Annotated in this window: 36 protein-coding genes and 7 pseudogenes (1 of these 43 running past the window's edge); 23 read left to right on the top strand and 20 right to left on the bottom strand. The window is 72.4% G+C overall.

All coding sequences use genetic code 11. The features are described 5' to 3' along the window. Positions 1–53: pseudogene (locus ACFV1W_RS25175) on the top strand (IS256 family transposase); its annotated part reaches 1021 nt to the left of the window's first position; the annotation flags it as partial. A gap of 218 nt (positions 54–271) precedes the next feature. On the opposite strand, the gene ACFV1W_RS25170 reads toward ACFV1W_RS25175, so the two are convergent. Next, a complete protein-coding gene (locus tag ACFV1W_RS25170) occupies positions 272–955 on the bottom strand; it encodes a TetR/AcrR family transcriptional regulator (protein WP_380419490.1) in 684 nt (227 codons plus the stop codon). A 160-nt stretch (positions 956–1115) separates the two neighbouring features. Between ACFV1W_RS25170 and ACFV1W_RS25165 the strand changes: the two genes are divergently transcribed. Then, positions 1116–2468, top strand: coding sequence for a serine hydrolase domain-containing protein (locus ACFV1W_RS25165; RefSeq protein ID WP_380419489.1), 1353 nt, complete (start codon positions 1116–1118; stop codon positions 2466–2468). A gap of 266 nt (positions 2469–2734) precedes the next feature. On the opposite strand, the gene ACFV1W_RS25160 is transcribed toward ACFV1W_RS25165, so the two are convergent. After that, positions 2735–3106, bottom strand: coding sequence for an SMI1/KNR4 family protein (locus tag ACFV1W_RS25160; RefSeq protein WP_380419488.1), 372 nt, complete (start codon positions 3104–3106; stop codon positions 2735–2737). A 529-nt stretch (positions 3107–3635) separates the two neighbouring features. Between ACFV1W_RS25160 and ACFV1W_RS25155 the strand changes: the two genes are divergently transcribed. Next, positions 3636–6401: a M4 family metallopeptidase gene (locus tag ACFV1W_RS25155; protein WP_380419487.1), complete on the top strand. Its 2766-nt coding sequence runs from the start codon at positions 3636–3638 to the stop codon at positions 6399–6401. A gap of 23 nt (positions 6402–6424) precedes the next feature. Beyond that, a pseudogene (locus ACFV1W_RS25150) lies at positions 6425–6619 on the top strand (IS982 family transposase); the annotation flags it as partial. Positions 6620–6624: 5 nt separating this feature from the next. Here the strand turns inward: ACFV1W_RS25150 and ACFV1W_RS25145 are convergent. Beyond that, the gene (locus tag ACFV1W_RS25145) at positions 6625–7065 is read right to left on the bottom strand and encodes a nuclear transport factor 2 family protein (protein ID WP_380419486.1); all 441 of its coding nucleotides are present in this window, start codon (positions 7063–7065) and stop codon (positions 6625–6627) included. A 120-nt stretch (positions 7066–7185) separates the two neighbouring features. Between ACFV1W_RS25145 and ACFV1W_RS25140 the strand changes: the two genes are divergently transcribed. Both ACFV1W_RS25140 and ACFV1W_RS25135 read left to right on the top strand, forming a co-directional pair. Continuing rightward, positions 7186–7758, top strand: a complete 573-nt coding sequence (locus tag ACFV1W_RS25140; protein WP_380419485.1) for a TetR/AcrR family transcriptional regulator — start codon at positions 7186–7188, stop codon at positions 7756–7758. 134 nt (positions 7759–7892) lie between these two features. Beyond that, positions 7893–8069 (top strand): hypothetical protein, encoded by a 177-nt coding sequence (locus ACFV1W_RS25135; protein WP_380419484.1) that lies wholly within the window; start codon positions 7893–7895, stop codon positions 8067–8069. 599 nt (positions 8070–8668) lie between these two features. Here ACFV1W_RS25135 and ACFV1W_RS25130 read toward each other — a convergent pair. Continuing rightward, positions 8669–11008: an ABC transporter permease gene (locus ACFV1W_RS25130; RefSeq protein ID WP_380419483.1), complete on the bottom strand. Its 2340-nt coding sequence runs from the start codon at positions 11006–11008 to the stop codon at positions 8669–8671. A gap of 145 nt (positions 11009–11153) precedes the next feature. Beyond that, on the bottom strand, positions 11154–11882 hold the full coding sequence (locus ACFV1W_RS25125; RefSeq protein WP_380419482.1) for an ABC transporter ATP-binding protein: 729 nt from the start codon (positions 11880–11882) through the stop codon (positions 11154–11156). 143 nt (positions 11883–12025) lie between these two features. Between ACFV1W_RS25125 and ACFV1W_RS25120 the strand changes: the two genes are divergently transcribed. Beyond that, on the top strand, positions 12026–13240 hold the full coding sequence (locus ACFV1W_RS25120) for a sensor histidine kinase (RefSeq protein ID WP_380419481.1): 1215 nt from the start codon (positions 12026–12028) through the stop codon (positions 13238–13240). Positions 13241–13257: 17 nt separating this feature from the next. Here ACFV1W_RS25120 and ACFV1W_RS25115 read toward each other — a convergent pair whose 3' ends face one another. Next, positions 13258–13998 carry a transposase gene (locus tag ACFV1W_RS25115; RefSeq protein WP_380419480.1) on the bottom strand — a complete coding sequence of 247 codons (741 nt, stop codon included), beginning with the start codon at positions 13996–13998 and terminating at the stop codon, positions 13258–13260. Positions 13999–14237: 239 nt separating this feature from the next. Between ACFV1W_RS25115 and ACFV1W_RS25110 the strand changes: the two genes are divergently transcribed. After that, positions 14238–14921: a response regulator gene (locus ACFV1W_RS25110; protein ID WP_380419479.1), complete on the top strand. Its 684-nt coding sequence runs from the start codon at positions 14238–14240 to the stop codon at positions 14919–14921. A 934-nt stretch (positions 14922–15855) separates the two neighbouring features. On the opposite strand, the gene ACFV1W_RS25105 is transcribed toward ACFV1W_RS25110, so the two are convergent. Further along, positions 15856–18714 carry an Ig-like domain-containing protein gene (locus ACFV1W_RS25105; RefSeq protein WP_380419478.1) on the bottom strand — a complete coding sequence of 953 codons (2859 nt, stop codon included), beginning with the start codon at positions 18712–18714 and terminating at the stop codon, positions 15856–15858. A gap of 1091 nt (positions 18715–19805) precedes the next feature. Here ACFV1W_RS25105 and ACFV1W_RS25100 point away from each other — a divergent pair. Both ACFV1W_RS25100 and ACFV1W_RS25095 read left to right on the top strand, forming a co-directional pair. Further along, entirely contained in the window at positions 19806–19982 is a 177-nt protein-coding gene (locus tag ACFV1W_RS25100; RefSeq protein ID WP_380419477.1) for a hypothetical protein, read from the top strand. Positions 19983–20386: 404 nt separating this feature from the next. Beyond that, entirely contained in the window at positions 20387–21190 is an 804-nt protein-coding gene (locus ACFV1W_RS25095; RefSeq protein ID WP_380419476.1) for an alpha/beta fold hydrolase, read from the top strand. A gap of 686 nt (positions 21191–21876) precedes the next feature. Here ACFV1W_RS25095 and ACFV1W_RS25090 read toward each other — a convergent pair. Continuing rightward, positions 21877–22491, bottom strand: coding sequence for a TetR/AcrR family transcriptional regulator (locus tag ACFV1W_RS25090; protein ID WP_380419475.1), 615 nt, complete (start codon positions 22489–22491; stop codon positions 21877–21879). Between the two features lie 97 nt (positions 22492–22588). On the opposite strand from ACFV1W_RS25090, the gene ACFV1W_RS25085 reads away from it, so the two are divergent. Then, complete coding sequence (locus ACFV1W_RS25085) at positions 22589–24079, top strand: carboxylesterase/lipase family protein (RefSeq protein WP_380419474.1); 1491 nt, start codon at positions 22589–22591, stop codon at positions 24077–24079. Positions 24080–24370: 291 nt separating this feature from the next. Further along, positions 24371–24924 (top strand): annotated as a pseudogene (locus tag ACFV1W_RS25080) (transposase); the annotation flags it as partial. 261 nt (positions 24925–25185) lie between these two features. Here the strand turns inward: ACFV1W_RS25080 and ACFV1W_RS25075 are convergent. Then, a complete protein-coding gene (locus ACFV1W_RS25075) occupies positions 25186–25839 on the bottom strand; it encodes a TetR/AcrR family transcriptional regulator (protein ID WP_380419473.1) in 654 nt (217 codons plus the stop codon). Positions 25840–25981: 142 nt separating this feature from the next. Here ACFV1W_RS25075 and ACFV1W_RS25070 point away from each other — a divergent pair, with 142 nt between their 5' ends. The 5 genes and pseudogenes from ACFV1W_RS25070 (at position 25982) to ACFV1W_RS25050 (ending at position 28671) form a co-directional block, all read left to right on the top strand. Then, positions 25982–27013, top strand: a complete 1032-nt coding sequence (locus ACFV1W_RS25070) for a medium chain dehydrogenase/reductase family protein (protein WP_380419472.1) — start codon at positions 25982–25984, stop codon at positions 27011–27013. 309 nt (positions 27014–27322) lie between these two features. After that, a pseudogene (locus ACFV1W_RS25065) lies at positions 27323–27625 on the top strand (RNA polymerase sigma factor); the annotation flags it as partial. Between the two features lie 288 nt (positions 27626–27913). Next, a pseudogene (locus ACFV1W_RS25060) lies at positions 27914–28243 on the top strand (AMP-binding protein); the annotation flags it as partial. A 25-nt stretch (positions 28244–28268) separates the two neighbouring features. Then, positions 28269–28349, top strand: a pseudogene (locus ACFV1W_RS25055) (hypothetical protein); the annotation flags it as partial. 91 nt (positions 28350–28440) lie between these two features. Next, complete coding sequence (locus tag ACFV1W_RS25050) at positions 28441–28671, top strand: phosphopantetheine-binding protein (protein ID WP_380419494.1); 231 nt, start codon at positions 28441–28443, stop codon at positions 28669–28671. Positions 28672–28778: 107 nt separating this feature from the next. On the opposite strand, the gene ACFV1W_RS25045 is transcribed toward ACFV1W_RS25050, so the two are convergent. The 9 genes from ACFV1W_RS25045 to ACFV1W_RS25005 form a co-directional block, all read right to left on the bottom strand. Beyond that, entirely contained in the window at positions 28779–29279 is a 501-nt protein-coding gene (locus ACFV1W_RS25045) for an FBP domain-containing protein (RefSeq protein ID WP_380419471.1), read from the bottom strand. Positions 29280–29338: 59 nt separating this feature from the next. Beyond that, the gene (locus ACFV1W_RS25040) at positions 29339–30955 is read right to left on the bottom strand and encodes an amino acid adenylation domain-containing protein (protein ID WP_380419470.1); all 1617 of its coding nucleotides are present in this window, start codon (positions 30953–30955) and stop codon (positions 29339–29341) included. Then, complete coding sequence (locus tag ACFV1W_RS25035; RefSeq protein WP_380419469.1) at positions 30945–31976, bottom strand: kinase; 1032 nt, start codon at positions 31974–31976, stop codon at positions 30945–30947. The genes ACFV1W_RS25040 and ACFV1W_RS25035 overlap by 11 nt, the downstream gene beginning before the upstream one ends. Then, positions 31969–33294 (bottom strand): MFS transporter, encoded by a 1326-nt coding sequence (locus tag ACFV1W_RS25030; protein WP_380419468.1) that lies wholly within the window; start codon positions 33292–33294, stop codon positions 31969–31971. The genes ACFV1W_RS25035 and ACFV1W_RS25030 overlap by 8 nt, the downstream gene beginning before the upstream one ends. Continuing rightward, positions 33291–34034 carry a thioesterase II family protein gene (locus ACFV1W_RS25025; RefSeq protein ID WP_380419467.1) on the bottom strand — a complete coding sequence of 248 codons (744 nt, stop codon included), beginning with the start codon at positions 34032–34034 and terminating at the stop codon, positions 33291–33293. The genes ACFV1W_RS25030 and ACFV1W_RS25025 overlap by 4 nt, the downstream gene beginning before the upstream one ends. Before the next feature lie 32 nt (positions 34035–34066). Further along, positions 34067–35296, bottom strand: coding sequence for a cytochrome P450 (locus ACFV1W_RS25020; protein WP_380419466.1), 1230 nt, complete (start codon positions 35294–35296; stop codon positions 34067–34069). Then, on the bottom strand, positions 35293–37092 hold the full coding sequence (locus ACFV1W_RS25015) for a non-ribosomal peptide synthetase (protein ID WP_380419465.1): 1800 nt from the start codon (positions 37090–37092) through the stop codon (positions 35293–35295). The genes ACFV1W_RS25020 and ACFV1W_RS25015 overlap by 4 nt, the downstream gene beginning before the upstream one ends. Positions 37093–37194: 102 nt before the next feature. Continuing rightward, positions 37195–37911 (bottom strand): hypothetical protein, encoded by a 717-nt coding sequence (locus tag ACFV1W_RS25010; protein ID WP_380419464.1) that lies wholly within the window; start codon positions 37909–37911, stop codon positions 37195–37197. Further along, the gene (locus tag ACFV1W_RS25005; protein ID WP_380419463.1) at positions 37908–43697 is read right to left on the bottom strand and encodes an amino acid adenylation domain-containing protein; all 5790 of its coding nucleotides are present in this window, start codon (positions 43695–43697) and stop codon (positions 37908–37910) included. The genes ACFV1W_RS25010 and ACFV1W_RS25005 overlap by 4 nt, the downstream gene beginning before the upstream one ends. Positions 43698–44155: 458 nt before the next feature. Here ACFV1W_RS25005 and ACFV1W_RS25000 point away from each other — a divergent pair, with 458 nt between their 5' ends. The 5 genes from ACFV1W_RS25000 to ACFV1W_RS24980 all read left to right on the top strand — a co-directional run bounded on the left by ACFV1W_RS25000 (position 44156) and on the right by ACFV1W_RS24980 (position 48352). After that, positions 44156–44374 carry an MbtH family protein gene (locus ACFV1W_RS25000; protein ID WP_380419462.1) on the top strand — a complete coding sequence of 73 codons (219 nt, stop codon included), beginning with the start codon at positions 44156–44158 and terminating at the stop codon, positions 44372–44374. 107 nt (positions 44375–44481) lie between these two features. After that, the gene (locus tag ACFV1W_RS24995) at positions 44482–44760 is read left to right on the top strand and encodes a phosphopantetheine-binding protein (RefSeq protein ID WP_375890467.1); all 279 of its coding nucleotides are present in this window, start codon (positions 44482–44484) and stop codon (positions 44758–44760) included. After that, a complete protein-coding gene (locus tag ACFV1W_RS24990) occupies positions 44760–45917 on the top strand; it encodes an acyl-CoA dehydrogenase family protein (protein ID WP_380419461.1) in 1158 nt (385 codons plus the stop codon). The genes ACFV1W_RS24995 and ACFV1W_RS24990 overlap by 1 nt, the downstream gene beginning before the upstream one ends. Positions 45918–45964: 47 nt before the next feature. Further along, on the top strand, positions 45965–47212 hold the full coding sequence (locus ACFV1W_RS24985; protein ID WP_380419460.1) for a class I SAM-dependent methyltransferase: 1248 nt from the start codon (positions 45965–45967) through the stop codon (positions 47210–47212). Between the two features lie 27 nt (positions 47213–47239). Further along, a complete protein-coding gene (locus tag ACFV1W_RS24980) occupies positions 47240–48352 on the top strand; it encodes a DUF6421 family protein (RefSeq protein WP_380419459.1) in 1113 nt (370 codons plus the stop codon). A 122-nt stretch (positions 48353–48474) separates the two neighbouring features. Here ACFV1W_RS24980 and ACFV1W_RS24975 read toward each other — a convergent pair whose 3' ends face one another. Together ACFV1W_RS24975 and ACFV1W_RS24970 are read right to left on the bottom strand one after the other, a co-directional pair. After that, positions 48475–53622 carry an amino acid adenylation domain-containing protein gene (locus ACFV1W_RS24975; protein ID WP_380419458.1) on the bottom strand — a complete coding sequence of 1716 codons (5148 nt, stop codon included), beginning with the start codon at positions 53620–53622 and terminating at the stop codon, positions 48475–48477. A 91-nt stretch (positions 53623–53713) separates the two neighbouring features. Beyond that, positions 53714–56971 (bottom strand): amino acid adenylation domain-containing protein, encoded by a 3258-nt coding sequence (locus tag ACFV1W_RS24970; protein WP_380419457.1) that lies wholly within the window; start codon positions 56969–56971, stop codon positions 53714–53716. A gap of 536 nt (positions 56972–57507) precedes the next feature. Here ACFV1W_RS24970 and ACFV1W_RS24965 point away from each other — a divergent pair. After that, a pseudogene (locus ACFV1W_RS24965) lies at positions 57508–57671 on the top strand (amidinotransferase); the annotation flags it as partial.

Here is a 57671-nt window from a genome sequence, read left to right as displayed (position 1 = left end):
TGCGGACCACGAATCCCATCGAGTCGACCTTCTCCACCGTCAAGCTCCGCACCGCCGAGCACCTGCGTTTCGCTGCCTACCTTCGCGAGTTCGTGCAGGTCACCGGCGCTGAGGAGACGGCTCTGGTTCAAGAAGGTCCTCACCGATCCAGACCGGACCATGGCCCAGTCCGCTGTGCTGCGGCACCTGGACCGCAGGGCCACCGCCCTCCGCCTCGGCCCCGCCTTCGAACCGTGGGCCGGGCGTACCTTCCCGGATCATCATGTGATGGTCACCGAGTAGGCCCACGTTGCAGCGTCTCCAGCCCGTCGAGGATGGCCTGGAGGCCGATCTGGAAAGTGTTGTCGGGCGCCGCGCCGTAGTCGGCGCTGTGGGTGTCCAGGCGGGCGCGCAGCCGGGGGAATTGTGCGGCGATCTCGCGAGCCTCGGCCTGGGTGTCGCCGATGGCCTGTTCGGCGTCACCGCTACCTTCGCGCCGCAGTTTGCGGGTGAGTGAGGCGGTTGCGGCTGGGCCGAGGGCGTTGCCGAGGACGAAGGTGAAGACGGCGGCCGCGGCCTGGTCGGCTGCGGGGCCGGCGAATCCTGCGGTTTCGTAGATGGCGAGGAGGTGGTCGTCGTGGCGGGCCTTGCCGGGGCCGAACATGAGGAGGGAGCCAAAGGCCTGCAGCAGCCACGGGTGGTGGGTGAGCATCGTGTACAGGTCGCTGGCCATGATGGTGGCCGCCGTGCGCCAGCCGACCTCGTCGGGGTCGGGCAGCGCGATTTCGTGCCACAGCTGGTCGCCGGCGAGTGCGATGAGGTTGTCCTTGCTGCCCACGTGCCAGTAGACCGCGGTGGCCGCCGAGCCCAGCCGCTGGCCTAGTGCCCGCATGCTCAGGCCCTCCAGCCCTTCGGCGTCCAGCAGGGTGATGGCGGCAGTGAGGATCTGTTCGCGGGTCAGTGTGTTGCGGGGCATGGATTCACCATAGCCCGCGACTTGCACGCCGTTCAAGAAACTCCTTGCACTGTGTTCAAGTCGTTCGCTAGCCTCCACTTGAACACAGTGCAAGTCGCCGCGACGCCCGATGGGCCGCTCGGCGCCGTGCGCGAACCACACCGATCGAGGGGGAATCGAGATGTCACACGATGCGCTGGCGGAGTTCGTCGAGGAGAAGGCCAAGGAGCTCGGCATCCCGGGTGCGGCGGTGGGAGTCCGGGTGGACGGACGGGAGCTGACGGTCTGCCACGGCGTGACGAGCATCGACAACCCGCTGCCCGTCGACCGGGACACGCTGTTCGTGCTGGGCTCGGTCACCAAGACCTACACGGCGACGGCGATCATGCGCCTGGTCGAGCAGGGGCGGGTCGAGCTGGAGGCGCCGGTGCGCCGCTACGTTCCAGAACTCCGGCTCCCCGATGAGGACGCGGCCGCGCAGATCACCATCCTGAACCTGCTCAACCACACCGCCGGGCTGGACACCCGGATGGTCTTCGACAGCGGAGACGGAGACGACGCGCTGGCCCGCGAGGTGACCAAGATGGCCGAGGTGGCGCTGATCGGCCCGGTCGGCGGCCGCGCCTCCTACAGCCAGCTCGGCTACAACCTGCTTGGCCGGGTCGTCGAGAACGTCACCGGCCAGACCTACGAGGCCGCTGTCGCCTCACTCGTCCTGGAACAGGCCGGCATGACCGACAGCGTCTTCACCGCCGGACAGGCCATCACCCGCCGGTTCGCCGTGGGCCACAACCTCAGCGAAGGGGCGCTCAAGGTCGCCCGGACTTGGAAGGACACGCGCGGCAACAACCCGGGCGGCGGCCTGGTGTCCTCGGTCTCCGACCAGTTGCGCTGGGCCCGGTTCCACCTCGACGGCGGTGACCTGGCGAGGCGCATGCAGGAACCGACGGTGGAGCTGCACGGCTCCACGCTCGGCGACGCCATCGGCCTCGGCTGGTTCCTGCGCGACGTGGACGGCGTGCGCACCGTCGGGCACGGCGGATCGACCAACGGCCAGTTCGCCAACCTGCTGCTGGTTCCGGAGCGGGACTTCGCCGTCGTGGCGGCGTCCAACGCCGGGCCCGACAACGGGCTGGAGTTCAACCAGGCCGTGCTCCACTGGGCGCTCGAACACTACCTCGGCGTGGTCGAGCGGGACCCCGAGCCGCTCCCGTACGACCCGCAGCGCGCACAGGAGATCACCGGGCACTACGAGAACGAATTCATGACGCTGATCATCGACACCGACGGTGACACGATGACGGTCGAATGCCGGATCAAGCCGGAAATCCGCGCGGCGTCCGACAGGGAACTGCCGGCGGACCTGCCGCCGGCCGGCCTCGGCCTGCTCCCCGGAAGCGGCGACGAGTACATCGTCACCGGCGGCGGCCTAATCGGCCAGCGCGGTTTCCTCACCCGCGACGCCGACGGCGCCATCATCGGAGCCGACATGGCCGGACGGCTCTTCAACCGGGTCCCGACACCCGCCGAGTGACACCCGAGAAACCCCGGAAAGCGCCGCAGGCGAGGCCGGTGACAGCCTCGCCCAGTCCACAACATTTGACAACTACTCAGTGGGCTGACTGGGAGGAGTAGACCAGGATGTACCCACCTGGCTGGTCGACCAGGTGGGGGGCGTCAGGAAGATCCCTGGCCTGCCGCTTCATGTGCGTGGCGGCTTCGCCTTCGAGGACTGACCCGCCATTTCCCGCAGACGAGGCCACTCGGAGCGACGCGGTGCCTACGGGTTGATCTTCCCGGTCAGCCACCATCAAGGTACTTCGCCAGCCCAGGTGCCACCCAGGTGCGACTGTCGTTCTCGTTGTCCCATACGAAGACATCGGGATGGCGGGTGTTCGGGACGAGCGCGAACTGGTCACCGCTGCCAGCATCCCCGATGAAGAGCAGGCAATCGAACGGCATATACAGCGTTGCCAGGTCGGCATCGCCCCGGAGGGCCAGGTTGTCGGTGACGATGCGTTCGATTGACCAGATCAGTTCGAGGCGGTATTCGCCCTCGACTCCATTGCTCTCCCGCAGCAGCGCGGTGAGCTCGTTCGGCAGATGGTGGCCAAGGAGGCGTGCGGCCTCCCGAAGCGTGGCCTCGGGTGCCGCCGGGAGTAGATTCGTCATGCCGGGCGCTCTGTGATCAAGTCGCTCCACACCCTTGAATCATGCCTCAGGCAAGGATCCAGGTTGCGGGGCGGGTCTCCGGGAATGGACCGGCCGCGGCTCGTAGAGGCCGGAGTGAGTGGCCTCTTGGAGGTAGTCGGCCGGTCCGCAGGGTCGGCGAGGACGGTGTACTGCACCCCCGCCGACCGCTACCTGGAGCGCCTCAACCTCGTCTTCGACGGTGGCATCGCCGACGGCCGCCCCGCCGGCGCCCGCTTCGTCCCCGTCCGTGAGCTGGGCGGGGGCCATGGCCCCCGCCCAGGCCGCCCATGTCGCCGAGGCCCTCGCCGGCCGTGCCCTCCCGTTCCTCATCCACGGGCAGAGAGCCGCCTGAGGGCCAGGGCTCCCGGAGTTCCCGATAGGTAGTTGTTCGACATATGCCGGGAGATGGCTTATGTTCGTGACGTGGCCCCTGCACACCGTCAGCCGACCGGCGACGGGCAGGGCGCCACCGCCGATTCCCGTGTTCCCGTTCCGTGAGAGGAGCGCAGTGCACCGTCACGCCCGCACGCCCAAGGCCCTCGGCGCCGGCATAGCCGCCGCCCTGAGCCTGGCCGCCCTGGCCGCCCCGACCGCCGCCGCCGACACCGCGCCCGCGCAGGCCGCCGGCGACCCCGTCCCCGGCGTGGTCGCCGGGCAGGACACCGCCGCCCCGCAGCTGGTCACCGGCCTGAGCGATCCCGCCCCCGGCGACCCGGCCGCTGCCGCCCGCGCCCACCTGGCCGCCCACCGCGACCGCTACCGGGTCGACCCCGCCCAGCTCGCCGAAGCCGGCACCGAGAGCGGCCCCGACGGACGGCGCACCGTCAGGTTCCAGCAGAACGAGGGCGGCGTCCCCGTACTCGGCGCCCAGTACCTCGTCCACCTCGCCGGCGACGGCGCGGCCCAGCATGTCGAGGCGGTCGGCGGCAAGTTCTTCACCGGCCTCGCCGCCCCCACCGAGCCCACCGTCGCGGACGAGCTGCTGCGCACGGCCGCGCTCGGCGCGCTGCCGGACGCCGCCCGCGCCAAGGCCACCGCCGATGACGCCGGCCTGGTGATCCTGCCCGACGGCGCCGGGAAGCTGACCCGCCACTACACCGTCCGCGGCGCCGGCGCCGACGGCACCCCGCTGACCCGTGACGTCTACGTGGATGCCACCGCCGGCGTCGTCGTCCTCGCCCACGATGCCCGCACCCCCTCCGCGGCCGCCGCCCGCCCCGAGGCCGTCGCGCCCTCCGCGGCCGCCCCTGACCCGGCCCCGGCCACCGTCACCCCCGCCACCGGCACCGCCCCCGACGTCCACGGCAGGAGCGTGAGCGTCAACATCTCCCGCCAGGCGGACGGCAGTTACCAGCTCACCGACCTCACCCGTCCCGTCGCGATCACCACCTACGACGCGGCCGGCCGCGACGTCGGCGACTTCGACCGCATCCCCGCCGACGCCCACCCCGCGAGCTCCCCGACCCCCGACTTCCCCGCTGCCACCGGCACCGACGGCGCCACCGACGCACACGTCAACGCCGGTGTCGTCTACGACTTCTACCGCGACCGCCTGGGCCGTCTGGGCCTGGACGGCAAGAACAGCCCGATCGTCTCCGTCACCGGAGTCACCGCCGGCGGACGCGCCTTCCCCAACGCCTACTGGGACGGCAGCAAGATGATCTACGGCGGCGGCGACGACAAGTACTTCCCGTTCGCCGCCGCCCTCGACGTCTCCGCCCACGAGATGACCCACGGCGTCATCACCAACAGTGCCAACTTCGCCTACCTCGGCCAGTCCGGCGCCATGGACGAGGCGCTCGCCGACTACTTCGGCAACGCCATCGAGGTCACCACCCGCGGCATCGCGATGGACGACCCCAGGGCCGCGCTGCTGGGCGAGGGCCTGTGCCGCACCGGCACCCCGCAGGCCTGCGCCACCCGCCACCTGGACGACCACCACACCACCGTCGACGACTACGTCGGCGCCTCCCTGAGCACCGACAGCGGCGGCGTGCACCTCAACTCCACCATCTTCGGCGGGGCCCTGTGGGACATCCGGCGCACCCTGGACCCGCTGGTCGCCGACCGCGTGATCTACCGCGCGCTCACCGAGTACATGACCCCGCTCGACGACTTCGTCGCCGGCCGCAACGCCGTCCTGGCCGCTGGCCGCGCCAGTGGCCTGACCCGCGCCCAGCTGCGCACCGTCGCCGCCGCGTTCGACGCCCACGGCATCAAGGCCGGCTGGCAGCGCAAGCTCGGCCTGGACAGCCGCGTCCTGCTCAGTGGCATCACCAACAACATGGCCGCCCCGGTGGTCGCCGACGGTCACTGGGTGATGCTCGCCAACACCGACGCCACCCGCAAGAGCACCGCCCTGTACACCGGCGCCGTCACCGGCAGCGCCACCCCGGTGCGACTGAGCCCCGACGACGGCCGCTACCACAGCTGGGCGGCCACCGACGGCACGAACGCGGTGTGGAAGGCCGTCGGCAAGGACGCCCAGGGTGTCTTCGGCTACGAGCTGCTGAGCGCGCCACTGACCGGCGCCGGCCCGGTGCGCAGCATCTACCACGACGCCCGGCAGGAGCCGCAGAACATCCGCACGGCCGGCGGCGACATCGTCTACACGCTCCGGGACTTCACCACCGACACCACCCGCATCCACGTCGTCCACGGCGACGGCTCCCCGGAGACGGTGATCCCGCTGCCCGCCGGTCACGGCGTGGGCGGCCTCGACCTGAACGGCGGCGTCCTCGCCTGGACCGAGAGCTGGATGTCCGGCCAGGACTACGTCAACGCGCCGACCGCGTACTCGCTCGCCGAGGGCAAGGTCACCGCCCAGTACGTGCCCGCCGACCCGAAGAACCTGGCCGACGCCGTCCACCTGGCCGGCGGCCGCATGCTGTGGGTCCAGACCCCGCCCACCGGGCGCGCCACGATCCGCTCCGGCGCCCTGGACGGCTCGGGCATCACCGACCTCCTGCCGGCCGACCCCACCGCCCCCGAGCCGTACCAGCTCACCGTCTCCGAGCGCGCGGTCACCTACGTCTCGCGCACCGGGCGGGTCCACGACGACTGGACCAACGCCCAGACCGCCAAGCTGTGGCAGCTCCCGCTCACCGGCGGCGCCCCCGAGCGCGTCTCCTGCGACCGAGGCTCCCAGGACTCGCCCGTCGCCGATCACGGCACCCGCGTCGTGTGGCTGGATGCCACCGCCGGACGCACCGATCTCGTCACCCGCGAGCGCACCGCCGGCGCTCAGTGCGCCGGCGAGTCCGCGCCCCGGTAACCCGCGGGCACCCCGTCGGCGAAGAGCTGCGGCAGGTCATCGAGTCGACCAACGAGACGTTCATGCGGCAGCTCGACCTGGAGCGCCACCGCGCCCGCACTCCTGGTGGGGTGATGGTCCGCGTGCTCCAGAGGATCCTTGCGATGACCGCCGCCATCTGGCACAACCACCACACCGGCCAGCCCGTCCTGCGCTCACTGACCGCCTTCGATCACTGACTGCGTTACTTGCTCTGAAGCGCTGCCACCAGTTGGGGCAGGGTGCCAGTGGCCGCTATGAGGGCCAGGTGGTCGTGGAAGTCCCTGCTGTGGAGGATTAGGCCGTCGCGGACCCTCAGTACCTGGATGTTGGCGGACTCGAAGGTCTTCCCGGTGGGCCGGTGGTGCACCTGGTAGTCCCATTCGGCGACGATTACTTCCGGATCGTCGGTCTCCCGGATGACCATGTTCGCCGGCGTCAGATCCACCGGACTGGCCGCGGCGGCCTGCGCGAACCGCTCCTCGAGTGCGGCTCGCCCCTGAGTGCGGCGCGGGCCGACGGGCTCGAAGACGGTCTCCACCACGGCGTCCTCGGCGTAGAGCCCGGCCAGTTCGGAGTAACGGCCTGCGGCGATGTTGTCGAGCAGCTTGGTGAAGACCTCGCGTGGTGTCAGCGTTTTGGGCATGGTCAGCCTCCGTCGGAATCCGTCGCTAGAATCGGACTGGCGAGTCCGTTTTGACGATACGGACTAGACACTCCGCTTGTCTAGCAGGACTCTGCGGACCGGCGAGGAAGGCTGTAGGGGATGAGTGGTGCCAAGGAGCGCCCGCTGCGGGCGGACGCAGCCCGTAACCGGGCCAGGCTGCTGGACGTCGCCACGGAGGTGTTCACCACCCGTGGCGTCGGTGTGCCGACCGAGGAGATTGCTCGGACCGCCGGGGTCGGAGTCGGCACACTCTTCCGGCACTTCCCGACCAAGGAGGCGCTGCTGGAAGCCGTGATGGTGCGCAGGCTTGAGGCGATCGCCGCCCAGACCGCGCGTCTGGCGGCCGAGATGAAGCCCTCCGACGCGTTCTTCGCCTGCTTTCAACTGATTGTCGAACAGTCCGCGGGCAAGAACGAGTTCGCCCAGGCGCTCGTCGCAGCGGACGTGGACGCGCATGCGGCCCTACAGGAGTCCAGTGACGTGATCCAGGCCCAGCTCGCGGTACTGCTGGACGGGGCACAGCGGGCTGGAGCCGTCCGCCCGGACCTCGGCCTGCCGGAACTGCTCGCCCTGCTGGCCGGCATCAGCACAACGATGGAGCACCTCGGAGCAGACCCGGCGTCCCGGCAGCGGATCTTCGATGTGGTCTTGGACGGACTCCGACCGCACTGACCAACCACGTGCCGCGTTCGCCGTGTCCTTGCCGAAAGGCATGTGGGTCAGACAGCCATGAGGACAATGGACTTGGGCGACTGACCCCTTGGAATCGATCATCTAGGATGCGAAGGAAAACGGGGGGAGAACGAATGAAGCGGCCTGGGTTCGCGATCGTGGTCGTGCTCGATATCGTGCTGCTGGTCGGGCTGGCGCAGGGCTGGCTGCCCACCAGTTCCGAGGGCTTCCGGAAGTTCCTCATCATTCTCACCTCCGTGATCCTGGGGCTCGTCCTCTTCTCCGCGGTCCGGCCGAACCGACGCGACTGACGCCGGTCCGGCTGGCCGACGGCGTCTGAGCTGCGGGGTGCCCGTTCTCGGTTCAGTCCGGCCGGGGGTCTCCTCCGGGGAATCCCCGAGATCGTCTACGGGCCGAAACGGGGATCTTCGCTGACGGCGGGCTGAGTGGGGTCCTGACAGGGTTTGGTCATCGCGCCGAATCCTGTCGGCCGGAGCCACCAGTCTGTTTGGAGCATCTCCTCTGACCGTCGACAGGGCCGCCCTGGAGGACGAGCTGCAGGCGCTGAGCGGGGTGGCCAGCCTCACCGAACGCCGCCTCCACAACGCGGACATCGGACAGAGCTGAAGGTCTCGCATGACCTCGATCGAGGTAGCCACCTGGGGCCTTCGGACCCGTCCCAGCGTCCATGCCACCGGGGTTGCGGGTGCGTGCTCGGTGGCGCGGGCCGGCTTGGTCCGAGATTCGTGCGGGGCGAGCTGGCTCGTCACGGAGGAGGATCGAGCGCCGGACCCGTTCCTGGAGTCCCCGGATACAGGGCCTGCAGGCGTACATCGGTGCCTGCGGGCCGGCCGCGCTGGCGGGGCCGGCCCGCAGGACTCGGGTCCACTGTGCGGACGAGCGGCCGGTTCTACTCGGTCCGCAGCGCGGTGGCGGTCCGGGAGCGCGCCGCCCAGCCGGCCGGCAGCAGTGCCCCGAGCAGGGCGATCGCGATCCCGCCGGCCAGCAGCGGGAGCAGTGTCCCGGCGGTGTAGACGTCGGTCACGCTCGACGGCAGGTTCCTGCCGATCGCACTCACCATCTGGGTCAGCGTCACCTTCTCCACCGCCATCCCGATCGGGACCCCGATCAGCCCGGCGACCAGGCCGGTGAGACTCACCGAGGTCAGCACCATCGCGGTGGTCTGCTTGGGCGTCATCCCGAGGGCCCTGAAGATCCCCAGGTCGTGGATCCGTTCCCGGGTGTCCTGCACCACGGTGTTCAGCACGCCGAGCGCGGCGACCGCGATCATCATCAGTGTGAGGGTGGCCACCAGGGCGACCATGGTGAGCACCGTGAGGTTCGCGTACGTGATGTTCGGAGTGGCCTCGGCGTGCAGCGGGGTCAGCGCGGGGGTGGCCGAGGCGGACCAGGCCGGGCCGCTGACGTTGTCGGCCAGCTTGACGTTGAACTGGGTGATGTACGGCGTCAGACCTGCGGCGGTGAACGTGGCCGAATCGGCCATCACGACCCCGCTGCTGCTGGCATCGAAGTCGATGCCGACGATCCGCAGCGGCAGTCGCTTGTTGTCCTGCGCCACGGTGACGGTGTCGCCGACCTGCATCCCGGCCGTCGAGGCCAGGTGGTCGTTGATCACGGCTTCGCCGGGGTTCTGGTACCAGCGGCCGTTGAGCAGCCCCAGGTTGGTCCAGGACAGGTCGCCGGTGGTGGTGTCCACATTCGTGTGGTCCCCCGTCGGTGCGCCGATCACGGTCGCGCCGCTGTCGCCCCAGCCGAACGCGGCCTTCGTGCCCGGGACCGAAGCGATCGCGGCGGCCACCTTCGTGGAGTCCAAGTGGGGGCTGGCAGGGCCGCCGCCGGGGGAGTGGAAGCCGGCGGGCGTGCCGGCGGGCACCACGACCATCGACGCGGCCCTGAAGCCGGTGGTGTCCGTGTCCATGTACTTGGTGAACGTGGTCTCCAGCCCGATTGCGAAGGTGACGCTGACCGCGCCGAACAGCACCGCGGCGCCGACCAGCGCGGCCCGGGCCGGCTTGGCGAACGGTTGGGCCAGTCCCAACGACATCGGCCGGGGCAGCGGCAGCCTGCTTGCCAGGCGCTGCGCGCCCTGGCCGCGCTTGGCCTTCGGGGCGCGGCCGACGACCAGGGTCTGCACCGCCGGCATCCGGCCGGCCCGAAGTGCCGGGACGAGCGCGGTGACACCGACGATGACCAAGGTGCCGATCGGCACGACGAGGCTGACCCACACCGGCAGGCCGGCGTCGGCGGCACCCAGATCCTTGCTGGCTTTGCCCAGGACCGGAACGGCCAACAGGTTGCCGAACAGCGTGCCGCCCACCACGCCGATCGCCGCCGGGATCAGGGCTTGCGCGGCGTAGGCGCGGGCCACCTGCCAGGGGGTGAAGCCGAGCGACTTCAGGATCCCGATGCGCCGGATTCCCGAGACCACCGCGCCGCTGACCACGATCGCGATGATCAGCACCGACAGGAACAGACCGAGGACGCCGAAGACGACCAGGAACGGCACGAAGGACTTCGCGCTGCCGACGGCCTGCTTCTCCGCGGCCAGGTAGGACTGTCCGCTCTCGACCGAGCCGGCCGGCGCGGCGGCGGCGATCGCCTGCCTGCCCGTGGCGAGGTCGGCCTCGGTCCCGGACGTGGCGAACCGGTAGAGCATCTGCTCGTCGGTCTTGGCGCCAGCGGCAGTCAGCCGCGCGAAGCCGTCGCCAGTGAGGAAGCCGGTCGCGGTGTCGGTCAGCGAGTTCGCCAGGCCGACGACCTTGAACGAGGGCTTGCCCGGCAGCGAGTCGAACAGCACGGAACCGCCTGCGCAGTGATGGTCCCATGAGGCCAGGACGATCTCGTTCGCGGTGGTCGGCCACCTGCCATCGACCAGGGCCAGCTGGTCCAGGCCGGAGGTGCCGGCCAGGTCGGGCCGGGTGGTGGCGACGACCGGCTGGTCGGCGCGACCGGCCATCGGCATGCCCGGAGCGATGTTCGCGGTGCAGTCCGTACCGAAGCTCGTGTTCAGGGCTGAGGTGACCGGGTACGGCCCGGATGCCTCGGTGACGCCGGCGGCGTGCGCGGTGGCGGCGGCCTGCGCGGCAGTGGCCTTCGAGCCGTCGAACTGGACCGACAGATGCGCGCCGTTGCGGGCCTTGAAGGCGTTCTCGAACGGAGTCTGCACGACGGCCAGCAGACCGAGCGAGAGCACCGAGGAGGTGACGGCCGCGAACGTCGTCAGGGCCATCACGAGGGACTGCACACGACGCCGGCCGACGCCGGAGCGCACGACCTTGCCCAGGGCGCTCATCGGCCCGCCGCCGGCAGCAGACGGGCCACGGCCCGGAAGGAAACCGCGTACAGCCGCTGGGACGGCAGCGCTGGGAGCCGCGTCATCGGACCGCTCCCGCCGAGCTGTTGACGGTGGCGCCGCCGGCCGTGTTGACCACGTCCCGGGCCATGGCACCGTCCACCAGCTCGATCGTGCGTCGCGCGGTGTTCGCGGCCAGCTGGATGTCGTGGGTCACCAGCAGGATGGTCTGGCCGTCGGCGTTCAGCTCCAGCAGCAGCCGGCGCACGTCCTCGGCCGAGCGCGAGTCCAGCGCGCCGGTCGGCTCATCGGCCAGCAGCAGCGCCGGGTCGTTCATCAGGGCCCTGGCCACCGCCACCCGCTGCCGTTGCCCGCCGGACAGCCGCTGCGGATAGGCATTGGCGTGCCGGTCGATGCCCAGCGAGCCGAGCAGGTCGACAGCCCGCCGCTTCGCTTCGTTCCTGCCCATCCCGGCCAGCTGCGCCGGAACCATGACGTTGTCCAACACGGTCAGGTCGTCCAGCAGGTTGAAGAACTGGAAGACCATGCCGACGGAGGCCCGGCGGTACCTCGCCGAATCGGCCTCGCCGAGCTGGTCGACGCGGATGCCGTCGACGGTCACGGTGCCGCTGGAAGGCTTGTCCAGACCCGCGATCAGGTTCAGCAGCGTCGACTTGCCACTGCCGGAATGGCCGAGGATCGCCACGCACTCACCATCCGCCACGGACAAGGTGACGCCGGCCAGTGCGGGCGGGCCGTCATCATATTTCTTCGTCACGTCCTGGAGATCGATCATCGGTGCGTTCGTCATGGCCACGAACCTAGGAACGGGCCGTGGTCCACCGCGTCGGCCGGCGGATGTCACCTCTCTCCCAGGCCGTCGGCCCGGGGGCGTACCCCGCGTACATCCCCGGGGCGACGCGCAGAGCCGATGCCAGTCAATACGATCTCCGTATGGAAGAGCTGCTCCGGCGTTTTTCGACATCGGCACCCGTGGCCTGGCTGACGGCGCAGGCCGTGGTGCTGGCCGCCGCCTGCTTCTACGCGGTGATGCTCTTCTGGACGATGCCGCTCGGCCCGATCCCGCACCATGGCGGCCCGTTCCTGTTCCCCGACCTCAGGTCCGACCAGAGGATCGGTCTCTGCCTCGTGCTCGCCCTTCCGATCCTGCTGGTGCGCCGTCTGCCCGCGGCGGTCTTCGCGGCGGTCCTGGGCGAAGCGGCCCTCGGCGACTTCTTCGGCGCGCAGCCCTGGATCGTGTTCCCCCTGCTCCCGGTCCTGGGCGGGTACCTCGCTGCCCGGCGGCCGACGGCTGCCGCCGTCGGATCCGTCGCGGCCGTCGCGACCGGGTTCGCCGAGCGCACCCTCGTCCCCCACGGGGAATCCGTCGGCGACGCGGCCCGGGGGGCCGGGCAGTTCGCGTTCGTGTTCGCGGTCGCGTGGGTCTTCGGCGGGGTGTACCGCAAACGCCGCGAGTACCTCGAAGCCCTGCACGAGCAGACCGAGGCCCGCGCCGTCATGGCCGAGCGGCTGCGGATCGCCCGCGAACTGCACGACAGCGTCGCGCACAGCATCGGGATCATCACGGTGCTGTCGGGAGCGGCGGCACGGGTCGTGGAGACCAAGCCCGAGCAGACGCGGCAGGCGCTGACCGGCATCGAGACCACCAGCCGGGAGACGCTGCTCGGGCTGCAGCGCATGCTCGGAGCACTACGCCACGCCGAGCCCGACGACGCCATGCCGCAGGCCGCCCCGCTGGCGCCGGGCGCCAGCCTGGCGGACGTCCCGCAGCTCGCCGAACGCACGGCCGACGCCGGGGTGCGGGTGCACGTGACCTGGCGGGGCGAGCAGCGTCCGCTGCCGCCGGAGATCGAGCTGTCGGCGTTCCGGATCGTCCAGGAGTCGGTGACGAACGTGGTGCGGCATTCCGGTGCGCGGACCTGCCGGGTCGCGGTCGGATACGAGCCGACAGGAGTGACGATCGAGGTGGTGGACGACGGGGACGACGGTCCCGGCGGGCCCGGCCGTCCAAGGCCCCCAGCGGCGGCCGGCGGCAGCGGCTTCGGCCTGCTCGGCATGCGCGAACGGGTGACGCTGCTGTCCGGCCAGTTCAGCGCGGGCTGGCGTCCGGAGGGCGGATTCCGGGTGGCGGCGAGGCTCCCGGCATGAGTTTCCTGAGTCAACTCCTATGCCGCCAGAACCGCCTCCGAGGCCGTTTTGGTCTTGCTGTTGCTCTGCCGGGTGACGGGGTCGTAGCAGGTCCCGTCGCGCCGGCAGGCCCGGATCACTCGCAGCCAGGCGCGTGTGAGGATGCGGATGGCGTGCGGGTGGCGCTTCTTGCGGGCCCGGGCGTCGGTGTAGATCTTCGCGGCCCAGTCGCTGCCGTGTCGGCTGTTGTCGGCGAACGTCGTGATGGCGATGCGTGCGCGCCGGTTGGTGGCGACGCGGAAGGTCACCGCGCGGGACTTGCCGGAGGCGCGGGTGACCGGGACGACGCCGGCCTCGGCGATGAACTGCTCGCAGGACTCGGCGCGTTCGAGGATTGGGCCGATCTCGCCGGTGATCTGCCCGGGGTTGATCTTGCCGATGCGGGGCATGTCGGCCAGCAACGGCGCGTAGGGGGGTGCCTCGACGGCGTCGGTCTTGGTCTTGGAGGCGCCCCAGCGCGGGCGCATCGCATGGAAGGCGTTCGGGTGGACCGGCACCACAGAGTGGCCGGCGGCCAGCAGCCGGTCCACGACCAGGCCGCGGGTGGTCTCTATCGCCACCGGCAGGTCGGCCGGGGCTTCGTGCTTCCGCAGGCGCCTGAGCGTGGTGCCGATGCCCTGCTCGGTGTGTGCCAGCGCCCAATGGTCCGCGCGGATGCCGGAGTTGTCCATGACGGTGACGTCGTGGGTCTCGGTCGCCCAGTCCCATCCGAAGAACACGAAGGTCGGACTCCTGTGACTTCGACGGAGCACCTGCCCGGTGGTGAGGTCGTCTGCCGGGAGCTCATTAATCGGCCCTCTGCGAGGCGTGTCCCTGATGCCGATCAGACGGCCCCGGCCCGGCGGGGCTGGCGTAACTCATGCTGGCCGTCGAACGGCTCGCGCACTTGGCCATGCACCCACCGGGACCGAGAGGTCACAACCCTGCCGAAGAGGGCTGCAGAAGGGATGGTCCTCTAATGAGCGTGCGGGTACTGCTGGCCGACGACCAGCCCCTGATGCTGGTCGGGCTCGCGATCCTGATCGGCGACACCGACGACCTGGAGGTGGTCGGCCAGGCCGGCGACGGCCGCGAGGCGGTGCGCCTGGTGCGTGAGCTGCGGCCGGAGGTCGTGGTGATGGACATCCGGATGCCGGGCATGGACGGGATCGAGGCGACCCGGCAGGCGACCGCCGAGCCGGACCCGCCCAAGGTGCTGGTGCTGACGACCTTCGACGACGACGAGTACGTCTACGGCGCTCTACGTGCCGGCGCCAGCGGATTCCTGCTCAAGAGCATGGCCCTGGACGCGATCCTGGACGCGATCCGCGTGGTGGCGGCCGGCGACGCGTTGATCGCGCCGAGCGTGACCCGACGGCTGATCGCGGACTTCGCCGGAACGTCCGGCCCCGCGGCCCCCGCATCGGACGCCGAGCCCGCCGCGGACTCAAGTCTCATCGCGGGGATCACTGACCGGGAGCGCGAGGTGCTGGCACTGGTCGGCCAGGGACTGTCGAACGGTGAGATAGCCGAGCGGCTGGTCATCAGCGCGGCGACGGCGAAGACTCATGTCGCGCGTCTGTTCGCCAAGCTCGAAGCTCGGGACCGCGTCCACCTGGCGATCATCGCCTTCGAGACCGGACTCGTGCCGCGTAGACGGTAGGACAGGATGAGAAGAACGATCGGGACCACGAGTTCGCCGCGTTCCAGACGCGCCAGCACACCCACCTGGCCGCATGGATTCGAGTCGAGGTTGTTCAAGAAGTCACGGACCCTGCGGGGGTCGGTGGAGCGCAGCGGGGCGGACAACGGGCAAAACTGAGAGACCCCATAAATTCACCGCCCGGCCCGAACGCTGGCTGCCGGAGATCGCTGACTGGGTCGCCCTTCTCTGAGGCTGATCTTCTGTGTGCGCGGTCGGTGAGGCCATTCCTGCAGCTCAGTGCCAGTGGCAGAGGACAGTAGCGGGTGCAACACCTGTCGTGCGTGCTGGCCCGACCTCAGATCGCCCTTGCGAGGGAGTTTGATTGACGACTCGGCGTGTCAGACTTGAGGCATGCGACGCGAGCGGAAGCGAGCCCTGAAGTCACGCAAGTGGCTGTATGCGCTCCTTGTTGCTTTCTGCGCGTCTGTGACCTTCCGCGTCGTCATGACCATCGTCTATACCGTCGGTGGGTTCACCATGCCGAATCGGCCGGAGTTCCTCTGCCGGGTCGGAAGACCCGGACTGCTCGCGCTCCGTCCATAGGGGGTTGCTGCTCCTTCCCTCTTGCGGGTGGAGTGTGCCTCTGTGCGTGGGAGCGCCTTGAGAAGCAGGGTTCCCTCCACCCTCCCATTGGGTGTGGGGTGAGAGGACAGAACGGCGATGCCTTTCTGGAGCAAGACGAAGAACAACCCGACCCTTCAGCAACTGTCCTCGGCTTCGGTCGAGCCCGAAGCGGAGCTGATGATGTCGAACCGGCCTGGTGGTCCTGGGATTCGGCGGGGTTGTGGTGCGTTGCTGCCCTGGGGGATGACGTCGCCGTGCGGGTGTCCGGAACGAGGCCGGCCCCGCCGCTCACGCGGTGGGGCCGGGACCCGGCGTCTTTGTCCGTCTTCTAGTTGGTGAGGCGGTGATCGTCGTGGCAGCGCTCGCTGTCGCGGTCTCTGTCGCGCTTGATGGTGGTGGGGTCGGTGGCGGTGTGGGTGGTGGTGTCGCCGCCTCCGGTGGTGGTGGCGGTGTTGGTGACCTCGTGTGGGGCGCGGCAGGAGACCTTGACCTTCAGCGTGATCGTTGGGTAGCTGGTCCCGGCGGGCAGGACGTCGCTGCGGGTGCAGGTGGCCGCGCTCAGGTCGCAGGTCCACCCGGGCCCGCTGATGTCGACGGCGGTCAGCCCGGGCGGGAGCATGTCCTGCACGGTGACTGCGCTGCCGTCAGTGGGGCCGCCGGTGTTCGCCACGGTGATCGTGTAGGTGCCTTTTCCGCCTTGGGTGAAGTTCCCGGTGTGGGTCTTGCTGATGGTCAGCGAGGGCGGGGTGCCGCGGATGACGCGGTCGGTGGCGGTGTGGGTGGTGGTGTCGCCGCCTCCGGTGACCGTGGCGGTGTTGGTGAACTCGTGGGGGGCGGCCGGTGAGACGTTGACCTTCAGCGTGATGGGCGGGTAGCTGGATCCGCCGGCCAGCACGTTGCTGCGGGTGCAGGTCACCGTGTTCAGGTCGCAGGTCCAGCCGGGGCCGGTGATGGCGGCCGCGGTCAGCCCCGCCGGGAGTGTGTCTGTCATGATCACCGGAGTGCCGTCGGTCGGCCCACTCCCGTTGTTGCCCACGGTGATCGTGTAGAGGCCTCCCTGGCCCGGGTTGAAGTTCCCGGAATGGGTCTTGCCGATCGTCAGCGACGGCGAGGTCGGGGAGGGGGCGATGGCGGTGGGGTCGGTGGTGGTGGCGGTGGTGCTGCCGCCTCCGGCGGTGGCGGCGGTGTTGGTGACCTGTGCGGGGGCGGTGGGTGAGACGTCGACCGTCAGCGTGATGTCCGGATAGTTCTGGCCGGCGGGCAGGACATCGCTGCGGGTGCAGGTCACCGTGCCCACGTCACAGCCCCATCCCGGGCCGCTGACGGCGGCCGCGGTCAGTCCCGGCGGGAGGAGGTCTTCCACGATGACCGTACTGCCGTCGGTGGGGCCGGACCCGTTGTTGCCCGCGGTGATCGTGTAGGTGCCCTGCTGGCCCTGGACGAAGTTCCCGGTGTGGTGCTTGCTGATCGTCAGCGACGGCGAGGTCGGGGCAGGGTTGATGGTGGTGGGGTCGGTGGCGGTGTGGATGGTGGTGTCACCGCCGCCGATGGTCGTCGCCGTGTTGGTGACCTGTGCGGGGGCGGTGGGTGAGACGTCGACCGTCAGCGTGATGTCCGGGTAGTTCTGGCCGCCCTGCAGGCGATCGCGGCGGGTGCAGGTCATTCCTCCGGTCAGGGTGCAGGTCCATCCCGGGCCACTGGCGCTGACCGCGGTCAGCCCCGGCGGGGGAACGTCGAACACGTTCACATCGGTGCCGGTGGTCTGCCCGGCTCCGATGGCGTTGCCCACGGTGATCGTGTAGATGCCCTGCTGACCCTGTGTGAAGTTCCCCGTGTGGTTTTTGGTGATCGTCAAGTAGGGGCCGGTCGAGGGGGGTGAGTTGGTCAGTGCGAAGGAGGCCGGGGGGACGGAGAGCTCGCTGGGCAGGCTGGCGGTGAGGGTGTAGGAGCCGACTTGGGAGTTGGCGATGAAGCCGGAGGCGGTCGCCACGCCGTTCGCGTCGGTGATCTCGGTGACGGAGGTCTGGGTGGCACCGAAGGTCCCGGACGGGCCGGTTTTCGGCGCGGTGAAGGTCACCGGCGCGCCGGGTACGGGGTCGCCGCTGGTGTCGGTGACCCTGGCCTGGAAGGGAACGCGGAAGGGGGTCCCGATGCGGGTGGACTGCGGGGTTCCGGCGGTGGCGGTGACGGAGGAGAGCATGCTGTAGTCGATGGTCACCCGGCCGTTGTTGTTGGCCGTGCCGACCGGGGACGTGGTGTAGCTGGTGGCGGTACCCGAGGGCGTGGCGAAGCTGCTGCCGCCGCCGGCGCCGCCCCCGGCGGCGTAGGCCGGCAGGGTGGTTTCGGCGGGGATGTATTCGGCGGAACCCCCGCCGCCGCCACCGCCGAAGTAGCCGCCGCCGCCGCCACCGCCGCCCTTGCCGCCGATACAGAGCTCGAAGGAGAGATTCGGTGAGCCGCGGCCCCCGGCGCCGCCGAAGCCCGTCGTGGCACCGGAGAAGCTGCTTCCGGTCCCGCCGGCCCCGGCGACGCAGCGCCGGTCAAGTCGGGTGAGGTCGCCGCCCGCACCTCCCGTGCCGGGCGACTGGGCGGGGGTGCTGCCACCCTTTCCGCCGTTCCCCGGGTAAGTGAGGTAGATGGAGAAGGTGTGGCCTTGGTCGCCGTCGCCCGCGGTCAGTCCCCCGTCACCGCCGCGCCCCCCGGACGCGAGTCCCGAGCCGTCGCCGGCACCGCCGCCACCACCCGCGACGACCAGCATCCCGCCGTTCGCGCTGACGCTGGACGCCCCGCCTCCGCCCCCGCCACTGTGATCACGGCCAGGCACGCTGGGTCCGCCCGGCCCGCCGCCGTTGTACCCGCCTGCGGCAACATTGCCGCAGCCCTGCTCGCCGGCGCCCCCGACGTTGACGGTGTAGGTGGTCGCTGCCTTGGTGACCAGTGTGGTGACCACCCGCCCCCCGGTTCCCCCGGGCTGACCGTAGAAGATCGAACAGATATGCGGGTCGCCGCCGCCGGCGCCGTCCGCCGTGATTCTCACCAGTGCCCCGGCCGGGACGGTGTAGCTCTCCTGCCGGCCGGTGAAGTCGAAGGTGTGGCCCACCACTGCCCGCGTACCACCAACGTGGGGAGCGGCCACCGGCGCGGCGGTGGCCGGCATCACCCCCGCACCGGTCAGCAGCGCGCCCACCGTCGCACCAACCCCCACACGCCACGCGCCACGCCGTCGCCGAGACTCCGCCGGGCCTGCCGCGGCCGACACCGACGAGGCGGCCCGATGAGTGGGCGTCAGCGCTCCGGTAAGGAGCCGTGATCTGCGTCTGCGCGCCGCTTCCCCGCAGGCATCAACGCTTTCGCGGGCGTCACCGGTCATCGTGGAGGCACCTCTCTTCGTAGTGAACCCGCCGCCCTCCCCTTTCGCAGCGCAGGGACGACACGGCACCAGACGGCACCACCGGCGGTCACCCGACAGCATAAAAGCGTCAAACTGTCAAATTGGGGAAATGCGGGACACGTTACGGCGCGTTGCAACGAGAACAGCGCGACCCCAGGACCACAGTCAGCGGCTGGACACTCGCCGGGCCCGAGAACAGCTGAGAAGACTGGAAACCGCCGCACCCACAGGTGGCGGCCTTCCAGTGCCTTCTCATGGCCGCGGCAGCCCGACGCCGATCACGGGCCCCGGTGAGGGCGGCGCTCCCTCCAGGCCACCCGCTGGCCCCAAGACCCTGCTCACCCCGTTCGACGCGGAAACGGCGAATCCGTGAGCGGCCCAGAAGTCGGCGGGCGGAGCCGTCCCCTGGGCCATGCCGCCGCCTGGGCCCCACCTTGGTCAGGGACTCGGCGTGCGGCGGCTTGCGACTCCTGTCCCGCCCAGTGTCGGGGCCGGCCTACTCGGCAGCCTCCTCCTGGTGGTGGGGTTCGGCGGCCGGGGGTCTGGTGGGCGGGGGTGCAACACGGGGCCGTGTTGCGGCTTCGACCATGCGCTATGCGGCCGGGAGCGGGGGCGGGGCAGGCGAGTTGCAGTGCCGTGTTGCACCAGCCTGGGCCGGTCCGCCAGCCTCGGCGGCGCCCCGCCGCTCCGGCGCCTCGTCCGAGCCGCCCGGCGCCGCGCCTCGCTGGTCCGTTGCTGGAACCTGGCCGCCGTCCTGGTCGGCCGCCAGGCGATCCGCTCCGCGCCTCCCACCTCGCGCCCGTGGTGCACGCGACGGGCCGGACCGGTGGCCGTCTGGCGTTCCGGTCCGGATGGGTGCCGATCAGTTCACGATGCCGGCCGGCTCGATGGAGGATTCACCGGGTCTGCGGCGCGGGTTCGTCCCGCGTGCGGACGGCACGGAGGAGCGCACCTACGGCAGCTCCTCCACGGGCGGCTTCGACGCCGCCGAGTGGTCCCGGCGCGTCGCCGAGCACCACGGCGCTAAGTGGCACCCGTTCATCCTGTCGACACAGTCCCTCTGACGGCAGACCCCGCTCAGGTTGAGCTGTCGATGCCCGACCGGTCCGGCCGTGCCCCTGGCCCTACCGGTGCTCCCAGACGGCCCCTGGCGGCGCTCCCACGCCTGACGCACTGTCCGGCCCCGGAAGGGTGGCCCGGCCCCCCTGCGGTCCGGGAACGGCCCTTCCTGGACCTCCTGATGCAGCTCCTGATGTGGCTCCCGCTGTAACTCCCGATGTGGCTCCTGATGCCGGCACCCCCGCCCCGGGCGGCTGGCGGCATCTGCGCAGATCAGCGGGCCAACCAAGGTCCCCGGTAATTCCGACAAGGCGGCTGATGCCCATCCGCGCCCGTAGGGCCGGTCCTCGGATCCCCGCCTGCGGGCCTGCCCTGGAGCTCCCCGCCGGCGTCCTGAGAGGATCGCCGGATGAGCCCCGACACCGGTCACCGCGCGTCCCAGGTCCAGGTCCCCGCCCCCGGCGGGGGCCGGCTGTGGGCGGAGCGCTCCGGCGCCGGCCGCCCGGTGGTGCTGCTGCACGGCTCCGGCATGGACTCCCGGCTGTGGGACGCCGTCGCCCCGGCGCTCTCCCGCCACCACGACGTGATCCGCTACGACGCCCGGGGCCTGGGCCGGTCCACCGACCCGGAGCAGCCGTTCGACGACGTCGAGGACCTGTGTGCGGTGCTGGACCACTTCGGCCTGCCGAGCGCCGCGCTCGTCGGACTGAGCATGGGCGGGGAGACCGCCCTGGACTTCGCCCTCGCCCACCCGCGCCGGGTCGACTCCCTCGGGCTGGTCGGTGCCTCGGTCAGCGGGCACCACTGGCCGCCGTCCCCGGAGACCACCGCCTACGCGCAGGCCCGCCGGCGGGGCGACGCGGCGGCCCTGGCCGAGCTGGAGCTGTCCGTCTGGGCGGCCATGGGCCGTACCGCGCCGGGCGGTGAGCTGATCGCGAGGATGGTCGAGGAAAACGCGGCCCGCCGCCTGATCAGTGAGCACTTCCTCGCGGGCGCCCCGGAGCGGGCAGCGGAATCGCACCTCAGGTTGATCACCGCCCCCGCGCTGGTCGTCCACGGCGACCGGGACCACCCGGAGATCGCCGCGATCGCCCACCGGCTCGCCGCCGACATTCCCGGCGCCCACGGCCACCTCGTCCCGGACGCCGACCACTACCTCCCGCTGCGCACCCCCGATCGGCTCACCGACCTGCTCCTCGCCCACCTCTCCTGACCACCCCCGCCCCCACCGACCCGCCCGGCCCTGCTCAAGCCTCTGGCCTGAGCGTCGGGCGGCCGCCGCCACGCCGCGCGCTGCGCGTGCGACAAGCCGCGCGACGGTTCGGCTGGGGGGTCGGTTCGTGGTTCGGCACAGTGGCCGGGTGGGGGTTCGGTCTGTGGTTCGGTCCGGCGACCCGCCGCCCGTCCCGCTTGCTGCCTGTTCGGGCTGCTCATCTGGGGTGCCTGGCCGAACTCCCCACCTCGACTTCCTGGGCCCTTGTCTGGTGGTGGTTGTGGTGGTTGTGGTGGGTGGTGGGGGCGTTGGGCGGTGTGTCCGGGCGCTGCGCTGGGCTTTTCTTCCTGGCGTCCGGCTGGTGCCGGCCGGGTGGGTAGGTGGGGCCGGGGTGCTCTCCGGTCTCGGCGGCCCTTGTGGGTTGTCCCGCGCGGACGGGCGGCTGGCCTCGCCGCCGGTCAGGCGGCCTTTTCCTGGAGGCTGTCCGCGCGGGCGGGCTGCTTGAGCTCACCCGGCTCCCCGGGTGCCAGGAAGGCGCTACTGACTTCAGCTCGTCAGGGTGAACTGTTCTGAGTCGCCTAACAAACTCGTTGTGATGGTTGTATCCGATGGTGTGTGAGATACGCGGACGAGGGCGGGCACTGCCGGCCCGGCGGGCAGATCATCAGCGCTAGCGTGTCATGCCGTCAGCGCGGGTTTCCGGCCCCGGCCGTGAACAGCCGGTCCAGGTACTGGTCCACGGAGGCGAGCACGGCGGCCGGCTCGACCACGTTCAGCTCCAGCAGCGTGGTGAACCCGGTGAGCGCGAGCAGCAGGTCCGTCTCCACCACCGGATCGCGGTCAGCCGCGATCATTCCGTTCGCGATCGCCTGCCGGACCACCTGCTCCACCGCGGCCCGTCCCTGCAGCAGACTGCCCCGCGCCCGCGCGTGCACCCCCTCGTTGTGCAGCGCCTCGAGCACGTACGCGGCGCTCATCCGGCTGGTCGCCCTCGCGTCGGCGTGCAGGGGCAGCAGCTCGACCAGCATCGCCCGCAGCACCGCGCGCGGGTGCGGCCGCTCGCCCAGTCCCGCCAGCGCCCGGCCGACCCGCAGCGCGCTCTGCTCCCCGGCGAGGTCCATCGCGAAGGCCAGCAGCTCCGCCCGGGAGCCGAAGTAGTGCTGCAACTGCCCGAGCGAGATACCCGCCTCTTGCGCGACCTCACGCAGCGTCAGGTGCGTCGCACCACGCTGCTCCACCACCCGCCACAGCGCGCGCGCGATGGTCTCGCGGCGCTGCTGATGGTCCACCTGCTTGGGCATGGCTACCGCTCCTCCGATTCGCCAGCTTTCTCCAATACGCTTGACATAATACATCTGACCTATAACGCTGAGGGCATTCCGAGGGAGGAGAGTCCACATGCTCACACAGCCCGCCGTCCGCACCACTGGGGGAACCGTCCGCGGCCTCCTGGACCGGGGACTCGCGGTCTTCCGTGGCATCCCCTATGCCCAGCCGCCGGTCGGACAGCTCCGATTCGCCGCGCCCCTCCCGCCCGAACCCTGGGACGGCGTCCGCGACGCGTTCGCGTTCGGCCCCGTCGTCCCACAGTCCGGCCCGCTGCCCGCCGAGCCGATCCGGGGCACCGACTGGCTCACGCTCAACGTCTGCACCCCGGATCCGGGCGCGGCCGGGCTGCCGGTGCTGGTCTGGATCCACGGAGGAGGGTTCATCTCGGGCACCTCGGGCGACCCGCTCTACGATCCGGTCCGGCTGGCCCGTGCGGGACTGGTCGTGGTGAGCGTCAACTACCGGGTGGGAGCTGAGGGTTTCGCGCTGTTGGAGGGCGCCCCGGCCAACCGTGCCTTCCTCGACCAGGTCGCGGCCCTTGAGTGGGTGCAGCGCAACATCGCCGGTTTCGGCGGTGATCCCGGCCGGGTGACCATAGCCGGCCAGTCGGCGGGTGCCGCGTCGGTCGCCGCGCTGTTGACGATGCGCCGGGCGCGCGGGCTGTTCCGTCGGGCCGTCGCCCACAGCGTCGGGGGCAGCCTCAGCACGCCCGCCCTGGCCGCAGAGGTCACCGCCGCCCTGGCGAAGCGCCTCGGCATGGCCTCCACGGCCGCCGCCCTGGCCGAGGTGGACCCCTGGCGCCTGGCCGCGGCGGTCACCGACCTCGGTACCGCGCTGCCGGAGCATCTCGGGCGCTGGGGCCGGCTGGCGCAGACCGGTGTCGCCACCGTCCCCGTGGTCGACGGCGAGGTCCTCTCCGAGGAGCCCTGGGCTGCCCTGGCCGCCGGACGGGCTCCCGGGACCGACCTGCTCGTCGGCCACGTCCGCGACGAGTTCCGGCTGTTCAGCGTGCTCGCCGGCCGACACGGCACCTTCACCGACGACGAGGGCCGCACCGCCCTGGAGCTCCTCGCCCCGCACGCGGACGGCCCGGACGCCTACCGCGCCGCCCACCCTGGGGCCACCGCCGAGGACCTGCTCGAAGCCGTCACCTCCGACGCCCTCTTCCGGATGCCCTCGCTCCACCTGGCCGAAGGCAACGCGGCGGCCGGCGGCACCTCGTACGTCTTCGAGCTGACCTACCCGGCCCCCGCCATGGGCGGAGTGCTCGGCGCCTGTCACGGGCTGGACATCCCACTGGCCTTCGGCACCCTGGACACTCCGATGGGCCGGCACTTCCTCGGCGACCCGCCCGGCCCGGAGGCCGTCGAGGTCTCCTGCGAGCTGCAGCAGGCCTGGATCCGGTTCGTCTCCACCGGCGACCCCGGCTGGCCCGGCTACGAGCCGACGAGGCAGCTCACCCGGATGTTCGACACCCGCTCGGAGACCGTCCGGTACCCCGAGCAGTCCTCCCGCGACATCTGGGCAGGGCACCCTCCCACCGCCTACGACCTCGGCTGAGGACAGCGGCCGCGGCTGATCGCGCGGGAGCGGCCCGGCCGGCGCTGCACCGACGAGGCGGGTGTTCGGCTGAGGGTTCGGTTCGTGGTTCGGTACGGGGACCGGGGTCGGGTTCGGCTCGCGGTTCGGTTCGGCCACCCGACACCCGTCCCGCTTGTTGCCTGTTCGGGCTGCCCGTCGGGGGGCCGGGCGAACCCCCCGCCTCGACTTGCCCAATGGGGACCGAAGTCGGCGGATCGCCACCCGTTGCCCGGTCCCGCGAGACCTCGAAAAGAAGAGCGGCCGCCCGGCGGCTTCAACGCGCCACTGGCCCGCACCCTGCTGGCCGCCGCACCCACCCCCGGCCAGGCCGCCCGCCTCACCCGCACCCAGCTCAAGGCCGTGCTCAAGCGCGCCGGCCGCCGGCGCGGCATCGACGCCAGGTCGAACGCCCCCACGCCGCCCTGCGCGTTCCGCAGATGCGCCAGCTCCCGCAGGTCGAGACCGCGATGGGCCGCCAGGCCATCCCCCTCCTGGGCAAGTTCGAGGCCGCCTGCACCGCTGCGGACGACCTCGCCGAAGCCTCGGTCGAGCTGTTCGAACAGCACCCCGACGCCGCGGTCATTACCAGCTTCCCCGGCCTCGGCGCACTCAGCGGCGCCCGGGTCCTCGCCGAGATCGGCGACGACCGCACCCGCTTCGCGGACGCCAAGGCGCTCAAGGCCTATGCCGGATCAGCACCGGTCAACCGTGCCTCCGGCAAGAGCCACGCCGTCATGGCCCGCCGGGTCAAAAACCAGCGGCTTGCCGCCGTCGGCTACGTATGGGCCTTCGCGTCACTCACCGCCTCGCCCGGCGCCAGGGCCACTACGAACGAGGAGGCGTTGTCCTCGAAGGCACCCGATGTCGCTTCCAGCGCGTCCAGTCCCGCGAAGGCCAGGTGCAGGACGGCAGTTCGCATCTCGGTGCCGATGCCTTGCCGCTGATGCCGTGCACCGCGGGCTCCGGTGGCACCTCGGGCTTGACCCTGGCGGGGCTGGCGGTGGGCCGGTCAGGCTGGGCGCCGCCGCGCAGGGGTCATCGCGGGAGTGTTCAGACTGGCAGGCCTTGCTGCTGGTGCGGGGTGGCTACTGGGCGAGGTGGTGCAGTTCGTTGGTGTAGAGCTGGGCCGGGTCGAAGCCCATCCCGGTGAAGTGGCCCGCGAGTTCGAGGGAGAGGATGCCGTGGAGGCGGGTCCAGAAGTGCAGGGCGCGGCGTAGGGCGGCGGGTGGGGCAGGGTGGCCGCCGGCCCAGTGGCGGTGTTCGGCGAGGTGGACCTCCAGGCGGGCGTCGGCGTGGTCCTGCGCGGTGTCGGTGGGGGACCGGGCGGCGTCGAGAAGGGCGGTCATGATCTCGGCGGCGATCGCGGTGGTGTCGTCGGGCGCGTGGTAGCCGGGCACGGGTGTGCCGTAGAGGAGGAAGTAGCGCTGGGGGTCGGCCAGCGCCCATTCGCGTAGGGCGTGGCCGAGGCCGGCGAGGTCGGCGCCGGAGGCGGCGGCGGTGCGGATCGTGTCGGCGAGGCTGCGGTAGGCGTCGCGGATCAGGTCGGTGATCAGTTCGTCCCGACTGGCGAAGTACCGGTAGAGGGCGGGGCCGCTGACGCCGATCTGTTTGGCGATGGCGTTGAGGGACAGGCCCGCGGCTCCCGAGGCGGCGATCTGTTCCCAGGCGCGTTCCTTGACCTCTGCGCGTAGTTGGGCGCGGTAGCGCTCGCGGGGGGTTCCATTGCCGGCGGCGGCCATGTGCTCGTTCCCTTCGGTGCCGGTCGACTGCCAGTTAGAGGGTATTACGGACGCTCTTGACGGTCACCCATCTTGGTGGTTATAACTTCTAACGGAAGTTACATCCGCTAACAGGGCGGGTGGAGAACCGAGGGAGGGCATAGTGAACGCCAGGGAACTGATCGAGGTCGTGCTGCCGGGCAAGGTCGAGCCGGAAGGCCTTCAAGTGCGGCACGGGTCCGTCCCGGCCGCCGGTGCGGGCCAGGCCGTGGTCCGGATGGAGGCGACGGGTGTCTCCTTCGCCGAGCAGCAGATGCGCCGCGGCCGCTACTACGACCAGCCGCCCTTCCCCTTCGTCCCCGGCTACGACCTTGTCGGCACGGTCGCCGCGGTCGGCGACGGTGTCGACCCGGGCCTGCTCGGCACCCGGGTCGCCGCCCTGCTGAAAGTCGGCGGCTGGGCCAGCCACGTGGTCACGGACGCTGCCGACCTGGTCCCGGTGCCCGAGGGCATCGACGCGGCACAGGCCGAGACGGTGGTGGTCAACGGCATCACCGCGTGGCAGATGCTGCACCGCAAGGCCCGCGTCCGGCCCGGACAGACCGTCCTGGTGCACGGCGCCAACGGCGGCGTCGGCTCCGTCCTGGTCCAACTCGCCCAGGCCGCGGGCGCGAACGTGATCGGCACCGCGTCCGCGCGCCACCACCAGGCGCTGCGCGCACAGGGGGTGATCCCGGTCGACTACCGCACCGAGGACATCCCCGCCCGTGTCCGAGAACTCGCCCCCCACGGCGTGGACGCCGTCTTCGACCACGTCGGCGGCCGCAGCGCTGTCGACTCCTGGCGCCTGCTCGCCCCCGGCGGCACGCTCGTCTCCTACGGCAGCGCCTCCACCCGGGACGACGACGGCTCCAAGCAGTGGCCCGTCCTCAAGCTGCTCGGCCGGGTGTGGCTGTGGAACGCCCTGCCCAACGGCCGCCGCGCCTACTTCTACAACGTCTGGGCCGGCCGGGCACTGAACGGCCACCGCTTCCGGGCCCGGCTGCGCACCGACCTCACCGCGGTGTTCCAGGCGTTGCACGACGGCGAGGTCACCGCGCGGATTGCCGCCGAACTCCCCCTGACCCGCGCTGCCGAGGCCATGCGCCTGGCCGAGTCCGGCACCGTCGCGGGGAAGGTCGTCCTGCGCGCCTGACCGCCCCCGCTTCTTCGTCCAGGTCGACCCGCTGGTCGCCGCCCGCCGCCAATTCCGCCGGTCCACCGTCATCCCGCCCTCAGTGCCACCGTCCAGTGAAGACGCCGGAGACGTCCGTCATGCCTCTCACCCGCCTGCGGCACGCTCTCACCGCCGCCCTCGCCGCCCTCGCCCACCCTCGCCACCGTCACGCTCGCCGCTCCCGCCCTCGCCGCCCCCGCGCCGCACCAGCCCACCGCCCCGAAGGCCCGGATCAGCTGGACCGCCCGCACCGACGCCGAGTCCACGGGCATGCAGTGCGGCACCCTGATCGACACCGACGGCGGCTCCCTCCGGCCCTGGCTGCTCGGCATCGCCACCAACACCGCCCGCAACCAGGTGCGCAGCAACCGGCGCTACCGCCGGGCCGCCCTGGCCACGGCCGCCGCGGACCTGCCCGTGCCCGACCCCGCCGAGGAGGTCACCGCCCGGCTCGACGACCGCCGCGAACTGGCGGCGGCCCTCCGGGCCCTCGGGCAGTTGCGCCGGGCGGAACGGGAAGTCGTCGCGCTGTGCCTCGGCGAAGGGCTCGACTACCAAACCGCGGGCTGCGGCGCAGGGCGTCCAACAGGTCGATGACGTTGGTGGCTTCGGGGGCGGGTCCGGTGGAGACGGCGATCTCGCGGCCGGCGAGCTTGTCCTGGACGAGCTTCTTGCCCTGCTCCTCGTAGGTGTCGTGCCACTCGTCGGGCTTCCACTCGATCGCGACCATGCCGATCAGCTGCTCGGCGGTCCTGACCTCCTGCGGGGACAGCTTGACCTTCTTCGGCAGGGCACCGACCTCTGAACGGGAGTCGCGGACCTCGTCGGCGAAGTGCATCGTGTGGTGCAGTCCGCACCGTACCCGACGATGGGGGATCCATGGTCTCCGCAGACGACGCGCCGACGGTCCACCGGCTGGTCGAGGCCCAGGCCGCCCGCACCCCGACGCGCTCGCGGTGGTCAGGCGGACCGGACCGGACGACCTACCGGCAGCTGAACGCGCGGGCCGACCGGCTGGCCCGAGCCCTCCGGGCCCGCGGCGTCACCCCCGGCAGCCACGTCGCGGTCGCCGTGGAACGCGGCACCGGCCTGGTCGTGGCCCTGCTGGCGGTGCTCAAGGCGGGCGCCGCCTACCTGCCGCTCGACCCCTCGTACCCGGACGGGCGCCTGCGCTTCATGGTCGAGGACGCCGAAGCCGTCGTGCTGGTGACCGACCGTCACAGAGGTCGCCGCACTGCGGGAGTGGTGCCGCCGCAGCCTGCCGGAGCACATGGTCCCCGGACGCTTCGTGGCCCTGGACGAACTGCCGCTGACCCCCAACGGGAAGGTCGACCGCAGGGCCCTGCCCCGCCCGGACGAGGGCCGCGCGGACCTCGGCAACGCCGTACACGGCGCCGCGGGACGAGATCGAGGGCATCATCGCCGGGCTCTGGGCCGATGCGCTCGGGATCCAGCCGGTGGGCGTGCGGGACGACTTCTTCGAGCTGGGCGGCCACTCCCTGCTGGCGGCCGGGATCGTGGACCGGATCGAGGCCCTCACCGGGCTGCGGCTCGGCGCCGAGGCGCGCTACGAACGTCCGACGGTCGAGCGGTTCACGGCCCACCTGCGGGAGGCCTTCGAGGTCGGGGCGTCGTGACCGGGGGTCTCCTGGCCGGGGCGTCGTGACACCGGAGGCCGACGACCACCCGGGTCGTCGGCCTCCGGCCCCCCCGCGTCCGCGGCTACCGGCCCGCGGCCCGCGGATCAGGCCTTCTTGAGCACCTGCGCCACGAAGGCGTCGAGGTTGGTCATGGTGCGGGCGATCTGCTGCTCCAGCGAGAGCGACTCCTCGGGGCGGCTGACCGAGGCCGACTTGCGCTTGCCGCGCACGTACAGCGAACAGGCCAGGTCGGCGCAGATGTACGTGCCGACAGTGTTCCCCTCGCGCCCAGCCGGGCCGGCCAGCCGCGCGGAGAGCAGGGCGACCCCGCTGCCGCCGTGGATGGTGATGCACAGCGAGCAGACGTTGGTCTTCATCAGGCTGCGCCGGACATTCGGCGACCGCAGGGTGATCCCCACCAGGCCGTCGCCCCGCTCCACCACCAGGTAGCCGCGGTCGGGCGCGCCCGGATCCCGCCAGCCCAGGAAGTCCAGGTCGTCCCAGGGAAGTTCGGAGAGGTTGCGGGGAAGGCTGAGCCTGCGCGCCTCTCCCTTGGTGCAGTTGACGAAGGATTCACGGACTTCGTTGTCGGCGAGTGGCCGCATTTGACAGATCCTAGCAGTGGGTTTGTTCGACATGATCGGGCATTTGACGGGTAGTTCATTCAGGAGAGGACGGAAGGGGCCTCGGTGGCAAGGGAATTCCGTACTGCGAGGGCATCCCGGTCGACCTTTCCGCCGGGGGTCAGCGGGATCTCCGGGAGTACGGTCAGAAGGGTCGGCACCATGAACTCGGGAAGCCGGGCGACCAGATGGGCCCGGAGCTCCTCGGCCCGCTCGGTCCGACCGGAGCGCAGCACCACGCAGGCGGCCAACTGGCCACCCGGGATGCCCGGTTCGGCGGGATTGTCCGGTGCGGCAGGGTTGTCCGGTGCGGCGGGCTGGACGAAGACGGCTGCCTGGGCCACCGCCGGGTGGGCGAGCAGCGCGGCCTCCACCTCGGCGGGTTCGATCCGGAAGCCCTTGACCTTCACCTGGCGGTCGGCCCGGCCGAGGTAGTACAGAACGCCGTCCGCGGTGCGCCGCACCAGGTCGCCGGTCCGGTACATCCGTTCGCCGGGCGGGCCGTCCGGGCAGGGCAGGAAGCGCTCGGCGGTCAGGTCCGGTCGCCCGAGGTAGCCGCGGGCCAGCGCGTAGCCCGACACGTACAGCTCGCCCTCGGCCTCCGGCCCGTCGACCGGCCGCAGCCGCGCGTCCAGGACGTGGAGTCGGACGCCGTCGATGGCGGTGCCGATCGGGACGGGCCCGGGCGGTAGCTCCGCGCCCGGTTCGATCCGGTACTCCATGCAGCCGACGGTGGCCTCGGTCGGCCCGTACTCGTTGACCACGGTGGCCTGCGGATGCCGGGCCCGCCAACCGGCCAGCGCGGCACCGAGCAACTGCTCCCCGCCGAGCACCAGTTCGCGGCGGGGGGAGAACTCCGCCGGGAGCAGGTCGAGCAGCGGCAGATGCCCAGGGGTCGCCTTGAGGAAGGTGCAGGGGTGCTCGCGCAGGGCGGCCCGGCCGCCGCCGCGGCCGCCCGCCAGGTGCACCGCGCCGCCGGCCAGCAGCGGGGCGAACAGGCCGGTGACGGTCAGGTCGAAGGCGACCGAGGACTGCACCAGCGCCACCCCGCCCGTGCTCGGGTAGGAACGCGCCGCCCAGGTCAGGTAGTTGACCATCGAGGCGTGGCACACCACGACGCCCTTGGGCCGTCCGGTCGAGCCGGAGGTGTAGATGACGTACGCCGGGTGCTGGGGCCGCAGCCGCCGCAGGCGCTCGGTGTCCCGCACCGGGGCGGCGCTGCGGCCGGCCAGGGCGAGCCCGGTCGCGGCGGAGTCCAGCAGCAGCACCGGGGTCGGGGTGCGGGGCAGCGCCCCGGCGGTCGGGGTGACGGTGAGCAGCAGCGCCGGTTCGGCGTCCCGGAGCACCTGGTCGAGGCGCTCCGCCGGGTACCCCGGGTCCATCGGGACGTAGGCGGCCCCGGCCTTGAGCACCCCGAGCAGCGCCACCAGCAGCGCGACCGACCGCTCCAGCGCCACCGCGACCAGGTGCTCCGGACCGATCCCGCGCGCGATCAGCTCGCGGGCCAGCCGGTTGGCGCGCTCGTCCAGTTCCCGGTAGCTCAGCAGTTCGGCGCCGCACAGTACGGCCGTCGCGTCCGGGCAGCGCTCCGCCCGGTGGGCCAGGAGCCCGGTGAGGGTGTCCGCCTCGGTCTCGGCCGGTGTGGCGTCAGAGCGCATGGGGCTGCCCTTCCCCGGCGACGGGTGCGGCCGGTACGGCGGTCAGGTCCGGTACGGCGGTGAACTCCTCGGGGCCGAGCGTGCGGTGCACCGACACGGTGCCGCCGACCGACCGGCAGGCGGCCCGGGCGTGCTCGACCTTCGCGGCCAGCTCCGGGTCGCCGGCGGGCAGCAGGACGCCCAGGTTGGTGCCGCTGTGCGCGCGGACCAGCCCGAGGCCGTCCAACTCCGCGCAGAGCGCGCGCAGTTCCGCGGAGCCGCGGTGCGGCCGCCGCCGCAGGCTCAGTTCGGTGCTGCGGGTGGCGATCCGGCCGACCTCGGCGAGGTCCCCGGTGCGCACCGCCGTGCCCAGGGCGGTCAGCAGCCGGCCGTACTCCCGGCGTTCCTCGTCGGTGTAGTCCTTGGGGATCCGGTTGAAGCCGACGGTGTCGACCCGGCCGCCCTCGTCGTGGGCGAGGACGGTCATGGACGGCAGGAAGCCGAGCCGCTCGCGCAGCCGGACGTCCCGGTGCAGGAAGGAGACGATGCCGTCGTACATCACGCCGTCGGTCGGTTCGATCCGCCGCAGCAGGGCCTCGATCGCGGTCGGCGGCAGGGGGGTGCGCAGCGCCGCCGCGACGGCCCGGGCGGTCGCCACCAGGTCGGCGGAGGAGCTGGCCAGCCCTTTGCCCTCGGGCAGTTCGCCGGTCAGCTCCAGCTCGCCGCCGCCGGGCCGCCCGGTCAGCTCCAGCAGCAGCCGGGCCAGCCGCCGGGACTTGGCCTTGTGGGCGGGCCGGACGGAGACCCCGGGCTCCTCCGGGTCGTAGCGGAAGGTCGCGGTGCTCCAGCCGGCGATCGGGAGGGTGACCAGGAACTCCGGGCCGTCGTCGGGCAGTGCGCCCTGCAGCAGTTCGCCGAAGGTGCCGAAGGCCCGGCCGGTACCCGTGCCGGGGCCGGGGCCCTCTCTGCGGCGGGTGCCCGCCCCGCGGCCGGGTCCCTCCCGCAGCGCGGTGGCGGCGGGCAGTTCGGTCGGGCTAGTCAACCGGGACTCCCTCGACGGGGTCGGCCTGGGCCGACCCGCGGTCCGCGGTCGGCTCCGGGGCGGCGGCCGCCCCGGGGATCTCGGTCACCCGCCGGACCGGTGACAGGGCGATGATCCCGGCGGCCACCAGCAGCCCCACCGAGGCGAACACCAGGGCCGGCGAGACGCCGATCCGGTCGCCGAGGAAGCCGCCGAAGACGGCTCCCAGCGGGGCGCCCCCCATGACGACCATCCGCACCACGGCGGTCATCCGCCCCTGGAGTTCGTCCGGAGTGATGGAGGTGCGGTAGGCGCGCAGGTTGATGTTGCAGACGATCACCATCGCGGAGTTCACCACGTGCATCACCAGCAGCAGCACGATCGCCGCCGCCTCCGGCACCACGGTGGCCAACGGGGTCAGCAGCGAGGCCAGCCCGATCGCGGTCGAGGTGAACACCAGCAGCCGGCCCAGCGGCATCCGCCGGCTCATCGGCCCGGCCAGCACCGCCCCGATCAGGGCGCCCGCGCCCGATGAGGCCAGGATGACGCCGACGAAGGTCGGGGCGAGGTCCAGGCTGCGGGTCACGAAGGCGAGGAAGAGCGGTTCGCAGGCGAGCGCGAAGAAGTTGGCGACCAGGGTGGCGAGCACCAGGACCCGCAGCAGCGGGTTGCCCAGGACGAAGCGGGTGCCCTCGGCCGCGTCCTTCCAGACGGAGCCAGGCTCGCCGGTGCTCTCCGGGGCCGGCTCGCGCCGCCGGACCCGCGATGTGAACAGCGCGGACACCACGAAGGTGGCCGCGTTGAGGGCCATCGCGACCGGGCCGGTCAGGGCCTGGACGATCACCCCGCCGAGCGAGTGGCCGCCGATGTTCGACACCGAGCTGCTCAGCTCCAGCTTGCTGTTGCCCTCGATCAGGTCGTCGCGCTCGACCAGGGCGGGTAGCAGGGAGGCGTTGCCGATGTCCGCCACCACGCTGCACAGGCCGACCAGCAGGACGACGCCGACCAGCAGCGGCACCGTCAGGGCGTCCAGCCACCAGGCGCACGGGACGAGCATCATGGTGGCCCCGCGCAGGAGGTCGGCGCCGATGATGATGGGGCGCTTGGGCTTGCGGTCCACCCAGACCCCGACGAACAGGCTCACCAGCAGGTAGGGCAGGTAGCTCGCGGCGCTGAGCACGCCCAGCTCGGAGATCGAGGCCGAGAGCGTGACCGAGGCGATCAGCGGGACGGCCACGGCCGTCATGTTGGAGCCGAGCATCGACGCGGACTGGCCGAGCCACAGGTTGCGGAAGTCTCCGTTGCGGCGCAGCACGCCGGTCTTCCGGTCGGAGGTCACAGTGCCAGTCCCTCGGTGAATCGTGCCATCAGTTCCGCCGGAGCCTTGAGGAAGGCGTGGTGCTCCCCGTCCAGCACCACCGGGTGGTAGCGGCCGGGGGCCGCGTACTCCCGCCAGCCGTCCATCTGGTCGGGCCGGATCTCCACGTCCCCGCTCCAGCCGATCGCGTGCACCGTCGTGTCCAGCACGACCGGGGCGTCCAGCCGGTAGTTCCGGTTGCCCGCCATGTCCTGCTCCAGGACGTCCAGCGCGAGGTCGAGGGCGGACGGCTGGACCCGGCCGCCCATCGACAGCGTCAACCGCGCCAGTTCCTCGCGCAGTTCGTCCCGGCCCAGGCCGAGGAAGCGCCCGTACGGCCCCTGGTGCGGCGCGACCTGGGAGGAGACGAACACCGCGGTGGGCACCGGCCGGCCGGTCTGTTGCAGCTGCAGCGCGGTGGCGAACGCGGCCAACGCCCCGCCGCAGTGCCCGAACACGCCGAACGGACGGTCCAGGTAGGGCGCGAGCGCCTCGGCGGCCTGTTCGGCGAGCGACTCGAACGACCCGTGGTGCGGCTCCCGCATCCGGTTCTCCCGCGCGGGCAGCTGCACCGGGCAGAGCTCGACGCCTCCGGTCCGCCGCGGCCACCCGTTGTACATGGACGCGCCGCACCCGGAGTACGGGAAGCAGAACAGCCGGGCCGCCGCCTCCGGCGACGGCCGGCGCAGCAGCCACCTCCCGGGCTTGCTGACCGTCGTCATACAGCACCTCACCTCTGGAGTCTCTCGTGCGCTCAGCGCAGCTTGGCGGTTACCGGCAGGCTCTTGATCCCGGCGACGAAGTTCGACCGCAGGTGTTCGACCGGGCCGGTGAGCTCGAACTCCTCGACGAGCTGCACCACTTCCTGGAAGAAGACCCGCAGCGCGATCCGGGCCAGCGGGGCGCCGATGCAGTAGTGCGGGCCGAAGCCGAAGGCCAGGTGGCGGTTGGGGGAGCGGGACACGTCGAAGGCGAAGGGGTCGGCGAAGACCCGCTCGTCCCGGTTGGCGGAGCCGAGCCAGGCCACCACCGCTTCGCCGGCCCGGACCGGAACGCCGCTCAGCTCGGTGTCGACCACGCTGTAGCGCATGAAGTGGTTGGCGGGGGAGGACCAGCGCAGGCCCTCCTCCACCGCGTCCTCGACGGTGGCGGCGCCGTCCCCGATCCGGCGGTACTGCTCCGGGTGCTCGGTGAAGGCCAGGACGGTCGCGGCCATCGCGTGCGGGGTGGTGACGTTGGCGCCCAGCAGCAGGCTGTAGCAGTTGTAGACGAGCTCCTCGCGGCGCATGGTGCGGTCCCCGACCGGCATGCTCCGCAGGAAGCCGACCAGGTCGTCGCGGGGGCCGCGGGAGCGGGCCTGCTCGGCGAAGTACGCGAACAGCTCGTGGTGCGCGCGGACCAGCTTGGCGCCCCCGCCGACCTGGTGGAAGGCGGCGTCCTCCGGGGCGACGGCCATGGTCGTGAGCCGGGCCAGGTACTCCCAGTCCTGCTCCGGCAGCCCCATCAGGGCACCGGTGAAGGCCATCGGGAAGCCGGTGGCGGCCGCCGCGAGGTCCAGCGGGCCGCCGTCGGCGAGCGGTTGGAGCAGGGTGCGCACCAGGCCCCGGATCGCCTCCTGGCGTGGGCGCAGCCGGGCGAAGGAGAGCACCCGGGCCATCGGCTCGCGCAGTGCGCCGTGCACCGGCGGGTCGCAGGCGGCCATCATCTTGTCGCCCGCCGGGTCGCGTTCGCCGAGGATCGACAGCATGGTGCCCCGGCGGGAGGTGAAGCGGGTGTGGTCGCGCAGGACGGCGCTGACGTCGGCGTGCCGGGTCACCGACAGGAAGGACCGGCCGTCCGGGAGGGTCCGGCGGTGCACCGGTGCCTCCCGGCGCATGGCCGTCCAGACCGGGTGCGGATCGCCCTCGGCGTAGAAGGCCGGGTCGCCGAGGTCCACCGAGTCCGGGTCGATCCGCTCCGGGCGGGGCTGTGCGGTGATCCTCATCGGCCGGCCCCGTCGTGCTCGCGCAGCACCTCGGGCTCGACGCCCTCCTCGGCCGCGGCCTCGACGACCCGCAGGGCCAGCTCGGCCACGGTCGGGTTCTCGTAGAAGGTCCGGGCGGTGATCAGCAGGTCCGTCTCGGCGGAGATCTCACTGGTGATCCGGGTGGCCATCAGCGAGTGGCCGCCGAGTTCGAAGAAGTCGTCGTCGGCGCCGATCCCGTCGATCTCCATGACCTCCTCCCACAGCCGGGTCAGCCACTCCTCGGCGGCCCCGCGCGGGGGCCGGTGCTCGCTGCCGACGTCCTCGCGCTCGCGGCCGCGGCGCTGCCCCAGGGCAGTGCGGTCGACCTTGCCGTTGGGGGTCAGTGGCAGGGTCTCCAGCCAGGTGAAGGTGGTCGGGACGAGGTGGCGCGGCAGTTCGGCGGCGAGGCCGGCCCGCAGTTCGGCGGAGAGCAGTTCGACCTCGCCCTGGTAGAAGGCGGCGAGCCGGCGGTCGCCGTCGGCCCGCTGCTGGAGCACCACCACGGCGGAGCGGACGTCGGGGTGGGCGCGTAGGGCCGCCTCGACCTCGCCGAGTTCGACCCGGAAGCCGCGGAGCTTGACCTGGGTGTCGGTGCGGCCGAGGAATTCGAGGGTGCCGTCCGGGGCCTGCCGGACCCGGTCGCCGGTGTCGTACATCCGCGCGCCCGGTTCGGCGGCGAACGGGTCCGGGAGGAAGCGTTCGGCGGTCAGGTCGGGGCGGCCGAGGTAGCCGTGGGCCAGGCCCGCGCCGGCGGCGAAGAGCGTGCCGGTCCCGCCCGCGGGCACCGGCCGCAGCCGCTCATCCAGCACGTGCACGACGGTGCCGCCGATCGGCCGTCCGATCGGCACCGGGCGCCCGTCCAGGGGTTCGCGCACCGGCTGGCAGCAGGTGAAGGTGGTGTTCTCGGTCGGCCCGTAGCCGTTGACCACGATGCCGTTCGGCAGCGCGGCGGCCGCGCGGTCGACGTGGGCGGGGGAGAGGACGTCGCCGCCGGCCACCAGGTAGCGCAGCGCCGGCAGCGGGGGGAGCCCGGTCTCGACCACCTGGTGGAACAGGCCGGCGGTCAGCCACAGCACGGTGACCCCGGCCGCGCGGACCAGCTCGGTCAACTCGCCCGGCCCGAGCGGCCCGGGCGGCGCGACGACCAGGCAGGCGCCGTTCAGCAGGGCGCCCCAGATCTCCAGGGTGGAGGCGTCGAAGGCGATCGGGGCGTGCGCCAGGAAGACGTCCTCGGGGCGGAGGTCCAGCGGGTCGCCGCCGACCACCAGGCGGTGCACGGCCCGGTGCGGGACGCAGACGCCCTTGGGGCGGCCGGTGGAGCCGGAGGTGTACGCGACGTAGGCGGTGTCCTCGGGGCCGGGGGCCGTGTCGGGCCCGCTCGCGGCGGCGTCGGTGAGCACGGTGAGGGCGAGGTCCGGACCGGCCAGCACCGCCCGGGCGCCGGCGTCGGCGAGCAGGGCGGAGGACCGGGCGGGTGGGTCCTGCGGGTCGACCGCGACGTACGCGGCCCCGGCCTTGAGCACGCCGAGCAGGGCGGTCACCTGCTCCGCCGAGCGGTCGACGCGCACCCCGACCCGGTCGCCGCGCCGCACGCCGACGGCCCGGAGCCGGGCCGCGAGGGCCTCCGCCCGGGTGTCGAGCTCCCGGTAGGACAGGCGGGTGTCGCCGGACCGGACGGCGGTGGCGCCGGCCCGGTCGCGCGCGACGGACGCGAAGCGGTCGCACACGGACGTCAGGCCCCCGGTGGGGACCACTGCGGTGTCTACCGTGGCCATGGGCTGATCAACTGTCCCTTCGGGGCGGTCCGGACCGTGCCGGTCACGGGCCCGGTTTCGTGGGCAACTGGCGTGTCGTCGGGCGGTGGGGCCGTCGGGCGGTCAGACCTCCGTCCACAGCGCGGTGGCCCGCGCGAGCGGCCGCCTGTCCGCGTCGTACAGGGCGGTGAGGTTGACCACCGTCCGCCCGTGGGTCGCGTGCCGGGCGGCCACCACCTCGTACTCCCGGCCGGCCCGCACCGGCCCGCTGAGCCCGGCCGTCATCCGGCTGAGCACCATCGGGCGGGCGCGCGGGTCGGTCACCCAGCCGCCCGGGCAGTCGAGCGCGCCCCAGACCTGTTCGGCCGGTACGGCCGTGCCGGGGGCGCCGCGCGGGGTCCAGGTGCAGGCCACCGTGCCCGGGGCCACCGGGCCGGGGGACAGCCGCAGGCCGTCCTCGGCCCGCTCCGGCCCGCACGCCCAGCAGCGGGGGAACGGGTGGCCGGTGCGGCCCAGGTAGCCGGCGGCGGCGGCGCGGGCCGCCGCGAGCCCGACCGGCGGCGGCAACGGCAGGCCGTCCCGGGCCCGGGTGACGGTGGCCACCAGCTCGGCGCCCCGCCACAGCCCGGACCGGCGCTCGCCGGGCCGGAACTCCAGCGGGGTGTCCAGCGGCAGCGGGGCCAGCAGGGTCACCGCCGGGTCGGGGCCGTGCCGGCCGTCGGCGAGGGCGACGATCCGGGCGCAGGCGTAGCCGCCGTGCGCCGAGCCGTCCGGTCCGTTGTGGCGCGCGGGGATCACCAGCTCGGCGCCGGTGCGCACGCGGTCCACGGCGCCGTTCACCGGGGCGTCCCGTCCGCGGCGGAGTCGAGCGCCCCGTCGAGCGCCCCGTCCAGGGATCCGTCCAGGGCCCGGTCCACCAGCAGGGCCATCTGCCGGACGTGCGGCTGCTGGAGGATGTCGTAGTGGCTGGCCTGGATGGTGTGCGCGCTGAACCGGCCGTCCACCGCGGCCCGCCAGGCGCCGGCACTGCCGATGGCGCCGCCGTCCAGGCCCTCGATGTAGACCACGTCGCCCGGGTAGCGGCCCGGCCGGTAGTCGTTGTGCGCGGTGAGATTGGTGGTGAAGACCTTGAAGTAGGCCTCCCACTGCTCCAGTTCGGCGGCCTTGCCGTCCGCCGCGGTGGGCAGCCGGCTCACCAGCCAGCGCAGCTTCCGGTGGATCGTCGGGAACTCGGCGAGGGCCGCCGCCCACTCCGCGTCGTCGTGCTCCGGGACGGCCATCCCGGCGGCCCGCAGCACGTCGACGAAGACCAGCAGCGCGAGGTCCTCGTCGCGCAGGCTCTCGTCGAACTGGCCCGGGTAGGCCGCGTCGATCATGCTCAGCGAGCCGACCTCGGCACCCCGGCGGCGCAGCTGACAGGCCATCTCGAAGACCAGCACCGCGCCGAAGGACCAGCCGGCCAGGTGGTACGGGCCCTTCGGCTGCTTGGCCACCAGCAGGTCGACGTAGCTCTCGGCGATCCGCTCCACCGACAGGTGGGCCACGCTGCCGGAGACCAGGCCCTCCGAGACGATCCCGTACACCGGCCGGCCCGGTCGCAGCTGGGAGGCCAGCGGGAGGTAGCAGAACACGCCGCCGCCGACCGGGTGGACCAGGGTGAGCGGTGCACCGTCCCCGACCCGGCGGATCGGCAGCAGCCGGGCCGGGTCCTCGTCGACGGACTCCGGCGCCGTCACCAGCGGGGCCAGCCGGGCGACGGTGTTGTGCGTCAGGAGTTCCGCGACGGGGAGCTTGCGGCCGAACTCGCGTCGGATCCGCATGGCCAGGTTGAGCGCCACCAGGGAGTGGCCGCCGAGCGCGAAGAAGCTGTCGTGGATGCCGATCGGGCTGACCCCGAGGGTCTCCTCCCAGACCCGGACCAGCCGGCGCTGGACGTCGGTGACCGGCGGCGCGGGGGTCCGCTCCCCGGCCGGGGCGGCCGGACCGGGCTCCGGGAGGAGCTTGCGGTCCACCTTGCCGTTGGAGGCCAGCGGCAGCCGTTCCAGCCGCGTCCATACGCTCGGCACCATGTACTCGGGCAGGGTGTCGCCGAGGTACTCGGCCAGGGCGTCGCCGGTGACGGCCGCCGGGGCCGCCACGTACGCCGCCAGCCGCTGCCCGCGCAGGACCACGGCCGCCTCGCGGACGTCCGGGTGGCGGGTCAGCGCGGCCTCGATCTCGCCCAGTTCGATCCGCATGCCGCGGACCTTCACCTGCTGGTCGGCCCGGCCCAGGTAGTCGATCTCGCCGCCCGGCAGGCGTCGGGCGAGGTCCCCGGTGCGGTAGAGGCGTTCGGTGCCGCCGTCCGGCCAGGTGTGGTCGACGAAGCGCTCGGCGGTGAGGTCCGGGCGGCCGTGGTAGCCGTCGGCCAGGCCGACGCCGCCGATGTACAGCTCGCCGGTCACGCCGACCGGCACCCGGTTCATCCTGGCGTCCAGCAGGTGGATCCGGATGTTGGCGATCGGACGCCCGATCGGCACCGCCGCACCGTCGCCGGGGCGGCAGCGCCAGCAGGTGACGTCGACGGCGGCCTCGGTCGGGCCGTAGAGGTTGACCAGTTCCGCGTCGAGGCGCTCGTGGTGGGCGTCCCGCAGGTCCGCGGGCAGGGCCTCGCCGCTGCACACCACCAGGCGCAGGCTCGCGCAGTCCGCCGGGTCCGCGTGGTCCAGGAAGACCCGGAGCATCGAGGGCACGAAGTGGACGGTGGTCACCGACTGTTCGCGGATCAGCCGCGCCAGCTCCTCCGGCTCCCGGTGGGCGCCGGGAGCGGCGACGACCAGCCGGGCGCCCTGGATCAGCGGCCAGAAGAACTCCCAGACGGAGACGTCGAAGGTGTACGGAGTCTTCTGCAGCACCCGGTCCGCCTCGGTGAGGCCGAACTCCTCCTGCATCCACAGCAGTCGGTTGCAGATCGCCCGGTGCGAGACCACGACGCCCTTGGGGACGCCGGTGGAACCGGAGGTGAAGATCAGGTAGGCCGGGGCGTTCGGGTCGACCGTCACCCGGGGGCCGCCGGCGGGCGTCCCGGTCTCGGCGGTTCGGGCATCCACCGCTTCGGCGGCCGCGCCGGAGGGCTCCACCCGTTCGGCGAGCGCAGTCGTGGTCAGCACCAGGGCCGGTGCCGCCTCCGCCACCATCGTGCCGATCCGGGCGACCGGGTGCTCCGGGTCGATCGGCAGGTAGGCGCCGCCCGCCTTGAGCACCGCCAGCAGTGCGACCACCAGCTCGGTAGAGCGCTCCAGGCACACCCCGACCCGGTCGCCGGGCTTCACCCCGCGGTCCACCAGCCGGTGGGCCAGGGCGTCGGCCCGGCGATCCAGCTCCCGGTAGGAGAGCGTGCCGCCGTCGAAGACCACCGCGATCCGGTCCGGGGTCAGCCGGGCCTGCTCCTCGACCAGGACGTGCAGCAGGTGCGGCCGGGGGTACGTGGTCGCGGTGTCGTTCCAGCGGTCGAGCTGCGCCAGCTCGGCGGGGGACGGCAGCTCCGTCCGGCCGATGCCCGCCCCGGGCTGCTCGGCCAGCGAGCGCAACGCGGTCAGGTGGTAGCCGGCCCAGCGGTCGATCTCCTCGGTGCCGAACTGTGCGGCGTCGTACCGCAGTCCCAGGCGGATCCGCCCGGTCCGGGCGTCGCGCATGAACTCCACGCCGAACGGGAAGTTGGTCGGCACCACGCCGAACTCGTCGAGGATCTCCAGTTCCCCGGCGGTGCCCTCGTCGGGCGCGTGGAAGTGGGTGTAGTTGAAGAAGGTCTCGAACAGCGGCCCGCCGCCGGCGTCCTGCTGGATGGTGGCGAGCGGGAGCCGGCGGTGCGGCTGGAGCGCGAGATCGGTCGCGGCGACGTCGGCGACCAGCGAGGCCCAGGTGGTGCGGTCGGTGATCCGGGCGCGCACCGGCAGGGTGTTCAGGAACAGGCCGACGACCCGCTCCCCGTCCTCCTCGGCGATCCGGCCGTTGTAGACGGCGCCCGAGACCACGTCCTCGGTGCCGCCGAGCAGCGCCAGCACCCGCAGGTGGGCGGCCAGCAGCGCGATCCGGACCGGGACGCCGAGTTCGGCGGCCGTCCGCAGCAGGTCCGCGGAGAGCTGCTCGGGCAGCTCGTACTCGGTCATCACCAGGTCCGGCACCCCGCCGGCGGGGGCGGTGCGCGGCAGCCGCAGCGCCGTCATCCCGTCCAACTGTTGACGCCAGAAGGCACGTTGGGCGGGGTCGGCGACGGCTTCGCGCTCCAGGGCGACCAGCGAGCGGAACCGGGCGAGCGGCGGCGGGGGGAGCTCCCGGGCGCTCCGTCCGAGGGCCTGGAGGTAGAGCTCCAGGAGTTCGGTCAGCAGCTGTCGGCCGCTCCAGCCGTCCAGGATCGCGTGGTGCTCGACCACCCAGAGCTGGAAGGTGTCGGCCGAGCGGCGCTGCACGTGGAAGCGGATGAGCGGTGGGCGCTCCCAGTCGAAGGGGTGCTCGCGCTCCCACGCGTAGTGGCGGCGCAGCGCCTCCGGCTGCTCGTCGGCGGGCACCGCGCCGAGGTCCTCGAAGGTGACCGGCGGCTCGGCGACCTGATGGTGCACCAGTTGGACCGGTTCGCTGAGGTCGCGCAGGGCGAAGGAGGTGCGCAGCAGCTCGTGACGCTCCAGCAGGGCGGCGACGGCGGAGCGCCAGGCCGGCGGTGAGTACGGGCCGCGCAGGTGGTACCCGGCGACGTCGTGGTAGGCGCGGTGCACGGCGTCCAGCTCGCTGTGGTACAGCATGCCGGCCTGGAGCGAGGTGAGCGGATAGGCGTCCGCCAGGCCGTCCGGCAGGCGGGCCCGGTCGCCGGCCGTCAGTAGGTCGAAGGGCTCCAGGGCCGCTTCGGCCTCGGGGGCGGTGCGGGTCACCAGCGGGGTCAGCTCGCGGATCGTCTGGGCGACCAGGAGGTCGCGCAGTTCGAACCGCAGGCCGTGCCGGCGGGCCCGGGAGAGGATCTGGATGCTGAGGATCGAGTCGCCGCCGACCTCGAAGTAGTTGTGGTCGATGCCGATGTCGCTGCGGCCGAGCGCCTCCTGCCAGACCTCGGCCAGGATCCGCTCGTCCTCGTCGCGCGGTGCCACGTACGGGGTGTCCTCGTCGCCCCAGCCGTCGCCCCAGCCGTCGTCCCAGCCGTCCTCACCGTCCTCACCGTCCTGCCGGACGCTGCCAGGGGCGTGGCCAGGGCCGTCCGCCCGGACCGGGGCGCGCTCCGCCGCCGGGAGTTCGAACAGCTCGTCGAGCGGGCGGTCGGGCTGCTCGACCACCAGGCGCAGCAGCCGGGCGTAGTGCCCGGCGAAGCGCTGCGCCCACTCGGGTGTGAACCGGTCGGTGCGGTACTCGAGTTCGAAGCCCGGCCGGTCGTCGTGCTCGTTCACCTGGAGGGAGAGCTGGAACTTGGCGGTGCCGGAGTGGACCGGCACCGGGACGATCTCCAGCCCCTCCGCCGCGGGCGGCTCGGTCGTGGTGTCGTCCAGCATGAACAGGGCCTGGAAGACCGGGTCGTGGCCGGGGTCGCGGCGCGGGTTGACCAGCTGGACGACCGACTCGAAGGGGAGCTCGTGGTGGTCCTGGGCCTGCAGGGCGGCGGTGCGCACCCGGGGCAGCAGTTCGCGGAAGCTCGGACCGGCCGCCCCTGGCCCCACCGGCCCGGGAACGGCCGGGCCGAGGTCGGTGCGGATCGCCACCATGTTGACGAAGAAGCCGACCGTCCGCTCGAACTCGATCCGGCTGCGGTTGGCCACCGGGCTGCCGACGATGACGTCCTCGACCCCGGTGTACCGGCTGAGCAGGACCTTGTACGCGGCGAGCAGCACGGTGAACAGCGTGCTGCGGGTGGTGGTGGCCAACGCGTGCAGGCCGTCCAGCAGTTCGGGTTCCAGCGGGAAGGTGAGCAGGCCGCCGCCGTGGCCGGGGGCCGGGGTGCCGGCCGGCCGGTCACCGGGCAGTTCCAGGACCGGCAGTTCGCCGCCGAGGGCCCGGGACCAGAAGTCGAGGTGCTTCTCGGCGGCGGGGCTGCGCAGCCAGGCGCGCTGCCAGTCGGCGTAGTCGCCGTACTGGAAGTCGGGTGCCGGCAGGGCGAGGTCCTGCCCGGCCGCGAACGCGTCGTAGTGGCGGAACAGTTCGTCGACCACGATGCCCAGGGACCATCCGTCGCACACGATGTGGTGCATGGTCAGCACCAGGAGGGCGGTCTGCTCGTCGCGCCGCAGCAGGGCGGCGCGGAACAGCGGGGGCGATTCCAGGTCGAACGGCCGGTCGGTCTCCGACCGCAGCAGGGCGTTCAGTTCGCCCTCGGACGCACAGTCGACGATCCGCCAGTCGGCGGGCCGATCGGTGACCACCTGCCGGAGTCCGTCGTCGCCGAGGGTGAAGTGCGTCCGGAGCGCCTCGTGCCGCCGGGCCACCCGGCGCACCGCGCGTCCCAGGGCCGCTGCGTCGAGCCGGCCGGTCAGGGCGAAGACGACCGGGACGTGGTAGGCGGGGGAGTCGCCGATGACCTGCTGCACGAAGTACAGCTGCTCCTGCGCCTTGGCTGCCGGAAAGGCGTCCTGCTCGACCGTGCCCGGGCTGGGGCTTTCATTGCTGCTCAAAGCGCCGTGACCTTTCTTCATCCCATTTATCGGCCGCGAGGTGGGGGCGGCGTCGATATGGTCTTCCGGTGCGCAGACGGCAGTCACTAAGTCGATCCAAGTCGATCTTAGCGTTGGCGATGCTCCTGTCAACAGCCGTTTTCCGGGTGTGCCGGGGAGTTGGAGCGGCGGGTGGGAATAGTTCGCTTCTGTCCCGGTTGGGGCGGGTATGGATATCGGCTCGGGCGGAGCCCGGTCCGGGCGTCCCTACTTCTCTTCCGGCCATTGACAGCGGGGTGGGACGCGGAGAGGATCATTGGCATCGAAGCCCCTGCCCGGAACCGGACTTATGGCCGCCGTGAGGCGATGGGCCCGCTGTCGCCGGATTGCCCGGCCGTTCGATCGGCCGATGAGGAACCCGGGCGGAAATACGTGTCGACGGGTGTGCGGGGGCAGGCCTTGATCGGAAAGAGGGACACGTGAGCGAGCAGAGCGACGAGGACCTCCGGTCCTACCAGGTCGTCGTCAACCACGAGGAGCAGTACTCGGTCTGGCCTGCGGACGGCACCCCGCCAGCCGGTTGGACCGCGCCCGGGTTCACCGGGACCAAGCAGGAATGCCTCGACCACATCGCCGAGGTCTGGACCGACATGCGTCCGCTCAGCCTGCGCCGGGCAATGGCCGGCGAGACCTCCTGAAATCCCCGTCGAGGTCGCCGGCCGACGCGTCCTGAATCGCGTGGCCGAATTCAGCCGGATTCACCGGTAGCAGCGATGGTTTTCCGTACAGCGGGAGGGGCAACACCGTGAGCAGGCCATGGGACGACCGTTTCGAGAAAGTCCTCCTGAAGGTCGTCCCCGGGATTTCCGGTGGCGCCGAACTGGTTCCGGACCTGGATCTCTCGGGAGCCGGTCTCACCTCCATCGGAATCGTCCAGCTGATGATGCAGCTGGAGCGTGAGTACGACGTCGAGTTCGCCTTCGAGTTGCTCAACTTCCAGATCTTCGCGACACCCGCCACGCTGTGGGCCGAGGTTTCCGAAACCCTCGCGCAGGCGGGCCACGCGGTTCGGAAGGACGGCTGATGTCGGCGGCCGCGGCCGAGATCGTGGCCGGGATCCTGCCGGTCCTGCGTGAACAGGCCGCCGAGTCGGACCGGCTCGCGGCCTTCCCGGCCGCGTCGCTGGAGACCCTGCGCGAGCACCGGCTGCTCAGCCTGACCGTCCCGGAGGAGTACGGCGGCTCCGGCGCCTCCACGCGGCTGTGGACCGAGGTCGCCCAGGAACTGGCCGGCGCCTGCCTGTCCACGGCCCAGATCTGGGCGATGCACGTGTCGCACGTCGACGCGGTGGTCCGGTACGGCAGTGCGGAGCTCAAGGCCGACCTGCTCACCCGGATCGGCGCGGAGGAGCTCTTCATCGCCTCCGTCACCAGCGAACAGGGCCGGGGCGCCAGTCTGTTCACCGCCCACAGCCCGCTGGTCCCCGAGGGCGACCGGGTCGGCATCGACCGGATCGCCCCGGTGGTGACCGGCGGCGCGCACGCCGACGGCTACCTGATCAGCATGCGGGCCGGTGCGGAGGCCTCGGAGCACGAGGTCTCGCTGGTCTACGCCGACCGCGGTGACCTGGAACTGGCGACCACCGGCGAGTGGAACGCGCTCGGCATGCGGGCCACCGAGAGCGTCGGGATGGCCATCAAGGGCAGCGCCCCGGCCCGGAACGTCATCGGCGGCTCCGGCCGTTTCGCCGACGTGGCGCGGGAGAGCATGATCCCGGTCTCGCACATCGCCTGGGCCGCCTGCTGGCTGGGCGCCGCCCGCGGCGCGCTGAGCGAACTGGTGCGCTTCCTCTGGAAGTCCGGCCGGGCCGACGGCGCCTCCGACCTCTTCCACGAGCGGCTCGCCCGGATCCGGGTGGACCTCGAACTCGCCAGCGCCTACCTCACCCGGGTCCGCGAGGAGGTCGACCTGGCCCGGGCCGAGGGCCGCTCGCTGGCCCACCCGCGGACCCAACTCCAGCTCAACGCCCTCAAGGTGGCCACCTCCGACCTGGCCTTCCGGGCGGTCGACAACATGGTGCAGCTGGGCGGTCTTCGGCTGGGCTACCTCCAGGACGCCCCGATCCCGCTGGAGCGGCACTTCCGCGACCTCCGGTCGGCGAGCCTGACCCACGCCAACGACGGCCTGCGGGTGGGCATCGGAGCGCTGTCCCTGCTCGACCGCTCGGTGACCCTGATCTGATCGGCCGCCGATCCGCACCGCAACCCTGAGCGAATGGGAGTAGCACAGTGTCGACGCCGCACGGGCTGATCGGGCACGAGACCACCGTCTCCGAGTTCTACGGGACGTTCCCCTATCCGTGGAAGCCGGTCTACTTCGACCGGATGAGCGACCCGGACTTCCACGCCGCCCTGATCCGCCAGGAGACCGGCCGAGCCGACCTCGGGCCGATCCGCCGGATCTGGGTCGCCGGCTGCGGGACCAACCAGGCGCTGATCACGGCGCTCCAGTTCCCCGCGGCCGAGGTGCTCGGCACCGACGTCTCCGCGGAGTCGCTCGCCATCTGCCGGCAGAACGCCGAGCAGCTCGGGGTGACCAACCTGCGGCTGGTGCGGCAGGGCATCACCCGGGCCGGGTACGACCGGGAGTTCGACCTGGTCGTCTGCACCGGGGTGATCCACCACAACCCGGAGCCGCGGCGCTGCCTGGAGCGGCTGTCCGCGGCGGTGCGGGACGACGGCGTGCTCGAACTCATGGTCTACAACCGCTTCCACCGCCGGGAGGCCGAGTCCTTCCAGGCGGCCCTGCGGATCCTGGCCCCCGAGTCCGAGCACGGCCACCGCGAGCGGTACGCCCTGGCCCGGAGCCTGGCCGACTCGCTCCAGGTCGAGAGCACCATGACGAAGCACCTGGAGGACACCCGGCGCAGCCCCGAACCCGCCTGGGCGGACCGCTGGATGAACCCCTGCGAGACCTCCTACGACGTCGACTCGCTGGCCGGGCTGGCCCGGGAGTGCGGCCTGCTGCTGGAGGCCCCGAAGGTTAACGGCTTCGACAAGATGCGCCGGCGCTTCCTCTGGACCCTGGACCTCACCGACCCCGAACTGCTGGCCCCGTACGAGCGGTTGGAGGACCTGGCGCGCTGGCAGCTGGTCAACCTGCTGCACCTGGACAACTCGCCGATGCTCTGGTTCTACCTGCGCCCCGACCGCGCCGGCACGGGCACCAGGGTCTCGGACGCCGAGCGCAACCGGATGTTCCTGGACGGCGTGCTCGACCGCCCGGAGGCCGTGCGCCACCGCCACGTCCTGGACCGGGACGGCGGGTACCACCCCGACCCGAACGCCTCCGAGGTGGCCTCCTGGCCCGCCTGGCCCGAGGTCAAGGCGATCCAGGAGGCCGCGGACGGCCGCCGGACCGGCCGGGAGATCCTCACCGGGCTGGGGTACGGCACCGGCTTCAACGCCGTCCAGCGCGCCCGGGTCATGCTCACCACCTCGGAGTTCCCGCACCTGACCGTCGCACCGGCCGGCTGACCGGCCGCGCGGAGAGGAGGACCAGTCGTGGACCCCGTAGCGCCGGTGATCGCCGAAGTGAACGCCCTGCGCCGCCGGTTGCAGCCGGTCGCAGACCCGAGGGACCCGGTGTTCCTGGAGCGGCTGGCCAAGGAGCTGGCGGACAGCGCCGAGCTGAGCCGCGAGCCGATCGTCCAAGCCTTCCTGGCCGACCTGCGCGACAGCCCGGACGGCTCCCGGCTCCGCGCGACCAAGGCGCACATCAACGAGGAGCGCGACAACCACGTCTTCTCGTTCTTCGACGCCTCGTACTTCCCCAGGCTGTCGCTCGACTACCTGGTGTACCGGACCCTGCCGAGCGACCCGCACCTGGCCGTCCGGTACGCCAGCAACACCCGGCCGGTCAACCTGCTCGCGAAGTCGGAGGGCTTCGAGTCCCGGGTGGTCGTCGCCCTGTTCCCGGAGAACCATCTCGACGGCCGGCAGGACCCGGACGACCTGATCTTCTACTTCATCGACAAGTTCGTCGAGCGCCACAACCGGATCACCCGGAAGATGATCGACGCCGTGATGGCACCGGGGAGCTTCCCGCGGATCCAGGGCGCCCCCGACGACGTCGTCGAGGCCGCCTCCTCCTGGTGGGTCCGGCTGCACGAGTACCATCACCGGCAGGGCGACCTGCCGATCCCGGAGTTCCTGGACGCGAAGAAGCTCAAGCCGCTGGCCGGGCTGGAGGAGCTCCGGGTGGACGTCTCGGCCATGCTGGTCTGCCTCGACGACGCGCAGCTGCCCGAGCAGCCGGCCCGGGCCGCCTACGAGTACATCCTCGCCGAGCGACTGCTGCGCTACGCCGTGGAGGGCATCCCGCGTCCCAACTACGACGCGGTCGCCTCCCAGCTGCTGTTCAGCTACCTGACGGAGCACCGGGGCATCCGGCTGCGCGACGGCCTGATCGAACTGGCCCCGGAGCTGCCGGCGGTGCTGGCCGCCTTCCTGGGCGAGATCCAGGCGATCGAGCGGAGGATCCGCACCCAGCCGCTGGACCGGGTCCGCGCCGGGCTGCTGGAGTTCACCAACCGCTACACCGACTACGACCCGCAGGCCAAGGACTACCGGCACATCCCGTTCTTCGCCGAGGTCAAGCAGCGCCTGGGCATCTGAGCCCCCGTACGGCCCCTGCACAGCCCGCACGCCCCGCACGACCCCCGCCCGGACGCGACACCGACGGACCGGCCCGCAGCTCCCGCCGCGGGCCGGTCCGGTCGTTTCCGGAGCCCGCCCGGTCACTCCGGCCGGGCGATGTCGGTCAGCACGGTACGACGGCGTCGCACCACCGCCGGCTCCGCCGCGCCCGACCGCCCGGTCCGGTCCACCTCGGAGGCCAGTCCGGCGATCGTCGACTGCTCGAAGAACCGCACCAGCGGGACCGCGACCCCCAGCGAGGAGCGGATCCGGCTCAGGATCCGGGTGGCCATCAGGGAGTGCCCGCCGAGCCGGAAGAAGTCCGTGTGCACGCCGATCCGCTCGACCCCGAGGATGTCCTGCCAGATCCCGGCGAGCGCCTCCTCGACGGGCGTGCGCGGCGCCGTGTACTCCTCCTCGGGCTCCGGCGCGGCCGGCAACGCACCGCGGTCGACCTTGCCGTTGGGCAGCAGCGGGAACGCGTCCAGCACCACCACGGTCGAGGGCACCATGAAGTCGGGCAGGGTGCGGGCGGCGTGCTCGCGCAGCGCCGTGCCGTCCACCGCCGCCCCGGCCATCGGCACGGCGTATGCGACCAGCCGGTCGCCCGTCGCCGAGCCGCTCACCACGGCGACGGCGTGCGCCACCGCGGGGTGCGAGCCGACCGCCGACTCGACCTCGCCCAGCTCGATCCGCAGGCCGCGCAGCTTCACCTGGTCATCGGCCCGGCCGACGAACAGCAGCTCGCCGTCCGGCGTCCAGCGCACCACGTCCCCGGTCCGGTACATCCGCTCGCCCGGCGCCCCGAACGGGCAGGGCACGAATCGGTCGGCGGTCAGGGCGGGGCGGTGCAGGTAGCCGCGGGCCAGCCCGGTGCCGGCCAGGTAGGCCTGCCCCGGGACGCCCGGCGGCACCGGCCGCAGCGCCTCGTCCAGCACGTACACCCGGGCGTCCAGGTTCGGCCCGCCCAGGGTCGGCACGCCGTCGCCGGAGAGCGGGCCGGTGCTGGTGGAGATGACGGTGGACTCGGTGGCGCCGTAGATGTTGATCATCCGGCGCCCGGGCGACCAGCGGCCGACCAGGTCGCCGGGCAGCACCTCGCTGCCGCTGGCCAGGCCGACCAGCGCGGGCAGCTCGACCGGGGGCAGCGTGGCCAGCCGGGTCGGGGCGAGGAAGGCGTGGGTGATCCGCCGCTCGCGCAGGAACTCCGCCAGGTCCTCGCCGGCCAGCGGGCCCGGCGGGGCCACCACTAGGGCCGCCCCGATCGGGAAGGCCATCAGCAGCTCCAGCACCCAGGCGTCGAAGCTCGGCGTGGACACCTGGAGCACCCGGGAGCCCTGGTCGATCAGCAGCCGCGCGGCCATCTGGTCGCTCAGCGCGAGCAGACCGGTGTGCGGCATCACGGCGCCCTTGGGGACACCCGTCGAGCCCGAGGTGTAGATCGCGTACGCGGGGCTGAGCGGGTCGAGCGGGGCCGTCCGGTCGGCGTCGATGGGATCGCCGTCCGGCTGCCGGGCCAGCAGCTCCGCGGTGGCGGCGTCATCCAGCACCAGCCGGGCCGTCCCGGTCTCCGGCAGCCCGGAGTCCGAGGTGGTGACCACCAGGGCCGGACCGGCGTCCGCCAGCATGAACGCGATCCGCTCGGCCGGGTAGCCCGGGTCGACCGGGACGAACGCGGCCCCGGCCTTGGCCACCGCGAGCACCGCCACCACCAGCTCGACGCCGCGCGGCAGCGCCACGGCGACGAACTGCTCCGGGCCGATCCCGCGCCCGATCAGCAGCCGGGCCAGCCGGTTGGCCCGGGCGCCGAGCTCCCGGTACGTCAGCCGGGTGTCGCCGTGCTCCAGGGCAAGCGCCTGCGGGGCCCGGGCGGCGGCGGTCTCGAACAGCGCCGCCAGCGTCACCGCGGGCACGCCCTCGCCGGTGCTGTTCCAGTCCGCCACGATCCGTCGGCGCTCGGCCGCCGGGAGCAGCTCCAACTCGGACAGCGGCCGGGCCGGCTCGGCGACGGCGGACGCGAGCAGGGTGGTGAACCGCTCGGCCAGCGCTGCGACGGTCCGCCGGTCGAACAGCGCCGTGTTGTAGGTGACGTGCCCCAGCATCCCGGCCGGGCCGCCGTCCGCGCCCTGCCGCTCGACCAGCGAGAAGTCCAGGTCGAAGGGGGAGACCGGCAGTTCGAACAGCACCGGCTCCACCCGGAGCCCGGCCAGCTCCGGGCAGGCCTCGGGCCGGCCGGCGACCGACAGCAGGACCTGGAACAGTGGGTTGCGGCCCGGCTGGCGGGCCGGGTTCAGTGCGGACACCAGTAGGTCGAAGGGGACGTCCTGGTTCGCGTAGGCGGCCAGGTCGGTCTCCCGCACCCGCTCCAGCAGCGCCGCGAAGCTCGGGTCGCCCGAGGTGTCGGTGCGCAGCACGACGGTGTTGATGAAGCAGCCGACCAGCCGCTCCAGGGACTCCTCCGAGCGGCCCGCGACCGCCGTGCCCAGCGGGATGTCCCCGCCCGCGCCCAGCCGGGTCAACATGGCGGCCAGCGCCGCCTGCACCACCATGTGGACGCTGGCCCCGGCGGAGCCGGCCAGCTCGCCGATCGCTCGGTGCAGCGCGGCCGGGACGGCCAGCGGCACGGTGTCGCCCCGGTAGTCGGCGGTGGCCGGGCGCACCCGGTCGGTCGGGAGCGGCAGTTCCTCGGGCAGCCCGGCCAGGCGCCCGGTCCAGTGCGCGAGCTGCCGGGCGAGCCCGCTGTCACGGTCCGTCGCAGTGCCCAGCGCCTCGTGCTGCCACAGGGCGTGGTCCGGGTACTGCAGCGGCAGCGGCTCCCAGCGCGGCGCGGCCCCGACCTTCCGGGCCGAGTAGGCCGTCGACAGGTCCTCGCAGAGCGGCTGCCAGGAGAGGCCGTCGCAGGCGATGTGGTGGATCACGATCAGCAGCAGGTGGTCGTCGGGGCCGACCTCGAACAGGCAGGCCCGCACTGGCGGTTCGCCGCTCAGGTCGAAGGGCCGGGCCGCGGCCTCGCGCAGCGCCCCGTCGAGGTCCCCGGCCTCGACCGGAAGCACCGGCAGCGCGGGCTCGAACGGCTCCCGGACCACCTGGCACGGCTCGCCGTCGCGGACCGGGAACACCGTGCGCAGGCTCTCGTGCCGGGCGAGCACGTCACCGAGCGCCGCGTGCAGCGCCGCCCGGTCCAGCGGACCGGTCAGCCGCAGCGCCAAGGGCATGTGGTAGTAGGAACTCTGGCCCTCGACCTGGTTGTTGAACCAGATCCCGCGCTGGGCGAGCGACAGCGGCAGCGTCGCCGGACGCGCCACCGGGGCCGGCCCGGACGGCTGGGGCGCCGGTTCCGCGCCCCGCTCGGCGACCAGCCGGTCGATCTCGGCGGCCAGCGCGCCCAGGGTGGGGGAGCGCAGCATCTGGCGGACCGACAGCTTGACGCCCCAGGCCCGGCGCACCCGGGCCACCACCTTGGTGGCCAGCAGCGAGTCGCCGCCGGTACGGAAGAAGTCCTGCTCCCGGCCGGGCGTCCCGCCGGCGAGCACCTGGCTCCAGATCGCGGCCAGCCGCCGCTCGGTGCCGGTCCGCGGGGCCTCCGCCGCGGGGGCCGGCGCCGACGCCGGGGCGGCGGCGGAGGGTTCGTCCCGGTACTCCAGGGTGCCGTCGCGCAGCTGCCGGGCGGTGCGGCCGTCCGGCACGCCCGCGACCGTCACGGCGCCGAACACGCCGACCGGGCACGGCTGTCCGTACCGGTCGGTGAGCACCACCCCGTCCGAGGGCACCCCGCCGGGCCCGTCGCCGCCCAGGGCGAGGTCCCCGGTGCGGGACTGCGGCCGCGCCAGGAACTCGGCCAGCAGCAGCTCGAAGTGCCCGGCCAGCTGCTCCACGGTCGCCCGGTCGAACAGATCGGTGGCGTACTCGAAGCGGCAGTCGACCCGGTCCCGGTCGTACGTGACGACCAGCTCCAGGTCGAACTTGGAGGTGTCGTTGTCCAGGTCCACCAGCTCGACCCCGCAGTCCGCCAGGGCCGGCGGCGCGGTGGCCTGGTTGACCGAGCACATGACCTGGAAGACCGGATTGGTGCCCGGGGCGCGCTGGATCCCGAGCGCCTCCACGACCTGGTTGAACGGGACGTTCTGGTGGGACAGCGCCTCCACCGAGACGGTCCGGACCCGGTCCAGCAGCTCGGCCTGGGTGGGCCGGTCGGCGAGGTCGACCCGCAGGGCGACGGTGTTGGAGAAGAACCCGACCACCGGCTCCAGCTCGCGGCGGGCCCGGTTGGCCACCGGCACGCCGATCACCACGGTGTCCTCGCCGCCGTAGCGGTGCAGCAGCTGGGCGAGCACCGTGACGGCGCCGGTGAACAGCGAGGCCCGTTCGCCGCCGCCCCAGCGCCGCAGGGCCGCCTGGAGGTCGGACGGCACCGCGACCGGCACCGAGGCCCCGCGCATGCTCGGCTCGACCGGGCGCGGCCGGTCCGTCGGCAGGGCGGGCCCGGCGGGGACGTCCTTGAGCCGCTCGCGCCAGTAGCCGAGCTGCTGCTCGTACAGGTCCCGGACGTAGTGTTCGGCCTCCCAGCCGGTGTAGTCCGCGTACTGGAGCCCGAGCGGCGCCAGTTCGGGCTCCACACCCCGCACCCGGGCCGAGTAGAGCACGCCCAGCTCGTGGAACAGGATGCCCTCGGACCAGCCGTCGGTGACGATGTGGTGGAGGTTGACCAGGACGTGGCTGAGCTCCTCCCGCACCCGGATCAGCACCACCCGCAGCAGCGGTTCGCCGTCCAGCCGGAACGGGCGCCGGGCTTCCTCGGCGATCAGCTCCTCGGCCGCCCGCCCGCGTTCCGTCTCCGGCAGGCCCCGCAGGTCGTGGCGGTTGCGGGCCACCCGCACGGACGGCGCGATCTCCTGGAACAGCTCCTCGCCGGTGAAGCCGAAGGTGGTCCGCAGGGCCTCGTGCCGGGCCAGGAGCTCGTCGAAGGCCCACCACAGGGCGTCCTCCCGCAGCGGGCCGGAGATCCGCAGCGCGAACGGCACGTTGTAGGAGGTGCTGGACTCGTTCAGGTGGTCGATGAACCAGAGCCGCCGCTGCGCCGCGGAGGCCGGGATCCGGCCCTCCCGGGGCCGGCGGCGCAGCCCGTCGACGGGATCGGGCGCGGCGTCGCCGGAGAGGATCCGGCGCAGCAGGTCGCGCTTGAGCCCGGTCAGTCCCGCGCCGGTCGGTCCCGTGCCGACGGGTTCCACGCCGGATCGCTCGTCAGGCATGTCGGTCTCCCCCATGGTCGAGAAGTGGTCGAGAAGTGGTCGGACCGCCGGCCCGGCGGTCGGGTCTGCCCGCGCTCGGGTGGCTCCGCGCTCAGGACAGCTGCCGCAGCAGCTCCCCGGCCTCGGCCTCGCTCATCTCCTCCAGCCGGCGTACCAGCAACTGCTGGACCTCGGCGCTCAGTTCGCGCAGCGTCGGCTTGGTGAAGACCGACATCAGCGGCAGGTCGATGCCGGCCCGCTGGCGCACCCGGGAGACGAACCGGGTGGCGACCAGGGAGTTGCCGCCCAGGGCGAAGAAGCCGTCCAGCGCCCCGATCCGGGTCAGGCCGAGCAGGTCGCGCCAGATGTCGGCGACGAAGGCCTCGACCGGCCCCTCGCAGGGCTCGCCCGGGGCCTCGGCGTCGTCCAACAGGCGCTCCGGGGGCGCCAGCGTGCCGCGGTCGATCTTGCCGTTGGTGTTCACCTCGAAGCGGTCCTGGACGGTGACGAAGGAGGGCACCATGTACTCCGGCAGCCGCTGTCCGACGTGGGCGCGCACCTCCTCGGCGGAGGGCCGCCGGTCGGGCCGCAGCGGGGTCAGGTAGGCGATCAGGCGGCGCAGCCCGTTCTCGCCCTCGTGGACCAGGACGACCGCCTCCTTCACCCCGGGGTGGGCCTCCAGCACCGCCTCGATCTCGCCCAGTTCCACCCGCATGCCGCGGATCTTGACCTGGTGGTCGGTGCGTCCGACGAACTCCAGTCGCCCGTCCGGCCGCAGCAGCCCCTTGTCGCCGGTGCGGTAGAGCCGCTCGCCGGTCAGGGAGGGGTGCGGGACGAAGGCGGCGGCCGTGCGGGCCGGGTCGCTGGCGTAGCCGCGGGCCAGGCCGACGCCGCCGATGTACAGGTCGCCGACGACGCCGATCGGGACCGGCCGGAGCGAGGCGTCCAGCACGTGCACGGTGTTGTTGTCGAACGGCCGGCCCAGGCTGACCGGTCCGGCGCCCGCGAGGTCCTCGGCGTCCTCGGCCGTGCAGGTGTGGTGGGTGGAGTCGATGGAGACCTCGGTGGCGCCCCAGGTGTTGTGCAGCTCACCGGGCATCAGCGCGTGGAACCGCCGCACGGTGCCGGGGGACAGCGCCTCGCCGCTGGAGGTGGTGCCGCGCAGCGCCTCCAGCCCGGCGGCGCCGCGCTGCTCCACCACGTCCAGCACGGAGTTGAGCATGCTGGGGACGACCTGGAGGTACACCGAGCGGTGCCGGGCCAGGGCCTCGACGATGGCCTGCGGATCGCGGTGCAGGTCGGGCGGCAGCACCGCCACCCGGCCGCCGACGGACAGCGGCCAGAAGATCTCCAGGGCGGAGTCGTCGAAGGTGAGGGTGGTCTTGTGCAGCACCGTCTCGCCCGGGCGGAGGGCGTGCCGGCGCTGCATCCAGGTCAGCCGGTTGACCCAGCCGCGGTGCCGGTTGGCCACGCCCTTGGGGGCTCCGGTGGAGCCGGAGGTGTAGTACACCGAGACCAGGTGCTCCGGACGCGCCGCCTGTTCGGGGTAGCCGGAGTGGCCGGGGCCGTCCGTCGGGTCCGGCTCCGGCAGCGGGCCGATCGGCTCGATGCCGTCGAAGGGCTCCAGCGGCACGCCGCCGGTCAGCACCACCCGGGCCCGGGCGTCCCGCAGGATCTGCTCCAGCCGGGCGCGGGGCGCCGCCAGGTCGAGCGGCAGGTAGGCGCCGCCGGCCTTGAGGATGCCGAGCAGGGCCACCACCAGGGCCACCGAGCGCTCGACGAACACGCCGACGCACTGGTCCGGGCCGACCCCGCTCCCGCGCAGGTGCGCGGCCAGTGCCGAGGCGCGGCGGTCCAGTTCACGGTAGGTCAGCTCGCCGTCCGCCGCGCTCACCGCGACGGCGTCCGGGGTGCGGGCGGCCTGCGCCTCGAACAACTCGTGCACGCAGCGCTCGTCCGGGAACTCCGCCCCGGTGCGGTTCCAGCGGGCGATCAGGGCGCGTTCGGCGGGCGAGCAGAGCTCGTACGCCTCCAGCGGCCGGTCGGGGTCGGCCAACAGCCCGTCGAGCAGCGTCCGGTAGTTCTCGGCGAGCCGGGCCACCGTGGTGCGGTCGAAGAGCGCGGTGGCGAACTCCAACCGGCCGTCCAGACCGCCCTGCGGCGAGCGGTCCAGGTAGAGGCCGAGCTCGTACCGGGCGGTCGCGGTGCGCACGTCGAGCGGGCGGACCTCCAGACCGGCGAGCTGCGGGCGGTGCCGGCTGTGGTTGTACGCGAAGACCGTCTGCACCAGCGGGGCGTGACTCAGTTCGCCCTGCAGTCCGAGGCGTTGGACGATGTGGTCGAACGGGGTCTCCTGGTGGGCGAAGGCGTCCAGGCAGGTCTCGCGCAGGGCGCCCAGGTAGTCGGCGAAGGTCTGCCCGGGGGTGTGGTCGCTGCGGATCGGGAGGGTGTTGACGAAGAATCCGAGGGTCTGTTCCAGGCCGTCGCCCGGCCGGTTCGCGACCGGAGTGCCGACCACGAGGGACTGCTGTCCGGAGTAGCGGTGCAGCAGGAGGTTGAACGCCGCGAGCAGGACCATGTAGTGCGACGCGTTGTGCTGCTTGGCGACTTCGGTGAGGCGTTGCGTGGACGAACCGGAGAGCTTGAAGCGGACGTCGGCCCCGGTGAAGTCCTGGGTGGCTCCGCGCGGGTGGTCGGTGGGCAGCCGGAGCAGGCCGGGAACGCCGGTCAGGACCGACTCCCAGTGCGCCAGGTCGGCTTCCGCTGCCGCGCCGGCGAGGCGCTCGCGCTGCTGCACCGAATACCGTGAATAACTCACCGCGAGCGGCTCGGAAACCGGCGGACGACCGGTTTTCACGTTCAGATAGGAACGGCCGATCTCATCGATCAGAAGTCGGCCGGAGAGGCCGTCCGTGATGAGGTGGTGGAGGTTGAGGTACAGGATGTGGTGGTTTTCGGACAGCTTCGCCAGCCGGATGTCGAAAAGCCCGGGGCGGCTCAGGTCGAAGGGTTTCGAGGCGGCTTCGGAAAGCCGGCGCAGGACCGCTCCGGCATCGGTTCCGAGGTTTTCCACCGGGAGCTCGAAGGGCAGTTCGTCGGCTATCAGTTGGACCGGCCGGTCCCCCCGGGCGGCGAATCCGGTACGGAGCGGCTCGTGCCGTCCGACCAGCGCCCGGATCGCCTCCGTGAGCGCCGGGACGTCGAGCTCGCCGGTGATCCCGTAGGCGGCCGGCTCGTTGTACACCGGCACGTCCGGATGGAGCTGGTGCAGGAACCAGAGGCGTTCCTGGGGGTGGGCGAGCGGAATCTCCCGGAGGGTGGGGTGCTGTTCCTCGGCCGGCGTTCCGGTCCCGGTGTCCTGGTTCGTCATCCGGCGGTCCGACCTTTCCATCCCGCGGATCGCCGGAATTCCGGTGGAGCTCGGCGATGCCGGGTCGTGATTGCGCGGTTCGGGGCATCTGGGCACTCCGGCGCAAGCTATTGACTACGCCCGGGGAAGTCAAGGCCCCGGATCATTGATCCCCCCTGGGACGGTTGGAGGGGTAACAGAGCGGTTGTGCCCGTTATGTCGCCGGGGCCGCGGGCGGCGGAGAGCCCGCCGGCCGGGCGGAGCGGCGGAGTCCAGTCGGCCGTTCGTGGCATGAACACCCGGGACAATGGGCAGGTCGACTGCTAGGGTCCGGTGATTGTGGGCTTGCCGATGACATGTCAGGATCGTGACGATGACGGCATTTCGTGACCGGGCCCTCGCGATCCCCCACCGGCGCCGCGGTCCGCACGGCGACCGGGCACCCTTTGCCCTCTCCTGAAACCACCATCGCAGAGGAGATCCCTGTGTCCAGTGGCGGTACTCAGCCCGAGCCGATACGGCCGGCGGCCCGGAGGGCCACCGCGCGCCGACTCCTGATGTGTCGTCCGCAGCACTTCGACGTGACGTACTCCATCAACCCGTGGATGCACCCCGAGAAGCCGGTGGACCGCGAACTGGCGCTGCTCCAGTGGGAGCGGCTGCGCGAGGTGTACCTCTCGCTCGGCCACACCGTCGAGGTGATCGACCCCGTCCCCGGGCT

This window comes from Kitasatospora sp. NPDC059648 (genome assembly GCF_042734825.1).
In the GTDB taxonomy this organism is placed as follows: domain Bacteria; phylum Actinomycetota; class Actinomycetes; order Streptomycetales; family Streptomycetaceae; genus Kitasatospora.
The sequence above is the reverse complement of the archived record's forward strand: the minus strand, read 5'-3'. Positions and strand labels throughout refer to the sequence as shown.

Bases quoted from the DNA above. Each gene is read 5' to 3' on its own strand.
- ACFV1W_RS25025 (WP_380419467.1), bottom strand. From the start codon at position 34,034: ATGACGACGGTCAGCAAGCCCGGGAGGTGGCTGCTGCGCCGGCCGTCG.
- ACFV1W_RS24970 (WP_380419457.1), bottom strand. From the start codon at position 56,971: ATGACGAACCAGGACACCGGGACCGGAACGCCGGCCGAGGAACAGCAC.
- ACFV1W_RS25130 (WP_380419483.1), bottom strand. From the start codon at position 11,008: ATGGCCCTGACGACGTTCGCGGCCGTCACCTCCTCGGTGCTCTCGCTC.
- ACFV1W_RS25160 (WP_380419488.1), bottom strand. From the start codon at position 3,106: ATGACGAATCTACTCCCGGCGGCACCCGAGGCCACGCTTCGGGAGGCC.
- ACFV1W_RS25040 (WP_380419470.1), bottom strand. From the start codon at position 30,955: ATGCGCTCTGACGCCACACCGGCCGAGACCGAGGCGGACACCCTCACC.
- ACFV1W_RS25020 (WP_380419466.1), bottom strand. From the start codon at position 35,296: ATGAGGATCACCGCACAGCCCCGCCCGGAGCGGATCGACCCGGACTCG.
- ACFV1W_RS25135 (WP_380419484.1), top strand. From the start codon at position 7,893: ATGAAGCGGCCTGGGTTCGCGATCGTGGTCGTGCTCGATATCGTGCTG.
- ACFV1W_RS25120 (WP_380419481.1), top strand. From the start codon at position 12,026: ATGGAAGAGCTGCTCCGGCGTTTTTCGACATCGGCACCCGTGGCCTGG.
- ACFV1W_RS25100 (WP_380419477.1), top strand. From the start codon at position 19,806: ATGGAGGATTCACCGGGTCTGCGGCGCGGGTTCGTCCCGCGTGCGGAC.
- ACFV1W_RS25140 (WP_380419485.1), top strand. From the start codon at position 7,186: ATGAGTGGTGCCAAGGAGCGCCCGCTGCGGGCGGACGCAGCCCGTAAC.
- ACFV1W_RS25125 (WP_380419482.1), bottom strand. From the start codon at position 11,882: ATGACGAACGCACCGATGATCGATCTCCAGGACGTGACGAAGAAATAT.
- ACFV1W_RS24990 (WP_380419461.1), top strand. From the start codon at position 44,760: ATGTCGGCGGCCGCGGCCGAGATCGTGGCCGGGATCCTGCCGGTCCTG.
- ACFV1W_RS25110 (WP_380419479.1), top strand. From the start codon at position 14,238: ATGAGCGTGCGGGTACTGCTGGCCGACGACCAGCCCCTGATGCTGGTC.
- ACFV1W_RS25085 (WP_380419474.1), top strand. From the start codon at position 22,589: ATGCTCACACAGCCCGCCGTCCGCACCACTGGGGGAACCGTCCGCGGC.
- ACFV1W_RS25075 (WP_380419473.1), bottom strand. From the start codon at position 25,839: ATGGCCGCCGCCGGCAATGGAACCCCCCGCGAGCGCTACCGCGCCCAA.
- ACFV1W_RS25095 (WP_380419476.1), top strand. From the start codon at position 20,387: ATGAGCCCCGACACCGGTCACCGCGCGTCCCAGGTCCAGGTCCCCGCC.
- ACFV1W_RS25145 (WP_380419486.1), bottom strand. From the start codon at position 7,065: ATGCCCAAAACGCTGACACCACGCGAGGTCTTCACCAAGCTGCTCGAC.
- ACFV1W_RS25165 (WP_380419489.1), top strand. From the start codon at position 1,116: ATGTCACACGATGCGCTGGCGGAGTTCGTCGAGGAGAAGGCCAAGGAG.
- ACFV1W_RS25170 (WP_380419490.1), bottom strand. From the start codon at position 955: ATGCCCCGCAACACACTGACCCGCGAACAGATCCTCACTGCCGCCATC.
- ACFV1W_RS25090 (WP_380419475.1), bottom strand. From the start codon at position 22,491: ATGCCCAAGCAGGTGGACCATCAGCAGCGCCGCGAGACCATCGCGCGC.
- ACFV1W_RS24975 (WP_380419458.1), bottom strand. From the start codon at position 53,622: ATGCCTGACGAGCGATCCGGCGTGGAACCCGTCGGCACGGGACCGACC.
- ACFV1W_RS25045 (WP_380419471.1), bottom strand. From the start codon at position 29,279: ATGCGGCCACTCGCCGACAACGAAGTCCGTGAATCCTTCGTCAACTGC.
- ACFV1W_RS25015 (WP_380419465.1), bottom strand. From the start codon at position 37,092: ATGGCCACGGTAGACACCGCAGTGGTCCCCACCGGGGGCCTGACGTCC.